We start from the raw sequence: 56,084 nt of genomic DNA, 5'->3' as shown, positions 1-56,084 counted from the left end.
CGCTGAAGAAGGAGGTAGAGGACCACGCGGCCCAGTGCGCAAGCATCGAAGGCCAACTGGCCAGCGAACGGCTGCAGGTTGAGGGCCAGGAGGTGGACCTGGAGGCCGCCCGGCGAGCCGATGCCGCCGCGCGGGAGGCGGTCTCCCAGGCCAACCGTGCCGAGGCGATCGCCTCACAGCGGATGACCGCCTCGAATGGGCACCTCGCTCGGCTACACGCCGCCCATCGGGACTGGAAGAGGATCAGCGATGCGGCCGGGCCGGCCGTCCGGCTGGCGGATCTGGCGAACGCCGGGTCGATGTCGCTCAGCCGCGTCAAGCTCACGGTGTGGGTGCTTCTGCGCCGCTTCGAGCAGATCGTCGAGCGAGCCAACGAGCACCTCGCCCGCTTCTCCTTCGGCCGCTACGAGCTACGCCGGGCCGACGAGGGGCGCGGGGAGCTTAAGTCGGGCCTCGGGCTCGAGGTGGTCCATCACGACTCCGGCCCTGGCGGCGACCACGTCCGCTCCCCCGGCACCCTCTCGGGCGGCGAGACCTTCTACACCTCGCTCGCCCTCGCGCTCGCCCTGTCCGAAGTGGTGCAGGCGGAGAACGGCGGGATCCGCATTGACACGCTCTTGATCGACGAGGGCTTCGGCAGCCTGTCGAGCGACTACCTGCAAACGGTCATGGACACACTCGGGCAGCTGCGAGCGGACGGGCGCACGGTGGGCGTGGTCTCCCACGTGGAGGAACTCAAGGCCATGATCCCCGATCGGGTCACGGTCAAGCCGCTCGACCGCGGGGGCTCCACGATGAGCGTCTCCGCGTAGGCCGGTCGCGGAGCATGAACCCTTCCCGGTTCTGACTCGCGGTCCCACCCGGCAGGCGCAAAACCCGGGCCCTAGGCGCCCGGCTCGACCAGTGCGCCTGCCTCAAGTTCGGCGGCCAGGTCGGCGCGCTCGATGACGTCGTACCAGAGCAGGTCGATGTCACCGGTTGCCGCGAAGGCCGCCTCCTCACCGGCGATGGCACGGGAGACGAGCTCCTCGTATCCCGGTTCATCCACGAGGATGGTCTCCACGTCCCCCCACTCCACGGAAGCGGTGAGCCGGCGGGCAGTGGGGAGCTCGGCCGCGTGCTCTAGCGCACGGCCGGGCACCTCGGCCACGCACACCATCCGGCGGCGCGCCTGACGGCCGGCAAGCAGGCGGAGCGAGTCGTCAGCGGCGGCAAGGGTGGCGATCATTTCCCACCCCTCGTCGTCCTCCCGTGGCACGGTCCGCTTGAGTTCGGGTGTGACGGCGTGAACCAGCCGGGGCTCGATGGCCGCGGCGAGGTCCTCGGGCGTGAGCGGAATGTAGATGCGCATAGACACATCCTAAACCGCCGCGCCCGCTGACGCGCTCGCCTGATGCCCCCGCCGCTATGCGCCCGCGGCGCCGATGACCTCCCACAGGGCCCGCACGTCCTTGGCATAGCCAGAACGCGGGTAGGTACCCACCATGTCGCGGGCCTGGAGCTCGCAGCGTTCGAGGCGCCGCCGATCAGCGCGCAGGAAGTGAATCGGCACGGGTGCGTCGGCGAGGAGCGAGAGGACCTTCGCCTTACCGTCCACGCCCAGTCCGTGCTCGGAGAGGAGGACCACCCCGTGGTGCTCGCCAAGCCTGTCACTGCCCAGGGCGTCGAGGTGTTCGAGGAAGCGCCGCAACCCCACGGGCGTGCCGGCGCCCACGTGCACCACCACGTCCGCCGCCTCCACGGCCGAGCGGGTGGCGGCGTGGCGGTCCTCGCGGGAGGGCCGCGCCTCCATCCCACCGGAAAGGTCCACGATCACCGCGTCCGCGGATGCGGCGAGCGGCTCCCACATGCGCTCGACCACCACCCGGGGCAACTCCCTCCAGCGCTCGCCAGTATTAAGGCCGGCAAGTAGGCGGCCAGGCTTATCAGCCCCGCGCCCGGGCAGCTCCACCAGCACCGCGTCGATGAGCTCGGCCGGGTCCTTGCCCCGCTCGATGTGCCGGGCGAGGGCCACGATGGCAGACGTCTCCTCCAGCCCGTAGAGCTGGGACAGGCTGGGGCGGTGGGTGTCGGCGTCGACCACCACGACGTTCGGGGCAACCGCCGCGAGGTCTCGCACGAGCGCCGATCGCCCCACGCTCCCGCCCGGCCCCCACACGGCGATGATCCGGCCCCGCCGCATCGGTGCCGCCACGGGTTCAACGGGCGTGGACCCGCGCACGAAGTCCACCATCTCCGACTCGGCCACGGGCACCGCGCCGAGCGCGTTGATGGCCGTGACCGGCCGGAAGGACGGCACCACACCCACGCGCGCGCCGGCGGCGGCGAGCCGGGTGACGGCCGAGAGGTCGAGCGCGGGATCGTCGCCCAGCAACACGATCTTGCCCAGGTTGGCCTCAACCCCGGCGATGACCTCGGCCAGGTCGGCACACCGGCGGGCGATGCGGACCTCCTCGCCGAACGCCGCCAGGCCGCGCACCACCTGCTCCTCAAGCTGGGCGGGCAAACATAGGAGGATCATTGGCCGGCCTTCCCCACGAGCACCAGCCCGTCCTGGGTGCCGAGCACCTCGAGGATCCCGGGCACGTCGGCTGGCGCCACCCGGATCTGGGCGGCGGTCTGCGAGCCCACGCCCCCGACCTCCACGGAAACGATCACCGCGCCCTGCGCGATGAGCCTCGCCCCCGAGGCCGTGTTGATGGTCGCGTTCTGCACGCGCCACACATCCACCTGCGACCCCACCCCCACGCTCGAGGCGGGCGCCACGAGCAGCGGGATGGTCACGTCGGCAAGCGCGCCTGGCTGGCCGAGGGCGGAGGTCGGGAGAAGATCGCCGGGCTGAAGAGCGTGAGTTGCCACGGCGCCGTCGGGAATCTGCCCGCTCCTCACGTACTCGGCCCCCACGCGCTCGGGCAGCTCCACCACTGTGAACTGGCTCTCACTTAGCACACTACCCTCCGCGACCGGGGCGCTCGCGCGCAGTAACGGGACAGAGGATTCCCCACCCAGCACGACCGAGCCCGCGAGCCCGCCACCCGCAATGAGAAGCACTCCAATGGCCAGCCGCGGATCCTTCCACGGTAGATATTTCGATATCGTCATGGCTCAACCGTTGCATATTTCGCGAAAATCGTTCACAGTTTTCCACAGGACTTAACACCCGTGTACAGTTCAAGCGTCGGTCGCTAGTAGATGGGACACTCTAGCTATGTCTAGGTTTCTAACAATCGCTGATGTCGCCGAGTACCTGAATGTCTCGGCCGGACAGGTACGCACGCTCATCAAGAATGGCGAACTTCCTGCCATTCAGGTAGGCGGACGCGGCCAGTGGCGCATTGAGGACGCCGTGCTCACCGAGTACGTCGAGCGCGCCTACGCGGCCACCCGAGAAAAAATCGCGTCGGGAGAGGATTTCTAAACCCCGCGGTTCACCCTCGCCTGGCTCATCACGGCTATCGCATCGATCGGAATGACGATCTGCGATAGCCGTTCCCTTTGCCCGAAATCGTAGCGGGCCTCCCACGGCTGGGCGTACGAACCGTACCGATCCCCGCCCTCCTCTTCAATCAGCAGGTGGTCGCGCCCAACGCCGACCACCCGGCCCGCCACGTTGACGTCCGGCCCGCGCAGCGCCACGTAGGTGTCCTGGAGCTGGCGCACGAACGACCCCACGCTGACCGGCAGGCCACTTCCCGGCGTCTGCGCCCAGGACACGCGGCTGAGGCTCACCACCGCCTCCGTGAGCACGATGTGCTCGTGGGTGGCGTCCGTGAGCAAGAACCAGCTCTCGCCCACCGCCTCGACGACGCCGTCGAGCACCAAGCCCCGCACGGCCACCTCGATGCTCGCTCCCACGGCACCCCGCAGGCGGTCCCCCACCGTGAGCGTGGCCCGTTCGGCGTCGGCGAGGTCGGCCACCTCTGCGTCGAGTTCGTCGCGCTCGCCTTGTTCCACTTCGGAGGCGATGGCCTCAGCAAGAATCGTCCAATCCATAGGCACAGGCTACGGCCGGTCGCCCGCGAGCGCTCCACTTTCCACACCGTCGCGCATCTCACCCTTCGACTTACCGGGTATACCCACTCGCGCACGCCATCAAACAGCACCAAACTCGATCACACAGCATCAAACAACACCAAACAGCATCATTGGAGTCGACATGAACCCGTCCCACACCGGCGCACCCCAGCAGGACCTGGAGGCCGTGCTCGTCGCCGCGTCCGCCGTGGCAATCGCGCTCGTGGTCCTGTGGTATCTCATCGCCGCGCTCGCACTCCTTCGCGCCTCCCGCTCCGGAAGCCGCACCCTGCGCGCACGGGTCGCCCGTTGGGGTCCGCCGATCCTCAAGGGCATCGCCGCCGCCGGGCTTGCCGGCAGCTTCATCGCTCCCGCCTCCGCCGACGTCGATCTCAGCTGGGGCGCTCCCCTGCCCTCCGCGAGCACGCTCTACGAGCCGGCCGGACCCATTCACGACGCCGACCCCGCCGTCGCGTCCGAAACCGCGGTCGCGCCCCTACCGGAGGCCGGACCAGTCGCCGCCGCCGAAGCACCTCGCATCGGCAAGCCGCTCCACGACGCCGCCCTCGCAGCCACGCGCGAGTCGGCGCCGATCGCCAGGGTCGATCATACAGCGGGAGCCACGCTCATCTCGGAACGCACCCACATCGTGGAAGCCGGGGATTGCCTGTGGTCGATCGCCAGGGACTACTACTCCCCCTCGAACGACTCCGAGTTGGCCGACATCGTGCTCGACCTCTACCTCGCTAACAAGGGCGTCATCGGCGACGACCCGAACCTCATCCGTCCCGGCCAAATCATCACACTTCCCTAAGGACACCCCATGAGCCAAGCACTACTCGATCACAAGGTCCACGTCGCCACTCCCCCGCCGCCACCGCGCCAGCTCCCGAAGAGCTACCCAGGCCGGTCCTCGCAGTCCCTGCCTGCGCCCTCCAACGGCGAGGGCTTCGACCGCGCAGCCTTCACCTCGCCACGCATCGACAGGCTCATGTACAACGGCGAATCGGGCAAGACCACCGAGAAGCTCACCCCGCCGGACCGCTTCGCCGCCCGCGTGGTCGGCCAGTCCATCGAGGTCCTCATGGGCCACCGGCCCGCCCGCCAGCTCCAGACTTGGATGCACCCCGACGTCTACGAGGCCCTCACCCGCCGCGCCGGCCTCGCCCAGCGCGTGCTCGGCCGGGCCGAGAAGTGCATGCCGCCGCGCATCAAGCGTGTGCGGGTGTGCGAGCCGCGCGACGGGGTCGCCGAGGTCTCGCTCGTCGTTTTCGACGGCAAACGCACCCGCGCGGCGGCCGCCCGGCTCGAGGTGCGCCGCGGCCGGTGGCACGTGACCGCCCTCGAGATCATCTAAGTGGGGCCCGGCCACCCCCGCGGGCCCCTGCCAACGAACTCGCGAGCAACGATTGAAATAAACTGGACGATTTCGGGCCGATCTTCTTATATGAGGAGATCACCCGGAAATCGTCCAGTTTCTTTTAACGCACCTATCCAACGTGGCCCGGTAGCGTCCGCCACCGGGCCGCGCCACCCGCGGGCTTCTACTTGCGCCGCTTGGCCGCACGCCGCTGGGCGCGATTCATCCCCGCGTACGGGTCCGCCTCGCCACCTTGCTGGCCCTGGCCCTGCGTCACAGCGTTGCCGAACGTGCCCACCGGAGGCTTGTTGCCCGCCGCCGGTCCACGCTGGGCCGCGGGCCCGCTCTGACCGGCTGACGAGGAATAGGACAGCTTCTGCGACTCGGGCCGCTTGATGCCCAGGATCTTCTCGGTCGACTGCTGCGGCTGCACGGGAGCCTTCTGGCCGATGAAACCGCCCTCACCGGCAGCGAGCGCCGCCTTCGCGGACTCCAACGCCTCGCGGGCCATCCGCTCGGAGGGCAGTTCGAAGTTCAGCAGGTGACGCACCGTCTCCTCGCGGATCGAGTCATTCATCTGCTGGAACATGTGGTAGCCCTCCTGCTTGTATTCGACAAGCGGGTCGCGCTGGGCCATCGCGCGCAGGCCGATGCCTTCCTTAAGGTAGTCCATCTCGTACAGGTGCTCGCGCCACTTGCGATCCAGCACGGTCAGCAGCACCTCGCGCTCCACGTTGCGCATCTGCTCAGAGCCCAGCTCCTCCTCGCGCTCGTGGTAGATCGTCTCCACGTCCTCCAGGATCTCGTCACGCACCGTGCTCCGGCTCAGCTCGCGCTGGTCGCCGCCGTGAGCCTCGATGAGCTCCTCGTCTGTGAACGACGGGCGGTAGATGCCCTTCACGTCCATCCACAGCGCGTGCATGTCCCACTCGTCGGCCGAACCGACCGTGTGGCTGCCCACGACGTCGTCAACCACGAAGGTGATGAACGAGCTGATCTGGTCCTCCACGTCCTCACCCTCGAGAATGCGCCGGCGCTCGGCGTAGACGGTGGAGCGCTGCTCGTTCATCACGTCGTCATACTTCAGCACATTCTTGCGCATCTCGGCGTTGCGCGCCTCGATCTGGGTCTGGGCGCGCTCGATCGCGGTGCTCAGGATCTTGAAGTCGAGCACCTCGTCCTCCGGGCCGTTCTTGAAGCGGTCCGTGGCGCGCGTGTTGCCGAACAGGCGCATGAGGTCGTCGTCGAGTGAGAGGTAGAACCGCGACTCGCCCGGGTCGCCCTGACGCCCTGATCGTCCGCGCAGCTGGTTGTCAATGCGGCGCGATTCGTGGCGCTCCGAGCCGAGCACGTACAGGCCGCCCAGCTCCACCACCTCGTCGTGCTCCTTGGCCACGGCCGCCTTGGCCTCGGCCAGCACCTCGGGCCACACCTTCTCGTACTCCTCGGCGTCCTCCTCCGGGTCCAGCCCACGCTTGGCCATGAGGTCCACCGCGATGTGCTCGGCGTTTCCGCCGAGCATGATGTCGGTGCCTCGACCAGCCATGTTGGTCGCCACCGTGACGGCGCCCTTGCGGCCCGCCATCGCCACCACCGCTGCCTCGCGCTCGTGCTGCTTAGCATTGAGCACCTCGTGCGGCACGTGCGCCTTCTTCAGCAGGGCCGACAGCTTCTCCGAGTTCTCCACCGACGCCGTACCCACCAGCACCGGCTGGCCCGTGGCAAACCGCTCCTTGATGTCCTCCACGATCGCCGCGAACTTGCCGCGCTCCGTGGGGTAGACCAGGTCCGTGTGGTCAACGCGCCGCATCGGACGGTTGGTCGGAATCGGCACCACGCCAATGTCGTAGGTGGAGGCGAACTCCTCCGCCTCGGTCTCTGCCGTGCCCGTCATGCCCGACAGCTTGTCGTACAGGCGGAAATAGTTCTGCAGCGTGATCGTGGCCAGCGTCTGGTTCTCGGCCTTGATCGCCACGCCCTCCTTCGCCTCGATCGCCTGGTGCATGCCCTCGTTGTAGCGGCGCCCGGGCAGCACGCGGCCCGTGTGCTCGTCCACAATCAGCACCTCGCCGTCGGCCACGATGTAATCCTGGTCGCGTGCGAACAGCTCCTTGGCCTTGATCGCGTTGTTGAGGTAGCCAATCAGCGGGGTGTTGACCGACTCGTACAGGTTGTCGATCCCCAGTATGTCCTCAATCTTGTCAATGCCCGGTTCGAGCACGCCCACGGTGCGCTTCTTCTCATCGACCTCGTAGTCAATATCGCGCTTGAGCGAGCCCACCGCCTGGGAGAACATCGTGTACCACTTGTTCGCATCCCCCTCGGCCGGGCCCGAAATAATAAGCGGGGTACGCGCCTCGTCAATGAGGATCGAGTCCACCTCGTCCACGATCGCGAAGTTGTGCTCACGCTGGACCAGGTTGTCCAGGCTCATCGCCATGTTATCGCGCAGGTAGTCAAAGCCGAACTCGTTGTTCGTGCCGTACGTGATGTCGCACGCGTACTGCTCGCGCCGCTGGGCCGGGCTGAGCCCCGTGGTGATGCACCCGGTGGTCATCCCGAGGTAGCGGAACACCCGGCCCATGAGCTCCGACTGGTAGGAGGCCAGGTAGTCGTTGACCGTCACCACGTGCACGCCGCGCCCCGGGATCGCGTTGAGATAGGCGGCGAGCGTGGCCACCAGAGTCTTGCCCTCACCGGTCTTCATCTCCGCGATGTTGCCCAGGTGCAAGGCGGCACCCCCCATGATCTGCACGTCGTAGTGCCGCTGGCCGAGCGTACGCACCGACGCCTCGCGCACCACCGCGAATGCCTCCGGCAGCAGGTCATCCAGGGACTCGCCCTCCTGGTAGCGCTCGCGGAATTCCGCCGTCTGAGCCTTGAGCTCCTCGTCGCTCATCTCCTTGAAGGCGTCTTCCAGCTCGTTGACTTGCCGCGTGATCCCCTCGAGCTTCTTCAGGGTTCTCCCCTCGCCTGCCCGGAGAATCTTATCGATCAGTTTGCGCACGTTTGCTCCTTTTAAGACTGCCGCCATTCTAGCCGTTCCCCGGCCCCCAGCCGCAATTGTCCGCCTCACCGTTCGCCTACGAAGAAGCGCAGGGCACGTACACCCTGCGCTTCCGTTCGCGGCCTTGACGCTTTCGCGTGTGAGCCCCCGTTACGACAACGCCGTCACGCCATACGTTCGACCATCCCGTGGGCGAACATGACCAGATAACTGTAGACTTCCCGGTCCTTGATTCCCTCCAAGTATCCCAGCGCGTCGTCCACCCATTGCCGGGCGAGCTGCCGCGTCTGGTCGACCACGTCGTGCGCCTTGAGCATGCCCACCACCGTGGCCAGCCGGTCCCCCGCCTCCAGGTTGCCTTCGGCGAGGAAGTCGAGGATCACGCGCCCGTCGTCGTCGATCGTGCCCTCCTGAGCCGCGCGCTCAAGCAGAAGCGTGGGCATGGTCGGCACGCCCTCGAGCAGGTCAGTGCCCGGAGTCTTGCCGGTGAGCTCGGGGTCGGAGACCAGATCGATGACGTCGTCGGCGATCTGGAAGGCCACGCCGATCCGTTCGCCGAACGCGGCCAGCGCCTCACTCTCCTCGTCCGGGCCGCCCGCGGCCATGACGCCGTGGTGGGCGGATGCCGCGATGAGCGAGCCCGTTTTGCCGGACAGGACCTTGAGGTGATGCTCGATCGGGTCCTCCCCCGCCTGCGGGCCCACCGTCTCGTGCAGCTGGCCCATGCACAGGCGCTCGAAAGACTCGGCGTGCATGTAGATCGCCTTCTGCCCCAGCCCGGCCACAATCTTAGACGCGCGCGAGAACAGTACGTCGCCAGCCATGATCGCCGAGGAGTTACCGAAAATGTACTGTGCTGTCGGAACGCCGCGCCGCTTGGGTGCCTCGTCCATGACGTCGTCGTGGTAGAGCGAGGCCAGGTGCGTCAGCTCCATGACCACGGCCGCGTCAATGACGTCCGGCGAATCGGGGTTCGGGCCCACCTCCGCCGCGAGCAACGTCAGCAGCGGCCGCAACCGCTTGCCGCCGGCGTCGGCGAGGTAGGAGGTGGCCGAATCGACGACGACGTCGTCCACCCGGCACGCCGATCGCAGGCGGTCTTCGACCACCTCCATGCGCGCGGCGAGCCGGCGGGCGAGCGGGTCGTCGCTGGCTAGGACATCCGTGACGCTCACGCAAACGATCCCATGATGAAGTCGAGCGCGAAGTAGGGCACCACGCCGAGCGCGATCGTGGTGATCGCGGCGATGACGATCGCGACGATCGACATGCCCTCTGACTCGACCACGGCCACCGACTCGCCCTCTGGCTCACGGAAGAACATGAGCTGGACCAAGCGGAAGTAGAACACCGCGGTCGCAGCCGAGGCCAGCACCGCCAGCACCACGAGCACGGCCAGGCCGCCCTCGATACCGGCGCGGAAGACCTCGAACTTTCCGATGAAGCCACCGGTCAGCGGGATGCCCGCGAACGACAGGAGGAAGATCGTCATCGACACGGCCAGCACCGGGTTGCGCTTGCCCAGGCCCGCCCAGCTAGAGAGCTTCGTGGCCTCGCCCAGGATGTTGCCCTGCGCGTCACGCTCGCGCACGAGCGTCACCACGCCGAACGCACCCACGGTGGCCACCGCGTAAGCCAGCAGGTAGAACAGCACCGCGGGGACCGCGATGAGCGTGACCTCGGCGTTAGAAATGATGTTGATCGCCGTGACAGCAATGAGGATGAAGCCGGCGTGCGCGATCGAGGAGTAGGCCAGCAGGCGCTTGATGTCGGTCTGCACCAGACCCATGACCGTGCCGATCACGATCGTAGCGATGATAACGATCCACATGAAAATGTTGATCGAATCCCACACAGGGGCCACCAGCAGGATGAACACACGCATGAGGGCCACGAACGCGGCGGTCTTCGTGCCAGCGGCCATGAAACCGGTGATCGGCGTGGGGGCGCCCTGGTAGACATCCGGGGTCCACGCGTGGAACGGCGCGGCGCCCACCTTGAACAGCAGGCCGATGACCACCATCACGACGCCGACCGTCAGCAGCACCGGTGTCGCCAGACCCTGGCCGCGCGAGATGAGCAGCACCGGGGCCTCGATCGACAGGGAGCCGGTGGCGCCGTAGATGAGCGCCGAACCCATGAGGAAGATCGCCGAAGAGAAAGCGCCGAGGATGAAGTACTTCAGCGCGGCCTCCTGCGACAGCAGGCGCTTGCGGCGCGCGGTTGCCGACAGGACGTAGAGCGGAAGAGAGAGCACTTCGAGCGCGATGAAGAAGGTCAGCAGATCGTAGGCCGAGGTGAAGGCCATCATGCCGCCCGTGGCGAAGAGTGCCAGCGGGTAGACCTCGGTCTGCTGGCGGCCAAGCCGGCTAAACTCTCGCTCCTCCGACGAACCCGGGCGGGTGGCGGCGGCCGCCGCGAACGCGCCCTCGCGGGTCTGCGTGCGGTCGGCGATCACCAGGAAGGACAGGAGCGCGCCGACCACGATGACCACCTGCGCGATGAGCGACATCGCGTCCTCCACGAGGCTGACCGCCACCGTGCCGTCGGCGTGGATTGCTAGGGCCAGCGGCTGCACCGTGGAGCCATCGGCCTGGGTCTCCGTCCAGCGCCACACGAGCACCACCAGGGCGGCGGCGAGCGCGGCGAGCGACAGGGTCACCTGCACGGCGCGGCGAGCGCGGCGGGGCACGAACGCCTCAAAGAGGGTGCCCAGCACGGCCGATCCGAGGACGATCAACAGTGGCAGGACTGCCATCCATTGAATTTCGAGATTCACTTGGTGCTCCCTTCAGCGGTGACCATCAGCGTGGATGCGTACTGCTCGGCCACGGGGTTGACGGCGTCGAGTGCGATGGACGGGAAGAAGCCGAGGACGAGCATGGCCGCGATCAGCAGGCCCATGACCGTCTTCTCGCGCCCGCCCAGGTCCGCCACCTGCTCCTCCGGCTTCGGGCCGGTAAAGACCCGCTGGTACGGCAGAAGGATGTAGAGCGCGGCGAGCACGACGCCGACGACGCCGATGAGCGCCGCCCACGGTAGCACGCCGTACGTGCCCATGAGGACCATGAACTCGGGGATGAAGCCCGACAGGCCCGGCAGGGCGATCGTGGCAAGGCCCGAGATCATGAACGTGCCGGCCAGGATCGGGGTGACGCGCTGCCAGCCGCCGTAGCGAGAAATGAGGTGGGAGCCCCCGCGTTCGCCGAGGAAGCCCACAATGAGGAACAGGCCCGCGGTACCAATACCGTGCGCCACCATGTACAGGATCGCGCCGGCCATCGCGATCGATGAGCCGGAGAAGATACCCATGACCATGAAACCGAAGTGGGACACCGAGGTGAACGCCACGAGGCGCATGAGGTTGTCCGAGGCGATCGCCATGAGCGCACCCCAGATGATCGACACGAGCGCGAAGCCGATGATCACCGGCGCGGCCGCGGCGGCGGCGTCGGGGAACAGCGGCAGGCAGATCACGATCATGCCGAACGTACCCATCTTGTCCAGGATGCCCACCAGCAAGGTGGAGGTGCCTGCGGGGGCCTCCTCCGTGGCGTCGGGCAGCCAGGTGTGGACCGGCCACATCGGGGCCTTGATCGCGAACGCGATGAAGAAGGCGAGGAAGATCCATATCTGCGCCGCAGCCGACATCTGCGAGCCCGCAGCAAGGTTATCGATCATGAAGCCGCCCGAGCCGCCCGGCCCGTAGGCGTAGACCGCGATGACGCCCACCAGCATGATGAGGCCGCCGGCGAGCGAGTAGATGAGGAACTTCATCGCGGCCTTGCCGCGCCTCTCCCCCTTGCCGTAGCGGCCGATCATGAAGAAGATCGGCAGGATCATGAGCTCGAACAGCACGTAGAACAGGAACAGGTCACGCGCGGCGAACAGGCCGATGATGATCGCCTCAAGGGCGAGGATCCAGGCGAGGTAGCCACCCTGCCGGTCGTCGTCGACCTCGGTCCACGACGCGAGGATGACCACCGGCACGAGGAACACGGACAGCGCGAGCATGACCGCGCCCATCCCGTTGATGCCCCACGCGAGCGACACGCCAATCTGCGGAATCCACGAGTAGGTCTCGGCTAGCTGGACGCGCGCCGAGCTCGCCACCTCGAACTCCGAGATCATCGCGCCGACGAAAACGCCGGCCACGAGGAGGGACACGCCCAGCGCCACCGGGCGGGCCGCCGAACGCAGCGGCTTGACCAGCCGCAGCGCGAGCGCGCCCAGCAGGGCGAGCCCGATCATCACTGTGATCCAGGGGAAGCCAGCTTCGGAAACAGTTTGCAATTGCATACCTCTTGTCCTCCTAGAGCGCGGCCGCGACGACGACGATGAGCGCCAGGACCAGGCCGATGGTGATGTAGCTGGCGTAGTTACGGGCGTAACCGGTCTGGAACTTGCCCACGACCGATCCGACGGACGGCAGCTTGGCAACCCCGCGGACCAGGCCGTCCACCACGCCGCGGTCGAGCGCGTCGGTGCCTGCCACGAGCGCGAGGCCGGGGTTCATGAACAGGCCCTCGTTGATCTGATCCTGGTAGAGATCCACGCGCGCGGCGCGGGTCAGGCCGTTGCCCACCGGTGCTGCCTTGGGCATCGGGGTGGCCACGTACATCTTCCAGGCGAGCCCGACGCCGATCGCCACGATGGCGAGCGTGACGCCCGTGATGACCGGGACCGGCAAGACCGGCTCCTCGTGGGCGACGTGGCCGATCGCCGGCTCAAGCCAGGTGAGGAAGCCCGTATAGTTGAGGACCGCGCCGAGGCCGAGGGAGCCGAGGGCGAGCAGCGCCATCGGGATCCACATGAGCGGCGACGGATCGTGCGGGTGCTTGGCGTCCGGGCCTTCCTTCGCCCAGCGCTCCTCCCCCAGGAAGATCCCGAAGAACAGCCGCGACATGTAGAAGGCGGTAAGCCCCGCCACGAGCACGGTAATCGTGCCGAAGATCCACGGAAGCGTGCCCTCGCCCGTGAACGCGATCTCGATGATCTTGTCCTTCGAGTAGAAACCGGACAGCAGCGGGAAGCCGATGATCGCCAGGTAGCCGGCGAAGAACGTGTAGAACGTGATTTTCATGTGCTTAGCCAGGCCACCGAAGCCGCGGATGTTGACCTCGTCGTTCATGCCGTGCATGACAGCGCCGGCACCAAGGAACATGTTGGCCTTGAAAAAGCCGTGAGTGACGAGGTGGAAGATCGCGAAGCCAGCACCTACCGGGCCGAGGCCCGCCGCCAGCATCATGTAGCCGATCTGCGACATGGTGGAGGCCGCGAGGACCTTCTTCATGTCGTCCTTCGCCGCACCGACGATCGCGCCGAAGACGAGCGTGATGAGGCCGATGAGGGCCACGAGCAGAGCGGCAGTGGGCGCGGCCTGGTAGACGGCGCCGGAGCGAACCATGAGGTAGACACCGGCGGTCACCATCGTGGCGGCGTGGATGAGGGCCGAGACCGGGGTCGGGCCCGCCATCGCGTCCCCCAGCCATGCCTGCAGCGGGAACTGCGCCGACTTACCGCAGGCGGCCAACAGGAGGAATACCCCGATGAACGCGGCCGTGCCCTCGGAAACGCCAGCCACACCGGCTGACACGTCGGTGAACTTCACCGAACCGAAGCTCGCCACCATCGCCATCATCGCGATCAGCATGCCCAGGTCGCCCACACGGTTCATGACGAACGCCTTCTTACCGGCGGTGGCGTACTCGGGCACGTGGTTCCAGAACGAGATGAGAAGGTAGGACGCCAGGCCCACGCCTTCCCAACCGAAGAACAGCACCACGTAGGAGTTGCCCAGGACGAGCAGTAGCATCGCTGCCACGAACAGGTTGAGGTAGGCGAAGAAACGACGCCGGGCCGGATCGTGCTCCATGTAGGACACGGAGTAGATGTGGATGAGGGTGCCCACGAAGGTCACGAGCAGGACGAACGTGATCGACAGCGGGTCGACCCGCGTGCCGAAGTCCACCGCGAAGTTACCCACCGCGGGGATCCACTCATACAGCGTGGTCTCGACCACGCGCGCGCTCGCGTCCATCCCCAGCAGTTGCAGGGCGGCGGCGGCGCCGATGACGAACGACGCCGTGGAGGCGAGGATCGCCAGCCAGTGGCCCCACGCGTCAGCAGCCTTGCCTGCCAGGAGGAGGATCGCGAAGCTGACAAGCGGGATGGCCACGGCCAGCCAGATGAGGCTCGCCGCGCCCGTCGCGCTTGCGACAGCCACGGTGCTTTCCGCAAAAATGCTAGTCAATGCTCGCACCTGCCTAGTTCTTCATGAGGTTGGCGCCGTCCAACGACGCCGTCCTGCGAGTACGGAATATGGACACGATGATCGCTAGGCCCACCACGACCTCGGCGGCAGCCACCACCATGACGAAGAAGGCGAAGACCTGCCCCTCAAGGTTGCCCCACATGCGGGAGAAGGTGATGAGCACCAGGTTGCACGAGTTGAGCATGATCTCAACGCCGAGCAGGGCGATGACGCCGTTGCGGCGGGTGAGGACGGTCGCGCCGCCCACCACGAAGAGGATGATCGCGAGGACCACGTAGTACATCAGATCCATGGCTTACTCCTCCGTCTTATCCGTCAGCTCGGCAGTGGTCTCTGCCGCGTCAGCGACCTCCCTGGCGCTCGGCACATCCGCTCCGCTCTCAAGCTGCTCGAGGCGGGCCAGGGCGGCGTCGTGATCGGGGGCGAGCTCGCCGGGCATGCCCGCGAGGGTCGCGCGGCCGGTGACGCCGTACGTTGACGGGCCGGAGACGCCGGTCCCAGTGGCGATGCGTTCCACGGTGGCCGGCGAGATCTGGCCGACCGTGCGCATCTGGCCACGCACCTGCAGCACGCGGTTGACCGACAGATCGAGCGGCTGGCCGTAGGCGGTCAGGCCCGGGTTGGCCGACGAGTTCGACTCGGCGTAGACGCCCGGGTTCGGCTTGTTGCCGATGTGGCGCCCGTCCGTGACGAAGTCGCGTACGCCCTGGTGGGCGCGGTCTTCCTGCGTGATCGGATCGTGGATGCGATCACGGTGCGTCAGCGTCATCGCGCCAAGCGCGGCCACGATGAGGAGCGTGCCGGTGAGCTCAAGGGTGAGGATGTGGTTGGTGAAGATCGACTGCGCGACTCCGACGGGGTTGCCGTTCGCGTTCGCGGCTGCAAGGCCAACCGCGGCCGGGTTCGCCGCGCCGAGCACGACGCCAATGAGGATCCCGGCCACGCCAATCCCGCCCACGATCGCCACCGGGCGCTGGGCCTTCAGTGTCTCGTGCGTAGAATCGGAGGAATCCACGCCGATGAGCATGAGCACGAACAGGAACATCATGAGGATGGCGCCCGTGTAGACCACCACCTGGGCCACGCCCATGAAGGGCGCCTCCAGCGCGGTGTAGAGCACGGCCAGGCCGACCATGATGAAGATGACGGAAACGACCGAGTAGACGGCCTTGCGCGCAATGAGCAGTCCGTAGACGGCGAGCGCGACCATCGCCACCGCCATGAGGGCGAAGATGATCGTCTCACCGAGCGAAATCTCAAGAGGCTGGGTGGGCATTATTGTGCGACCTCAGCTTTCTGGGTGGCCCGCGCCGTGGAGAGGGAGGGATCGTCGGGTCGGTTGTCCTTAACCCAGTCGATCTGCTCCTGCGTGGGCCCGGTAATAGTTCCCTGGTAGTAGTCGGCGTCCGTCGTGCCCTCCACCATCGGGTGCGGCGGGTTGAGCATGCCCTCGGCGAGCGGAACGAGGAGCTGGTGCTTCTCGTAAATCATGTCCTCGCGGGTGGGGCCTGCAATCTCGTAGTCGTTCGACATCGTCAGCGCACGCGTGGGGCACGCCTGGATGCAGTACGCGCAGAAAATGCAACGCAGGTAGTTGACCTGGTAGACGCGGCCGTAGCGCTCGCCCGGCGAGTACTGCGCCCCCGGGGTGTTCGCCGCGGCCTCGACGTAGATAGCGTCCGCCGGACAGGCCCAGGCGCACAGCTCACAGCCGATGCACTTTTCCAGCCCGTCCGCGTAGCGGTTGAGCTTGTGCAGGCCGTGGTAGCGCGGGCGGGTGGGGACCTTCTTGAAGGGGTACTCCTCCGTGACCGTGGGGCGGAAGATGGTCGAGAACGTCACGCCAAATCCGGCCACCGGCGCGAAGAAGTTGCCGATCGGGCCCTTCTTCGTGGGGCTGTAGAGCGCCGGATCCGGCTGCTCGAAGCGCGGAGCGTTGGTGTCTTCAGACATTTAGGCCTCCTCAATGGTCTGCGTGTCGATCGTCGCACGGCCACGCGCACGCGGCGACGGCGGAAGGTGCTGGCCGGGAAGCGGCGGAACGGGGTAGCCGTTCTCGAAGCCGTCGAACTCCTCCGACTCGCGCTCCGCGATGATCTCCTGTTGGGTCTTCTTCACCGTGTCATCACCGAAAGCCCAGATCAGCAGGATGAGCGAGTAGCCGACGGCGAGGATCGTGAGCACGGGGACCATGTTGATCCGCACCACCATGTTGATGCCGACCACGATCATGACGATCGCCAGCCAGCCGAGGGCTGCGGGGATGAGGCCCTTCCAGCCCAGGTGCATGAACTGGTCGTAGCGGAAGCGCAGCAGCGTGCCGCGCACCCAGACGAACAGGGCCATGAAGGTCCACATCTTCGCCACGAAGATGAGCACCGGGAACCAGCCCACGTTCGGGTCCCCGCCCCACAAGCCGAACAGCGAGGTGAGGATCGGGCCCGAGCGGTAGCCGCCGAAGAACAGGGTGGTGACCAGCATCGACATGTTGAGCATGTTGACGTACTCGGCCAGGTAGAACCAGCCGAATTTCATGGAGGAATACTCCAGGTGCGCGCCAGCCACGATCTCGCCCTCGGCCTCGGTGAGGTCAAAGGGGAGGCGGTTGGTGCCGCCGAACATCGTCACCAGGAAGATGAGGAAGGCCGGCATGAGCAAGATGACGTTCCACAGACTGGTCTGGGCCTCGACGATGCCCGAGGTGGACATCGTGGCGGCCGTGATGAAGATCGTCACGAGCGACAGGCCCTCGGCCAGCTCGTAGGAAATCATCTGGGTAGCCGCGCGGACCGAGCCGTACAGCGGCAGGGTGGACTTCGCGGACCAGCCGCCAAGCACCAGGCCATATTCGCCGAGCGCCGCGGCGGCCAGCACGAAGAGCATCGCCACCGGGGAGTCGGCCAACTGTAGCGGGGTGTGGATGCCGAACATCGACACGCCCGGGCCCACCGGGAGCACGGCCATAACCACGAACGCACACGTTGCCGAGATGGCCGGCGCGATCGCGTAAATGACCTTATCGGCGCCCGCCAGCCAGAAGTCTTCCTTCAGGATCAGCTTGATGGCGTCCGGGAAGGACTGGCCAAGGCCGAGCGGACCAACCGTGTTCGGGCCGAGGCGGTTTTGCATCTTGGCGATCAGCCGGCGCTCAAACCACAGCGCGAAGATCACGGAGAAAATGAGGAAGACGACGATCGCGACCGCCTTGATCACCCAGATCCACCACGTGTCTTGCGAGAAGTCTGCGGCGACTCCGCCAACGGTATAGAGATTCACTTCGTTACCTCCGATTGAATCGTGACGAGGTCGCCTGGCCGGCTTCCGAGCGTCGCGATGGCGCAACCGACAGCGTTTTGCGGGACCCACACCACGGCGTCGGGCATGTCGACCACCGCGACGTCGAGGCTCAGCGAGCCCGCCGGGCCGGTGATCTTCACCGCGCCGGTGACGCCGGCCTTCTTCGCGGTGGCGGGGCTCATGACCGCCACGGGCTTGCGGGCCGTCTTGGCCAGGTGGGGCTCGCCGCTTAGCAGCGCGCCCGCGTCAATCATCTGCTTCCAGGAGGCGAGCACGGCCTGACCCGCGCCCACGGTGGGGGCGGGAGCCGGGGCCTCGTTCGGCAGCTCGGCGCGCGTGCCGTCCCAGCGGCGCAGCTCGGCCATTTCCTCGACGACGGCCTTGAGGGTCTCCAGCCCGAGGTCGACACCCATCTCGGTGGCGAGCTCGGTCAGGACCTTGCGGTCGGCGAGGGCCTTGGACACGATGGTCTGCCCGAAGGGGCGCAGGCGGCCTTCCCAGTTGACGAACGTGCCGCCCTTTTCGGCCGTGGGGGCCACGGGCAGGACGACGTCGGCAAGCGCGGTGGTCTCGGTGTCGCGCACCTCAAGCTGGACCACGAACACGTTGCGCAGGGCATCGGCGGCGCCGGCCGGCAGGTCGGCCAGCTCCACGCCCGCGAGCACGATCGCGCCGAGCTCGCCCGCCGCGGCCGCGGCCAGGATTTGCTCGGTGTGGCGGCCCGGGGTGGCGGGGAGCGAGTCCACGCCCCACACGGCCGCCGTGTCGATGCGGGCGCCGGCGTCGGACACGAGGCGACCGCCCGGTAGCAGGTTCGGCATGGCGCCGGCGTCCACGGCACCGCGGTCGCCCGCTCGGCGCGGGATCCACGCGAGGCGCGCGCCCGTGCGCTCGGCCAGGCGGACGGCTGCGGACAGCGCGCCCGGGGTGTCGGCCGCGCGCTCACCCACGAGGATGATGGAGCCGGCGGCGGAAAGATCAGCGAACGCCTCGCCGAAGCCCTCAGCGCCGCCCGCGGCGATCGCGTCGAGCACCTCGGCCTCCGTACCCGGCACCGCCGGCAGGAAGCGAGCGTTCATCTTCGACGTGCCCAGCGTCTTGTAGGCGGAGACCACCGTGACCGCCGTGGTCTTCGCCAGAACGCCCTTGCGAAGGCGCAAGAAGACCGAGCCGATCTCGTCCTCGGCCTCCAGGCCCACCGTGAGAACGTGCCCGGCATGCTCGATGTCGGCGTAGGTGACGCCGAGCTCGGTGCCGGCCACGTGCGCCGCGAGGAACTGGTCCTCCTCGGCGCTGCCGCGGCGGGTGCGGAAGTCGATATCGTTCGTGCCGAGCGCCACGCGGGCGAACTTGGAATACGCGTAGGCATCCTCGAGGGCCAGGCGGCCGCCGGTGATGACGCCGACGCCCTTGGCCTTCGCCGCATTCAGCCCATCGGCGGCGGCCTCAAGGGCCTCGAACCACGAGATCGGGCCCTCCTCCCCCGCGATGCGCGGGTAGGTGAGGCGATCCGGGCCGGTCTGCCAGCGGAAGGCGAAGCGGTCCTTGTCCGTGATCCACGATTCGTTGACGTCCATGTCCTCCTGGGCCATGCGCCGCACCACGGTACCGCGGCGGTAGTCGACGCGAATGGCGGAGCCGGAGGCGTCGTGCTCTGTAACCGAGGGCACGGAGACCAGGTCGAACGGGCGGGCGCGGAAGCGGTAGGCCGCCGACGTCAGCGCGCCCACCGGGCAGATCTGGATGACGTTGCCGGAGAAGTAGGAGGAGAACGGCTTGCCCGTCACGTCCATCTCACCCACGGCCACCGGGCCGGCCGAGAAGCCGACCTCGCGGCCCGAATCGCCGTCCGGGCCCGAGTAATCGTTGAGCACGTCCGGGGCGTGGCCGCCCTCGACCGCGAAGTCGAGGACCGAGGCGTCGAAGTTACCGATCTGCGAGCCGTGCAGGCCGTGGACCTCGCGCCCGGCCGAACCGCCGCCGCGGCCCTGAAGCTGGATGAAGGCGTCGCCCGCAATCTGCGTGGAGAAACGCGTGCAACGTTGGCACAGGATGCAACGGTCGCGATCAAGCAGGATCTGGGAGGACACCGAGATCGGCTTGGGATAGGTGCGCTTGATGTCAATGAAGCGCGACTCCCCGCGGCCGTCCGTCATCGCCTGGTTCTGCAGGGGGCACTCGCCGCCCTTGTCACACACCGGGCAGTCCATCGGGTGGTTGATGAGCAGGAACTCCATGACACCGTGCTGGGCCTTCTCCGCCACCTGCGAGGACGCGGCCGTGAAGACCTCCATGTTCGGCGACACCGTCACCGCGCACGCCGGCTGCGGCTTAGGCATCTTCGCCACCACGCCCTCACGGTTCGGGGTAGCCACCTCCACGAGGCACTGACGGCAGGCCGCCGCGGGCGCCAATAGCGGGTGGTCACAGAAACGCGGGATGTGCACGCCGATCTTCTCGGCGGCGCGAATGATCAGCGTCCCCTTCGGAACGGAGACCTCCTTGCCGTCAACCTTGATCGTGACAAGATCGACGGGTGCGTGATCAGTGGTTGTCATTGAACACCTACTTCGCGGAACAGGACGGACTTCTCAGGCGGGAAGAGCTCGGCGGCCGGCGTCGTGTAGCCAGCCTCAAACTCGGACCGGAACAGGTCAATGGCAGAACGGATCGGGGTGGCCGCCGCGTCGCCAAGCGCGCAGAAGGAACGTCCGAAAATGTTGTCGGCAATCTCGTACAGCAACTCGATCTCGCCCTCGCGGGCCTTTCCAGCCTCGAAGCGGTGCATGAGCTGGCGCATCCAGTACGTGCCCTCACGGCACGGGGTGCACTTGCCGCACGATTCGTGCTGGTAAAAGTCGGTCCACCGCGACACGACGCGGACCACCGACACGGTCTCATCGAATACCTGGATGGCGCGCGTGGCGAGCATGGAACCGGAGGCCGCCACCTCGTCGTACCCGAGCGGGACGTCCAGGTGATCGGGCGTGCACAGCGGCGCCGAGGAACCGCCCACCGCGTAGAACTTCAGCTCGTGGCCGTCGCGGATGCCGCCGGCCATCTCCAGCAGCTCGCGCATCGTGATGCCGAACGGGGCCTCGTACTGACCCGGGTTCTTCACGTGGCCGGACAGAGAAAAGATGCCGTGACCTCGGGAGTTCTTCGTATCGGCGCCCATCGCCTGGAACCAGTCAGCACCGTGGTTGATGATGCCGGGAACCGAGGCGATCGATTCGACATTGTTGACTACCGTGGGGCGGGCATACAGGCCCTCAACCGCTGGGAACGGGGGCTTCAGGCGCGGCTGGCCGCGGAAGCCCTCGAGCGAATCGAGCAACGCGGTCTCCTCACCACAGATGTAGGCGCCGGCGCCGGCGTGGACCGTGATGTCCAGGTCGTAATCGCCGTTCGGGCCCAGGCCCTTGCCCAGCAGCCCGGCCTCGCGGGCCTCGCGCACGGCAGCGAGCAGGCGGCGATAGACGTGAACGACCTCGCCGCGTAGGTAGATAAAGCCGTGGTGGCCGCCGATGGCGAGCATGCAAATCATCATGCCCTCCACCAGCAGGTGCGGGTTCGCCATGAGGAACGGGATGTCCTTACACGTGCCCGGCTCCGACTCGTCAGCGTTGACCACGAGGTAGCGCGGGCCGCCGTCGGGAGCGGGAAGGAAGGACCACTTGAGGCCCGTGGGGAAGCCTGCACCGCCACGGCCGCGCAGGCCGGAGTCCTTGATCACGTTCGTGATCGCGCCGTCTTCCTTCGTCATCTCCCAGGCCTTCTTGATCGCCTGGTAGCCGCCGTTCGCCCGGTACGTCTCGAGCGTCCAGGAGCGCTCCTTGTCCCAAGTGTCAGACAGCACCGGGGAGAGGGTTCCTGCGGGTGAAAACTCAGTCATTTCGTCTCCTCCACTGCCTTCGGCGCGGACCAGCCGTGCTCGCGGGCGATCTTCAGGCCGCGCAGCGAGGCCTCACCGGCCGCCGGGCCCTCGTCGACATGGCCGTCCTCGAAGCCGGCCAGCACGCGGGAAATCTCCTTAAAGGTGTGCACCTTCTCCGGGCCGCGCGTGGGGTGGATGTCCCTGCCCGCACGGATGTCGTCCACGATCTGCTTCGCCGACGCCGGGGTCTGGTTGTCGAAGAACTCCCAGTTGACCATGACGACGGGCGCGTAGTCGCAGCCCGCGTTGCACTCGAGCTGCTCGAGCGTGATCTTGCCGTCCTCCGTGGTCTGGTCGTGGCCCACGCCGACGTAGTCGGTGAGCTCCTCCCAGATCTGGTCGCCGCCCATGACGGCGCACAGCGCGTTGGTACAAACGCCCACGTTGTATTCGCCGTTGGGGTGGCGCCGGTACTGCGAGTAGAAGGTGGCAACCGCGGACACCTGCGCGCGGGTCAGGCCCAGGATGTCGGCGACCAGCGTGATGCCACGCGGCGAGCAGAAACCATCCTCGGACTGCACGAGGTGCAGCAGCGGCATGATCGCCGAACGCAACTGCGGGTAGCGCGAGACGACCTCGGCGGCGTCGGCGCGAAGACGCGCCTCGACTTCTGGCGTGTAATTCGTAGCCATTAGCGGTCCACTCCTCCCATCACGGGATCGACGGCGGCCAGCGCGATGATGAGGTCAGCCAGCAGGCCGCCCTCCGCCATGAGCGCCAGCGACTGCAGGTTGTTGTAGCCCGGATCGCGGAAGTGCGCGCGGTAGGGACGCGTGCCGCCATCGGAGACCAGGTGCACGCCCAGCACGCCCTTGGCGTGCTCAATGATCGAGTAGGCCTGGCCGGCCGGTACCCGGAAGCCCTCCGTGACCAGCTTGAAGTGGTGGATGAGGGATTCCATCGACTCGGTCATGATGTGACGCACGTGCTCGGGGCTGGTGCCCTGGCCGTCGGAAGCGATCGAGAGCTGCGCGGGCCAGGCGATCTTCTTGTCGTCAATCATCACCGGATCGCCGGCGGTCCTCTCCAGCTCGTCCAGCACCTGGTAGATGATGCGGATCGACTGGTAGCACTCCTCGAACTTGACCTTGATGCGGTTGTACGCATCACACTTGTCGGCCACCGGCACGTCAAACTCGTACTTCTCGTAGCCGCAGTAGGGCTGGGTCTTGCGCAGGTCCCACGGCACGCCAGCGGCGCGCACCGACGGGCCCGTCATCGACAGGGCCATGAGGGCCGACAGCGGAGAGACCGCGACGTCGACGTGGCGCTTCAAGAAGATCGGGTTCGCCATCGTCAGGTCCTGCATCTCCGAGATCGTGTTACGGATGCCGGGGAGCAGTTCACGGATGTAGTCGATGCCGCCTTCGGGCAGGTCCTCCATCACGCCGCCGGGGCGGATGAACTCGTTGTTCATGCGCAGGCCGGTGATGTCCTCCATGATGCGCAGGATGTCCTCGCGCAGGCGGAAGGTTAGCGTCAGCATCGTGGTGGCGCCGAGCTCGTTACCGCCCGAGCCGATGCCCACGATGTGGGAGCTGATGCGGGTGAGTTCCATGAGTAGCACGCGGATCGCCTGGGCGCGCTCGGGGATCTGATCCTCGATGCCGAGCAGCTTCTCCACCGCCATGCAATAGCCGACCTCCTGGAAGATCGGCGCCACGTAGTCCATGCGCGTGCAGAACGCCACGCCCTGGGTCCACGTGCGGTACTCCATGTTCTTCTCGATACCGGTGTGGAGGAAGCCGGTGGCGGCGCGAACTTCGTTCACGCGCTCCCCGTCAAGCTCAACCTGGACGCGCAAAACGCCGTGCGTGGAGGGGTGGACCGGGCCGAGATTGACGACGATGTGCTCTTCGCCCAGCTCCTCAGCGTCCTTGGCGATATCGCCCCAATCCCCGCCCACGGCCTCGTAAATCTTGGCGTTCTCCATCGACTCTTCGGTCGCTGCGCGGGTCGCGTATGTGGAATTCATTAGTTGTACTCCCTCCGTGTATCCGGCGGCGGAATAACTGCGCCCTTGTACTCAACCGGGATGCCGCCAAGCGGGTAGTCCTTGCGCTGCGGGTGGCCGACCCAGTCGTCGGGCATCGCCGAGCGTGTCAGACCCGGGTGCCCGTCAAAGATGATGCCCATGAGGTCGAACGCCTCGCGCTCGGACCAGTCATCGCCCGGGTAGACGGAGCAGATGGAGGGCATGTGCGGGTCGTCGTCGGGGCACGTGACCTCGAGGGCGATCATGCGATTGTGGGTGATGGAGAAGAAGGGGAAGTACGCGTGTAGCTCGCGGCCCTTGTCCATCGGGTAGTGCACGGCCGAGACACCGAGGCACATTTCGAAGCGCAGGTCCTGGTCGTCGCGCAAGTAGCGCGCCACGAGCGGCAGGCGCTCACGCTTGATGAAGATGACCAGCTGGCCGCGGTCCACCGAAATCTTCTCGATGACGTCACGCTCGGTCAGGCCGTCAGCCTGGGCGAGCTCGATGATGATGTCCACCACCTCGTCGAACCAGCCGCCGTACGGGCGCGACGACGGCGGGGCGATGACGGCGACCTCTTCGTTCCCGGTAAAGCCGGTGGTGTCGCCCGTATCCTTCACGCCCCACATACCCTTGCGGGTAGCGATGACCGAACCGGCCCCAGCGTTTGGCACCATAGCGCCTTCGTGTTCACTCACGCCAGCAGTCCCTTCTTCTCTTCGACGGGGATCGCAGCAAGTGCGGCCTGCTCGGCCTTGCGCGCGATCTCCTTACGGTGTTCGCCGATCGGGCGGCCCTCAACGTGGTGCTTGCGCAGCTCGAAGATGGCGTTGATCAGCATCTCCGGGCGCGGCGGGCAGCCTGGCAGGTACACGTCCACCGGCACGAGGTGGTCGATGCCCTGCAAGATGGCGTAGTTGTTGAACATGCCGCCCGAGGAGGCGCACACGCCCATCGAGATGACCCACTTGGGCTCGGCGAGCTCGTCATAAATGTTGCGCACAACCGGGGCCATCTTGTGACTCACACGGCCGGAGACCAGCATGAGGTCTGCGTGACGCGGCGAGGCGCGGAAGACCTCCATGCCGATTCGCGAGGCGTCGTAGCGCACGGCACCGAACGACATCATCTCAATAGCGCAGCAGGCAAGGCCCATGGTGACGGGCCAAAGCGAACGGGCCTGCGCCCAGCCGCCGACGGCCTCGATACCCGTGAGGAGCTTGCCGGATGCCTTTTCTTCAATTCCCATTTATTTCACTCCCACTCCAGGCCGCCACGACGCCATTCGTAAATGAACGGGACGGTGATGAGGAAAACAAAGACGCCAATCGAGATGACACCCGCCAGCCCGAGGTAGCCGGCCGAGACCGCCCACGGGTAGAGGAAGACCACCTCGATGTCGAAAATAATGAAGGTCATGGCCGTCAAGAAGTACTTGATCGGGAAGCGGCCCTCGTGCCCCGCGTTCGGGGTGGCTTCAAGGCCGCACTCGTAGTTCGCGACCTTGACGCGGTTGTAGCGCTTGGGGCCAATGATTGCCGACACCAAAAGGCCGGCAACCGCGACCACGCCACCGGCAATGATCATCACGAGAAGCGGAACATACGAATACATCAGTCCTCCACATGTTCTTTCATCTTCGAAAAGTGGGCGCTCATGTGTGCACCACTTCTCACTTTACAGTTTTGCCCACGAAAAAATGTGCTCATGCGCGCGGCACCGCCTTCGACAGCGCCGTGATGAGACGATCCATCCAATCCCCGTCGTGGCGATCATATGAATCGGACAGGAGCTTCATCACCAGGGTCATGAGCGTGGAGCGCGGCAGGCCGTACTTGACGCACAGGTGCATGATCTCAGGGCGCTCGATGAGCGCGGCGAAGACCCGTCCCAACGTGTAGTAGCCGCCGAGCTCGGCGCCCAGCTGGCGCGGGTATTCGGCCATCACCCGGTCTTGGGCACCGAGAGGGCCGTGGGTCAGGGCCTGGGCGATCGAGTCGGCGGCCAGGCGGCCCGCCAGTAGCGCGGGCCCGATGCCCTCTCCATTGAAGGGCGAGACCATGCCGCCCGCGTCGCCCACCAGCACCAGCCCGCTCGCGTAGTGCGGCTTGCGGTTGAACGCCATGGGCAGCGCGGCGCCGCGGATCGGGCCGCGCTGGGTGTCGGCGTTCATCTGCCACTCCTCGGGGGTGTTGGCCAGCCACTGCTGGAAGACCTTGCGGTGATCGACGCCAGTGGCCTTCGCGGTGGACGACAGGGAGCCGAGCCCCACGTTGATGAGCCCGTCCCCCACGGCGAACGCCCACGCGTAGCCGGGCAGTTGCTCGGATTCACCGGGCTTGCCCGCCCACAGCTCCAGCCAGGACTCCATCATGTCGGTGCTGGCCAGCGGGGATTCGAAGTAGGTGCGGTAGGCCACGCCCATCGGGCGCATCATGTCCTTCTCCCGCCCCACCGCGATTGACAGCCGCGCGGCCACTCCCCCGGCGTCGACCACGAAGCGGGCGGAGAAGGTCATCTCCTTCTTGCGGTCGGCACTCGAGCGGGCGGTGACGCCCACGACGCGGCCGGAGGGCTCGTGGATGAGCGGGCCGGTGACCGTGACGCCCTCGCGCAGGCGGGCCCCGGAGGCCACGGCGTGGCGGATGAGCATGTGGTCGAAGTCCACGCGCCGGTTGGCGCTCCCCCACGAAGGCATGGAGGCCAGCTCGGGCCAGGGTACCTCGATCATGTGGCCGGCGCCATACGCGCGCACGCCGTAGTTGCGCACCCAGCCCTCCTCCTCGGGCAGGGAGATGCCCATGCGGATGAGTTCTGACACCGCGCGCGGGGTCAGCCCGTCGCCACAGATCTTGTCACGCGGGAAGGTTGCCTTTTCCAGCACGAGCACGTCGATACCGTTTTGTGCGAGGTAGTGTGCGGTGGCTGCTCCGGCAGGACCACCGCCGACGACGATCACGTCAGCATGCTCCCTCATAGCCACCACCTTTCGCCGGCGAGCACGAAATCTCGCCATAACGGCCCAAGTCTACGCAACTGTTAGGGGCTTGAAAAATTATGGTGCGGGTATTAACAGCACAGTTGACTTGCGCAAATAGGTGGCCCATCAACGCTCGATCGGCTTGGTCGCACGATGCAAGGCCACGACCCCGTTCGACAGGTTGCGATACTCCACTTCGCTCCACCCGGCCTCTTGGATCCGCTTCGCAAAAACCTCCTGGCGCGGCCAGGACAGGATCGACTCCACGAGGTAGTCGTAGGCCTCGGCGTCGGACGAAACCGCGAAGGCGATGGTGGGCAGCACGTCGGCCAGGAAGAAGCGGTAGGCGCGGCGGAAGGGCGCGAAGGTGGGCCGTGAAAATTCGGTCACCACGAGCTTGCCGCCCGGCTTCGTCACGCGCAACATCTCGCGCAGAGCCTTATCCGGATCGTTGACGTTGCGAAGTCCGTAAGAAATGGTGGTGACGTCGAAGGAATCGTCCTCGAACGGCAGGTTCGTGGCGTCGGCCTGGACGAACTTCAGTTCGGGGTGACGCAGGCGCCCCTTCTCCATCATTCCCTCGGAGATGTCGGAGGCGACGACGTCGGCCCCCGCGGTTGCATACGTGACCGACGAGGAGCCCGTGCCTGCGGCGATGTCGAGGATAGACATGCCGGGGCCGGGCGCGATCGCCTCACGGGTGGCGACTCTCCACACGTCGATGAGGCCGAAGGTGAGGATGAAGTTGGTGCGGTCGTATTTGGAGGACACCTGGTCAAACATCGCTGCGACGTCCGCCGGGACCTTCTCCAGAGTGGCTCGTTTCATGAATGCATTTAACCATCTTGGCACGTAAGATCGTTATTCGTGTTTACCATTCCACACCTGCGAGCCCAGACAACCGCCCTGCCTACGCCCCCGGTTTTGACCGAGCTCATGCCCGCGTCGGCTGGCGCGCTCGCGTGGCTGAAGGACGGGCGCGGCTTCATTGCCGCAGGCGAGGCCGCCCGTTACGACCACGGGCGCGACGGGGCGGGCACCCGCTTCGCGCTCGCCTCGCAGTGGTGGATCGAGGTGGTGCAGGCCGCAGAGATTCGTGACACGCTTCTCCGCCCCGGCACCGGGCTTGTGAGCATGGGCTCGTTCGCCTTCGCCGCCGATTCGCCCGTCGGTTCTGCGCTCATCGTGCCCCAAGTGGTGGTGGGATTCGACGGAGAGGTCGGTTGGCTAACCTTCATCGGCCCCGCCGACCTTGACGTCTTCGACACCCTCACCCCGGATGCCCTGGCGCTGGTGGACGCCGCGCTTCGGCCGTCGTCGGGAAGCTACGCCAGCCACGGGAAGGTGCGCGCCGACGACGTCGATGTGGCGGTTTACCGCGACAAGGTGACGCGGATCCAGGAGCGGATCGCGGCGGGGAGCGTGCGCAAGGTGGTGCTGGCGCGCGAGCTGCAGGTGGAGGCCGAACGCGAGATCGACGAACGCTACGTGGTGGCACGGCTGGCGGCGGCCTACCCGCAGTGCTGGACGTTCGCGGTGGACGGACTGGTGGGGGCCACCCCGGAGCTGCTGGCCGCGGGCACGGGGCGCGAGGTGGAGGTCAAGGTGCTGGCCGGCACGCTCCCCCGCGGCGAGGCGGACGTGCAGGCGCTGCTGGATTCGGCGAAGGACGCCTGCGAGCACCGGCTGGCCGTGGAGTCCGTGGTGGAGAAGCTGGAAAAGCTCGGCCGGGTGGAGGTGGCGCCCACCGAGGTGCTCACCCTGCCCAACGTGTTGCACCTGGCCACACAGGTGCGGGCGGAGTTGGAGATTGAGGCGACGTCGTTGCAGGTGGCGGGCGCGCTTCACCCGACGGCGGCGCTCGGCGGCACGCCCACGTTGCGCGCGCTCGACACGATCGCAGAAATAGAAGGTATCGACCGCGACCGCTATGGCGCGCCCGTGGGGTGGATGGACACCCGCGGGGGCGAATGGTGCATCGCGCTGCGCTGCGCCCGGATCGAGGGGCGGCAGGCAATCGCGTGGGCCGGCGGCGGCATCATGGCCGACTCCGACCCGGACGCCGAATACGCCGAGACGGAAGCGAAGCTTGCTCCCGTGCTCGGCGCACTCGGAGGGTAAGGCCCTGTGGGCGGTAGCCGCGGCTGCCGCAGGGCGGGACGTTAGTTCTGGTCGGCGCGGGTGGCGAGCGTGACGTCCACGTTCACCAACTCCCCGTTGCGGGCCACGAGCAGGGTGACGACGTCGCCGGAACTGAACTGACGCACGTAACCCGTGAGCGCGAGCGCCGAGGCGACATCGCGGTCGCCGATCTTGAGGATCACGTCGCCCTCCTGCAGGTTCGCCTCCGCGGCCGGCGTGCCGGGCTCCACCCGGCCGATCTTTGCACCCTTCCAGTTCGTGCCGTCAGCCTGGCCGACGCCGTCGACAATGCTCACGCCCAGGAATGCGTGCTCGGCCACGCCGTTGTTGATCAGCTGATTGGCGATGGTCTTGGCGAGATTGATCGGGATCGCGAAGCCCAGGCCGATCGAGCCGGACTGGCTGGACTCGCTCCCGGACAGGGTGGCGATCGAGGAGGCGACGCCGATCACCGCGCCGCTCGAATCGAAGACCGGGCCGCCCGAGTTGCCGGGGTTGACCGCCGCGTCGATCTGGACAGCGTTCGTCACCACGCGCGTAGCCGACGCCGGGCTGGACTCGCTGACGGTCTGGACCGGGCGGTCGAGGGCGGAGATGATGCCGGTGGTCATGGTCGAAGACAGGCCGAGCGGGTTGCCGATCGCGGCCACGGGCTGGCCAACCTTGAGGGCCGAGGAGTCACCGAAGCGGGCCACGGTGAGGTCCTTCGGCGGGTTGACCAGTTTGATGACCGCGAGGTCGGTCGCCGCGTCAGTGCCGACGATCTCCGCCTGGTAGACCCGGGAATCGGAGAGCGTGACGTAGACCTGGTCCGCGCCCGAGACCACGTGGTCGTTCGTAATGATGTGGCCGTCTTCGTCAATAATGAAGCCCGATCCGGCAGTGTCACCCTTCGCGCCACTCACGTTAATCGAGACCACCGCGTTGCTAACCGCTGCAGCCACCGCCTGCCAGTCCGTGCCATCCACGTTCGAGACCGTCTCGGTTACTCCCGACGTTGTCGACGTCGGCATCGCCGCCGGGCGGGCCGTACCCCACCGTGCCGACACCACACCCACTCCGATTGATCCACCCAGCAGTGAGGCGATGAGGCCTACCGCGATGAGGGCCATCCAACCCGGGCCGCGGCGGCGCTTCTTCGCCGGCTGAGGTGTGGCCCACGCAGGGGCCTGGCCGGAGCCGGGTTGGCCGGGGTGGCCCGGCTGGTTCGGGTTGCCGGGCTGGCCTGGCTGCGGGCCGTAGCCCGACGGGCCGTTCGGGCTGGCGAAACCGCCGGCCACAGGCAACGGCTGGGTGGGCCGGGTCGGCTGCAACGGCTGCGTCGGATGGCTCGAGCCGGCGGGCTGGCTGAGCTGCGCCTGCGGAGCCGGTTGTCCCGACTGTGTAGGCCGCGCCGCCTGGCCGGCCTGCCCCTGAGAAACCGTCTGCGCCGGCTGTTCTGCCGGGCGGGGCACTCCTGCCTCCGAGCTGCGATACACCTTGGGGTGCTCGGGAGCTCCCGGGACGACGCCGGCACCGGCACCCGGCACGCGCTCCGGGTTATTCGGCACCTGGTCAGATACCGGAGCTGGCATGGGCGAGGGACGCTGGTCTGCCGCCGGCGTCGGGCGGAAAGTCGGGGCGGCGTCATGCGTCTGCTCGGCGGACGCCGGGCCCTCCTCTGCCCGTGCCGGGCGCTCCTCCTGCGCCGGCATCGTGGGCGCCGGGCCCTCCTCGTGCGACGATGCCGCGGGCGCCGACTCCGTGCGCGCTCCGCTCTCATCCTCGACCGGGGTCTCAGCCAGGGTCTGCGCCGGCGATATTTCAGGTTTACCTGCTACCGGGTTCGCGCCCTGGGGGGCCGATGTTTCGTCGGCGGGGCCGCGTTCCTCATGCTCGTTCATTCGTTCTCCTTTCCAACGCCGGGATGCCGGCTATAGGAACAGATTCCATCTTTAATCTTTTCAAAGAGTGAAGAATTCCTGAAACTTGGCTGGGAGTTCCGGCCCGGGCGCGCCTCCGCGCCGGCTCGTCCGTAGACAACAGGTAAACCTGAGAAGTCTCGTCAGTAAAACGCCCCTTCCGGCCCCAGACTCACCAGTTACCCACACCGGCCGCCGGCTGGACCCAGCCACTAAATCACAGAGCACCTTGCCACCAAAGCACATAGCATATTGCCACCAAACCACAGAGCACCTTGCCACCAATCAACAGAAATGCCTAGACGCCCAAGCGAATAGTACCTAGGATGACCTGCATGAGCGCTATTATCCCAAGGAATTCAGCACCCCTCCTCCGGCAGCTGACGGATCATTTCCCGGCTGTCGAGGTTCTGGGTGCACGGCAGGTGGGAAAGTCGACGCTCACCCAGCAGGTTTCCGAGGAGTTGGCGTCAGCCGGCACGTCAGTTGCGAGCTTCACGATGGACGACCCGGAAACTCGAAGCGTCGCTCTCGATGATCCCAGGGGTTTTCTTGCTCAGAACCCCGGCGGCATGCTGGTCATTGACGAGTTTCAACGGGTGCCCGAGCTCATTCTCTCGCTGAAGGCCGAGATCGATCGCTGCCGCAGACCCGGCCGCTTTCTGATTACTGGTAGCTCTCAGCTGACGACGGGTACTGCCGCCGCGGACAGCCTGGCCGGCCGAGTGGCCAGCTTGCAGATGCGCGGCTTTAGCCAGGGAGAGCTGAGCGGCATGCGGGATGACTTCGTTTCGCGCACGCTCGGCAGGCTCAACCCCGCAGGCGAGACCTCGCCGCTGACCCGTAGCGATTACGTCGACGCGATATCCCGCGGCTCCATGCCAGAAGCGCAACACCTTCCAGAGCGGATGAGACAAACGTGGATGAGGTCGTACACCACCCGCGTGACCTCACGGGATATCCAGGACCTATCGAAGATCCAGCGCCCAGAGCAGGTGATGGCGTTGCTTCGCACGCTTTCTGCTGTGCAAGGATCGGAGGTGGTTATCGGCCGTTTGGCCAATGAGCTCAGCATTCCGGCAAGCACTGCCGCGCAGTACCTGCGCCTGCTCGAAGGGCTGTTCCTCGTGGACCTCTTGCCGCCGTGGACACCCAATCTGCTCAAGCGTGAGGTGGGCCGCCACAAGGTCGTCATCAGCGACCCCGGCCTTGGCATGTGGCTCACCGGCGCAAAACCGGCCACGCTCAAGGACCTCGTTCGAGGCCAGGCGTTCGGCGGGATGCTGGAGGCATTCGTGGCAAGCGAGTTGCTTCGCCAGAAGACCTGGTCCTCGGAGGAATGGGAGCTCTTCCACTACCGCAGCCCGGACGGCCGCGAAATCGACCTGGTCATTGAACTCGACGACGGCCGCGTCATCGCCTTGGAAGTCAAGGCAGCGTCCTCTGTTGGGACTGTCGATTACAAGCACCTGACGTGGTTGCGTGATCAGCTGGGCGAGCGCTTCATCGCCGGATATGTCCTCACCACAGACAGCCGCGGGCGTCTCCTCGGCGATCGCCTCGCCGCACTCCCCGTCGCCTCCCTCTGGGGCTAGATTGCCCGGCGGATTACCGGCGCCCGGGCCGGCGCCGGGCACCCAGTTCCAGGGCCCCTCCGACAGAACTCGTGAAAATACCGGCTACCGATTCCCATAGGCACCAGGTCGATCTCAGATTCACGATTTACGCCGGGCACACCCGGAGCCAGGCGCGAACGAGACCCGCCGGGCCAGATTATCGGCGGCGTTTGCCGGCCAGACACCGCCTCCTCCTAGCCGGCCATCCGCCTAACTCCCCAGTGCGGCGAGCACTCGCTCGGCCAGGCCCTGGCGGGCGGCACGTTCGGCGGCCATGGGCACGCGCCCGGCGTCGATGTGCACGATCCGCACCCCGAACTGCCCTGCCAGCGCCTCCCGCAGCTCCGCCATCTCCCGCACGCGCACGTATTGCGCCCCCACGGCCCGCGCGAACGCCTCCACGTCCAGGCGCTTCTCGGTGCGGAACACTCGATCGTAGGCCTCTTCGGGCCCGGCCCCGTATTCGAGCGTGGAGAACAGCGAGCCGCCGTGATCGTCGATGACGACGACGTCGAGCCTCGGCCCGGCCTGCCTCGCGGTGGCCACGAGCGAGGTGGCGTCGTGGATGAAGGCGAGGTCGCCGACCACCACACGGGTGGGCTGACCCGTGGCGAGCGCGGTGCCGATGGCGGTGGACATCGTGCCGTCGATGCCGGCAAGCCCCCGGTTGGCGTACAGCGGCCCGGCCGGCGCACGCCCATAGAGGTTGACCTCGCGGATGATGGTGGACGCGGCCAGGTGGGTGGGCACCGGCGATTCGGTGAGGGACCGCGCGATCGCCGGCGTCGACATCCCGGCCTCCGCCAGCGCTTCCTCGATCGCCACCTCGGCGCAATGGGAGGCCTCCTGCCACTCGGCCAGCCACAAATCAGGCGAGCCCGCCACGAGCCCGGGCACGTCGGCAAGCTCCACGACCTCCGCGATCCCGGCCACGTCCGTGTAACCGACGGCCTCGTCCACAGCGTAGACCTCGCCGGCGGAAAGCAAGACTGACACGTCGCGCGTGAGGGTGGGATGCCCAAGCACCACCACTCGCTCGATCCGCTCCCCCAGCCCAGTGCGCAACAGGAGCGGGTGGGCGGCCACGGCGTTCGGGTGCCCACGCAGCTCGGAGGTCGGCTCGGCGAGGATCGGCACCCCGCCCAGGTCTGGCAGCTCCCGCGCGTACAGCGGGTTCGACCTACTCGACGGCCCGGCAACGACGACCGTCCGCCGACCAGCGCCCAGGCCCTCGCCCACACCGCCCTCGCCAAGGTCACCCGCGCCCGCGCGCCCGCAGTCCTCGGCAACGCTCTCCCACGGCCCGCCCGGCATGAGCGGTTCGCGGAAGGCCACGTTGATGAGCACAGGCCCGGCCTGGCGCGTCGCAGCCCGGGCTGCCCGCACCACCTGCCCGCGTAGGGCCGGCGCGTCGGCCGCGATCTCGGCCACGAAGCGCACGGAGCCCTCGAGCACGCCGCGGTGGTCGGCGGTCTGGGAGGCCCGCACGCCTCGCCGCTCGTGCGGCCGGTCCGCGGCGAGCACGATGAGCGGCACGCCCGCATACCGCGCCTCCTCCACCGCCGGGTGCAGGTTCGCAACGGCCGAGCCCGACGTCGTGACCACCGCCGCCACCTGCCCCGCGAGCCCCGAGCCCAGGGCCACGAAGCCTGCCACCCGCTCGTCGGTCTCCACGTGGAGCTCGACCACGCCGGCGGCCTCGGCGTCCGCGAGCGCGTACGCGAGCGGTGCCGACCGCGATCCGGGGCACAGCACGAAGCGCCGCACCCCCTGGCGTACCAGTTCGGCCACGATCTCGCGCGCCATCCGCGTTGACGCCTCTACCTGCTCGTTCACGCTAGCCCTCCCATGAATTCGTATTCGCCGCGCACATGCCCTGCCCCCTCGGCCACCTCCCACATCTGTGCTAGCCGCCGTTCCCAGGCGCAGGCCAACTCGGCCCCCACGGGTAGGCTGCGCGCCGGGTCGGGAACGACGTCGCGCACCGCGATCTGCCCGCCCTTGGGCGCGAGCGGCTCGGCCACGACGTCGTCCACGAAGAGCCGCGTGGTGGCAAGCCCGCAGGCGTGCGGCAGCTCGGGCAGGGCGGCGGCGAAGGCGAGTCCGGCGCGCAGGCCCACCGAGCTTTCGAGCGCAGAGGAGACAACCACCGGCATGGCGAGCGCCTCGGCGAGCGCAAGCGCGGCGCGCACGCCCCCAAGCGGCTGGTTCTTGAGGACGGCCACGTCGGCGGCCTCGCGGCGCACCACCTCGAGGGGGTCGGCGCCGCGGCGGATGGATTCGTCGGCGGCGATTGGCACGTCCACGCGCCGGCGCACCTTCGCCAAATCCTCCACGCCAGGGCAGGGCTGCTCGACGTATTCGAGTCTCCCGGCGGCACGGTCCATCTGCCGGATCTGGGCTACGGCCGTGTCAACGTCCCACGCAGCATTCGCGTCCACCCGGATCTTCGCCGCCGGTTGCGCGGCCCGCACGGCCTCCAACCGCGCCAGGTCCTCGGCAAGCGCGCCCGCGTGATCAGCGATCTTCACCTTGAACGTGGCGCAGCTCGACGCCGCGGCCAACGCGTAGGCTACCTCCGCATCCACTGCCGGGATGGTCTCGTTGACCGGCACGGCGCCGCGCAACGGGGCGGGCAGCCCGGCCGCGGCCTCGACACCGGCGGCCAGCCAGCGAGCCGACTCCACGGCGTCGTAATCCCAAAACGGGCTCACCTCGCCCCAGTGCTCGCCCTTGACGAGCAGCCCGTCGCGCTCAGTGAGGCGCCGGAAGCGGTTTTTGAGCGCAAGGCGGTAGACGTAGAACTTCACCGTTCCACCATAAGGCACAATGGTGGCATGACTATCACTGCCCTGCCCCACAAGGTTTCCGACATCTTCGACCCGCGTCGCTGGCGCGCCGTGCCCGGCTTCCCCGACGCCGACATCACCTACCACCGCGGCGTCGAGCGCGTGTACGACGACGACCGCCCCGTTGCCGAGCGCGACCTCCCGGTTGCCCGCATCGCTTTCAACCGGCCACAGGTGCGCAACGCGTTCCGGCCCGAGACGGTCGACCAGCTCTACCGCGCGATCGACCACGCGCGGCTGTCGGGAGAGGTGGGCACGGTGATCCTCACGGGCAACGGCCCGAGCCCGAAGGACGGCGGTTGGGCATTTTGCTCCGGTGGCGACCAGCGCATTCGCGGCCGGGACGGCTACAAGTATGGCGGGGAGGACGACGCCGCGGCCAACGCCGCCACCCGGGCCGAGACCTCACACGCCGGGCGCCTGCACATCCTCGAGGTCCAGCGCCTCATGCGCACTTCGGGCATGATCTTCATCGGCGCGATCAGCGGTTGGGCCACGGGCGGCGGGCACTCGCTCAACGTGCTGTGCGACCTCTCACTTGCCTCGATTGAGCACGCGCGTTTCATGCAGGTGGACGCCAACGTCGGCTCCTTCGACGGCGGTTACGGCGCCGCGCTCCTTGCCCGGCAGGTGGGTGACAAGCGCGCCCGCGAGATCTTCTTCCTCGCCCGCGAGTACTCGGCTCACGACGCCGAACGCTGGGGCGTGGTCAACGAGGCGGTCCCCCACGCCGAGCTGGAGGACAAGGCGCTCGAGTACGCCCGCATCATGTCCACGAAGTCCCCGCAGGCCCTGCGCATGCTGAAGTTCGCCTTCAACCTCGCCGACGACGGGCTGGCCGGCCAGCAGGTCTTCGCCGGGGAAGCCACCCGTCTGGCCTACATGACGGCAGAAGCGCAGGAGGGGCGTGATGCCTTCCTGGAGAAGCGGGCCCCGGACTGGTCGAGCTTCCCGTTTTATGCGTGAGCCGCTACGGTTCTCGCAGGCGCGACGTTTGCCAACCGCAGGAGCGTAGGATCGCCATCACGAGCAGGCCAACCGTTGCCAGCGGAAGCAGGTAGGTGACGAGGGGGTAAGAGATCTCTCTTGCGAGGGACTGGCCGATCGCCCCGTTCGCCTGCGCCACATAGTTCCACAGCATGTGCCCGACCACGAGAGGGCTCACCATCGCCGTCGTGCGGAAGAAGGCCACCGCGAAAACTGACAGTGGAAGGAAGCCGAGCAGGATGGCCAGCGACCCGTGGTGCAGGTGGATGACGCCGCGTACCAGTGCCGACACGGCAAGGATGAAACCCCAGCCGCGCCCGTAACGGCGCGAGAGCAGTGCAATGATGCCAACGTTCGCGAGCTCCTCCGCGCCGCCCACGATGATTGGGCTAAGGAAAGCGAGGGTGGGGCTAAAGCCTGCGTAGTTCCCTGCTCTCGAATCCCCAGCCCCCTCCCCGGCGCATCGCGAGGTAGACTGCCGCAGCACAGAGGAACCAGAGGACGTGAGCAACGATCGCGACCGGCGTGCCCGTCACCAGGGCGTTCGACACGAGCCACGGCGTCTCATCCCCGACCCGCGGCGAGACATAGTAGACGACGTTATCGACGACGAGCGCCGCCGTGGGCACGAGTGCGACCACCGCGGCAGCCAGTACGCTCCAAGATCGGTTCGTCATGTCGCACACACTACCGCCCGCGCCCGCGCGTCGCCCCTGCTCGTGGGGTTGCGTCCCGCATTGTGAGCGACGCGGCCAACCAACCACTTCTCAGACAACCTGTTGGAGGAGCACCCTGGAAGGGTGAACGCGAAACAGTCTTCCACGCACGCCCCCACGCACACCCCTGTGCCCGCGCCGTCTACGACGCCGGCCCCCAAGCTCCCTCCCATCGGCCCGGCCTGGTTCCCGGCCGCCATGGGCACGGGCATCCTAGCCAACCTGCTCCAGACCCACTCGGACCATTTGCCGGGTGCGGGCGCGGCCGCCGTCGTCGTTCTCGCGATCGCCTGGGCGGTGCTCGTCACGCTGATCGTGGGCTACATCGTGCGGATCTCGCTTTCGCGCGACGCGTTCTCGATCACGTTGCGCGACTCCACGCAGACCCCGATGTGGGGCACCGTGTCGATGGGCATCCTCTCGGTCGGCTCGGCCACCGCCACGATCGTGCCCGCGCACTGGCCGCACCTGACCGACGCCGCCTGGCACATCGACACCGTCACCTGGATCGTCGGCGCTACAATCGGCATCATCACGGCGCTCGGCTTCGCGACGCGACTGGTGGGCAAGGACCTTGGCGCGCCGACTACGGTGTGGGGCCTGGCCGTGGTCGGGCCGATGGTCGCCTCGACCACGGGCGCCGGACTCGTGCCGCACGTGTCAGAGACGTTCCAGTTCTGGCTGCTAACGACCTCCGCGGCCGCCTTCTTCCTCTCCCTCTTCCTGGGCGTGGCCGTGTTCGCCACCGCCTACCGCCACCATTGGCGGGTGGAGCCGTTGCCGTTGGCCGCGAGCGCGAGCGCCTGGATTCCGCTCGGCATGGTAGGGCAGTCGACGGCGGCCGCCCAGTCGGTGGCCCTGCAGTCCACCTACATGCTGCTCCCCGACTACGCGGGCAGCGCACAGGACGTGGCCAACGCCTATGGGTACTTCATGCTGGTGATCGGCGTACCGCTGGTGGCGTGGGCCACGGTGATGACCGTCCGCGGGTTTATCGGCCGCATGCCGTTCGCGCCGGGATGGTGGGCGCTGACCTTCCCCATCGGCACCCTCGCCCTCGGCGCCACCCTGCTCTCGCGTGGCACCGGGATCGGCGCGCTCATGTGGCTGGGCACGTTCGGCACGCTGGTGCTGGTCGGCACCGTGACGCTGTGCCTGTTCGCCTCCAGCTTCTCGATCGCCCGCCGCGGCATGGCCTGGTGAGCGCCGCGATTTGAAGTGCGCCGCCCGCGCGGCAACGATAGAGGGATGAAGATCATCGACGGCGGTCGCGGCGCCTCCGCCCTTGCCCGCGTTCACGACGCCGTCCTGCCCGCCTTGCGCACGTGGCTCGCCGGTGGCGTCCCCGAGCCGCTGTTCGTGGTCGCGCCCGGGACGGATCGGGACGCGGTGGTCGCCGAGGTGGGGGGCTTCGAGGCGGCGGGATTTCCTATCCCCGACGGCACGGGCCTGCTCATGCGCACGTCCGGCTCCACCACCGGGCAGGGCAAAATCGTGGCCATCTCCTGGGACTCCCTCACCGCGTCCGCGCGCGCCACGCACGCCGCTTTCGGCGGGCCCGGCCGCTGGGCCTGCCAGCTTCCCCTCGACCACATCGCCGGCTTCCAGACCGTGGCCCGCAGCGCGCTCGCCGAGCTCGAGGCGCTCGCCGCCGGGGCCACCCCGGAGCGCGCGGCAGCCTTCCGCCCGGCCTACGTGGGCCTCACCGACCCGGCCGCCACCCGCGCCGCCCTCCACCCCGACACCGCACCCGGCGTGCCCACCTACCTCTCCGTGGTCCCCACCCAGCTGCGCCGCATCCTCGCCAACCCCGAGCTGACGGGGGCCGTGCGCGGCGCGATCGTGCTGGTGGGAGGTGCGGCCACCGACACCGCCCTGCTCGGCGCCGCCCGCTCCACCGGCCTGGAAGTCCACACTTCTTATGGCATGACCGAGACCTGCGGCGGCTGCGTCTACGACGGGCGCCCCATCGGCGACACCGAAATCTTGATCACCGACGGTCGCATCTCCCTGCGCGGTAGCGCGGTCGCCACCTGTTATCTGGGCACCGACGCCGCGTTCGACCCGCCCGGCCGCCTCCGCGCGCCCGGCTCCCCCGCCACCCACCTCACCCGCGACGCCGGGAGGCTAGGCGCCGGCGTGCTCGAGGTCCTCGGCCGGATCGACGACGCCATCACCACCGGCGGGCTCACCGTCATGCCCCAGCTCATCGAGGAGTCCCTAGCGAAGACGGGCCGGCGGGCCGTCGTCGTCGGGGTGCCTCACCTGGAGTGGGGCGAAGCGGTAGTCGCCGTCGTCGACGACACGGACAACGCCGCGCAAAGCTGCGATATTACGGTGATGCGCAGCTGGGTCAAGCTCGAGCTTGGCGAGGGCTGGGCGCCCACGTACGTCGTGGGCGTTTCCGACATCGGGGGCCTGCCGATGACAGATTCGGGCAAGGTCAACCGGCGCAAGCTAGCCGATATCGTCGAGGACTACCTCGGGCTGTAGAATGACCAGATCTGAAAGGCAGGTACATGGCAACCCTCAATGATTGGCTCGAAGGTGCGCGCATCCGCACGCTCCCCGCGGCGGTGGCGCCCGTGCTGGCGGGCACCGGAGTCGCCATCCACGAGGGCGGCTTTTCCCTGCCCCGCGCGTTGCTCGCCGCCGGGATCGCACTTTTCTTCCAGATCGGGGTGAATTTCGCCAACGACTACTCGGACGGGGTGCGTGGCACCGACGACGTCCGCAGTGGCCCGCCCCGTCTCACCGGCGGCGGCAAGACCTCGCCCACGGTGGTCAAGGCCGCGGCGTTTACCTGCTTCGCGCTCGGCGCGGCCGCCGGACTCGCGCTCGTAGCACTGAGCGGCCAGTGGTGGCTCATTGGCGCCGGCGCCGCGGCGATCCTGGCCGCCTGGTACTACACCGGAGGCGAGCACCCGTATGGCTACATGGGCCTGGGCGAAGTGTTCGTCATGATCTTCTTCGGCTACATGGCCACGGTCGGCACCACCTACACCCAAACCGGCACGGCGCCCTGGATGGCGTGGGTGGCCGGCACCGGTGTGGGGCTCATCGCCTGCGCGCTACTCATGATCAACAACATCCGCGACATCCCCACCGACTCCGTAACCGGCAAGCGCACCCTCGCCGTCCGCCTCGGCGATAACCGGGCTCGCTGGGCCTACGTGGCCATGCTTGTGGGGGCGCTGGCCTGCGCCGTCATGATCGGGGTTGGAAGTTGGCCGGTGCTCATGGGCGCGATCGCCATCGCGCTCGGCCCGATCCTCCTCACCCCGCCAGTGTTGAAGGGCGCGGCCGGCCGCGATCTCATCCCTGTCCTTCGCGACACCGGCCTGTTCGAGCTGTGCTACGCCATCGTCCTCATCATCTCGCTCACGGCGTGAGCGCTACAGTTCCACATCAAAGTGAACTAGGGTGAAGGTGTGCTGAGAGTATTGCCTATTATCTTCGGGCTCGCGCTGATCATCTACACGTTCATCGACTGCGCGCGCACCGATTCTTCCTCCATGCCCGCCAAGATCTCCAAGCCGCTGTGGCTGGTTCTCATCGCGCTCGTGCCCGTGCTCGGTGCACTGATCTGGCTGTACTTCAAGTACCAGCACATCTTCACCTCCGGCTACTCCTCGCCGTCGTTCGGCGGGCAGAGCCCGTTCGCGCGCCCGCAAAAGCCGCGCGGCCCCGTCGCTCCCGACGACGACCCGGAGTTCCTCGCCCGCCTCGAAGCCCGCAACCGGCGCCGCGCCTACGAAGAGCGCATGCGCGAAGAGGGCCGCCTGCCCGAGGAGGACGACAAGCGCCCGGACGAGGACCACGAGGAGGGCGGCCTGTACGGCAACCGTTAGACGCGGGCCGCTCGGACGGCGTCGTGAGCCTAGGAAAGCTCGGCGGCCTCGGACGTGCCCGGCACCATGTCGGCGGCCCGGTGGAGCAGATGGCCCACCGGCTCCCAGTAATCGAGGGAGAGTAGCTGCTTGCCGGCGAACGTGAGCGACGTGACCGAGCACAGCGAACACTCGCGCTTGCGCGGGTCGGAGGCGATGGTCTTGCCCTCGATGAAGCGGCGCATCGTCCAAATCGGCAGCTGATGGGACACGAGCACGGCCTCACCACCGCGCGCTTGGTCAATCCCGCGGGCGATCGCCTGCGACATCCGCTCGATGACCTCAAGGTAGGGCTCGCCCCAGGAGGGTTCAAAAGGATTGATGTACCACGACCAGTAGCGTGGGTGGGCCAAAATCCACCTGTTCTTGTTCACCGGCACGCCCTCAAACATGTTGTCCGCCTCGATCAGGCGCGCGTCCGTGGCAATCTCAAGGCCGAATAGCTCCGCGGTAGGGGTGGCCGTCTCCACCGCACGCTCGAGCGGGGAGGCGATGACGCAACGGACGTCGTGGTCCTCGAAGGCGAGGGCGAGTTCGTCGGCCATCTCCCGGCCCAGATCGGACAGGTGGTAGCCAGGGCGGCGGCCGTACAGCACGGCCTCGGGGTTGTGAACTTCGCCGTGGCGAACCAGGTGAACGGTCGTAATATCCATGGGCACTATTGTGCCACGGGCTCCTCACAGGAGCCGATCTTGGCAAACAGCTCGCCGAGCTGGAGGAACTCTTCGGTGCTGAGGCAATCCACCAGGTTCTTGCGCACCGAATCCACATGCCTGGGGGCGGCCTGCTCCAGCTTGGCAAAGCCCGACTCCGTCAGATGACACACGATGCCGCGCCGGTCCTCCGGACATCGGGTGCGTTCAACGTAGCCCGCCCCCTCGAGGCGCTTGACCGTGTGTGTCAAGCGGGAGCGGGAGTGGACCAGGTGCTCGGCCAGATTCGACATGCGCAGCCTGCGCTCCGGGGACTCCGACAGGCGCACCAGCACCTCGTATTCGTTGAGGGTGAGGCCGGAATCGGTGACCATGTCCTGATTAATGGCCTCCAACACGCGGGCCTGCCCCGTGAGGAAGGACCTCCACGCTCTCTGCTCCGGCTCGGTCAACCAGTTCGCCATCACCCTCCACCTTTCGTTAAATCTTAAACGATTCTATCTAGGTGGGCGGTTCCCCACCACACATGGCCTACGACCGTGGTCGTAGAGACAAGAGAACCGGCCCTCAGGCCGGCTCGAATCGGGAAACCCGACTTACTTCTTGTTACGACGCTGGTGGCGCGTCTTACGAAGCAGCTTGCGGTGCTTCTTCTTCGACATACGCTTGCGACGCTTCTTAATAACGGAACCCATAGGTTACCTCCGATCGTTGGCCCGCCAGATAGAACTTAGAAAGTCTACAGCAGACAGCCAAAACACAAAAATGGCTTATGCGCCCAGGGTCTCAGCCTGGTCCATGCCACCGGACAGAAGCTGCTCAACCGCAGACACCGGAACCCGGTACGAGCCCCCAACCCGGACAGCCGGAAGCTCGCCAGAATGAACCATCCGGTATACCGTCATGCGCGAAACACGCGCCAGTTCGGCAACTTCTGCCACAGTCACAAACTGCGGCGCCGAGGCTGGAAACTGCGCCATCCTTGACCGTCCTTGTATCGCCCAAAGGCTCAAATAGTGCGTGTGGGCAAATGCCCGTGAGAACTTCGCTTCACACCATACCGGATTTTCTCCCGCCAAACACCTCAAATCCGCATCTTCACAGCTCTAACCCGATCTCCGGCCCTGCAACTTGATTACGGGCCGGCCTCGTGTGGCACGATTGACGCAGGGAGAAGAGGAGGTGACATGGCCGAAGTTCACACCGCGAAGCGGCGGCACCTTGCCTCACGCCTCCGCGAACACATCGATCACCTCGCCCGGCACTCGCCCGCGCGGTTGGTCATGCTCGTCTTCGCTTTCATCATCCTCATCATCACCTCCCTCCTCCTCATGCCGTTTGCCACGGTCGAACCCGGCACGGCCACGTTCATTGAGGCGCTTTTCACAGCGACGTCCGCGGTGTGCGTGACAGGCCTGACCGTGGTCGACACGGCCTCGCACTGGACGGGATTCGGGCAGGTCGTCGTCGTCATCGGAGTGCAGATCGGCGGGTGGGGCGTCATGACGCTCGCCTCCATCCTCGCCCGCGCCGTCTCCCGCCACATCGGCCTCACCCAACGCATCCTCGCGGCCTCCGAACGCAAGTCGCGCTTGGGCGACGTCGGCGCGCTCCTGCAGTCCGTGGTCATCACCTCCCTCACGGTCGAGGGCCTGCTCGTGGCCGTCATGTTCCCCTCGATCATGGAAGAGCGCGGCACATTCCTGGGTGCGCTCGGGCACTCGATCTTCATGGCGGTCTCCACGTTCAACAACGCCGGCTTCGTCATCATCGGCCCGGACCTGACACCGTTCGTGGGCAACTGGGCCATCAGCCTGCCCATTATCCTCGGCACGGTGGCCGGCGCGATCGGCTTCCCGGTCATCCACAACATCGCACACAACCTGCGCTCTCCCAAGCGCTGGTCGCTCCACACGAAGATCACCGTGGTCACCTACGTAGCGCTATGGGTGGCGGGCATCGTCATGGTGGCGGCCTTCGAGTGGAACGGTGCGTTTTCCGATTTGACGACGAACGAGAAGGTGCTTGCGTCCTTCTTCCAGGGCACGACGCCGCGCTCGTCGGGCATGTCCACCGTGGATATCGGCTCCCTGTCGGAGGCCACGTGGTTCGTCATGGACGCGCTCATGTTTATCGGCGCCGGCTCAGCCTCCACGGGCGGTGGCATCAAGGTCACCACGTTCGCCGTGCTGCTGCTTGCCATTGTTGCCGAGGCCCGCGGTGACCGCGACACGGAGGCCTTCGGCAAGCGCATCCCGCCGGACGTCATCCGCCTGTCCATTTCCGCAGCCTTCCTCGGCGCCTTCCTGGTTGGCACGTCCACGCTCATCATCTTGCAGCAGTCCGATTTCCCGCTCTCGCGCGTGCTGTTCGACGTCATCTCGGCGTTCGCCACCTGCGGCCTGTCCACCGGCATCACCGCCGACCTGCCCGATTCGGCCAAGCTCATCCTCGTCCTCCTCATGTACCTCGGCCGGCTCGGAACCATGACGTTCGCGGCGGCACTCGCCCTCCGCACGCGCCGCCGCGTCATCCGACTCCCCGAAGACCGCCCCATCATCGGCTAAGCGAAAGAGAACCCCATGCCCAACACGTACGCGGACAACGCCACCCTGGTCATCGGCCTGGGCCGCTTCGGCTCGGCCATCGCCGTCACGCTCGACAAGCTCGACAAGGAGATCCTCGCCGTCGAAACAAACTCCGACCTCGCCCAGCAGTGGAGCCATCGCTTCAACGTGGTGGAGGCCGACGCGCGCTCAGCCGAGGCGCTTCATCAGCTCGGGGCGGAGGACTTCGGCGTCGCCGTCGTGGGTGTTGGCGCGCTCGAGGCGTCGGTGCTCATCACCGCCAACCTGGTCGACATCGGCGTCCCCGACATCTGGGCCAAGGCCACCTCGCGCGAGCACGGCACGATCCTCAAGCGCATCGGTGCCCACCACGTGGTCTACCCCGAGTACGACGCCGGCCAGCGCGTTGCACACATGCTCTCGGGCCGCATGCTCGACTACATCGAGATGGAGGACCAGTTCACGATCGTGAAGATGGTCCCGCCGCGGGATCTGGTGGGTTTTTCGCTGGCAGAATCGAACGTGCGCGAGCGCTTCGGGGTGACCGTAATTGGCGTCAAATCCCCAGGTCAACCGTTCGAGTATGCCTCGCCGGAGACGACGATTGGCAACGGGGACGTCCTCATCGTCTCGGGCGAACCGTCCCTGCTCGAGGCATTCGCGAACAGATTTGTCGGACGCCCTCGATAGCCTTGGGGTATGGCAAAGAATCAGACGTTTAGATGCAGCGAGTGCGGTTGGACCACGGTCAAGTGGGTCGGCCGCTGCGGGCAGTGCCAAGCGTGGGGCACGATCGAAGAGGCCACCGAACAGGTGGGCACGAAGATCGCGGCGCTCACGCCGCGCTCACCCGCTCAGCCGATCACGGAGGTTTCCCAGCAGGCCTCGGTGAAGGAACCCACCGGCGTGCCGGAATTGGACCGGGTGCTCGGAGGCGGGATCGTGCCCGGCGTCGTTATCCTGCTGGCTGGCGAACCGGGGGTTGGCAAGTCCACACTGCTGTTAGACGTGGCGGCGAAGGCGGCCGAGCAGGCGGCGCAGGCCGGGCGCAACCCGGTGCTGTACGTAACGGGCGAGGAGTCGGCATCGCAGGTGCGCTCGCGCGCCGAACGTATCGGCGCCCTGCACCCGTACCTGTTGCTCACGGCGGAGGCGGACCTGGCGAAGGTCCTGGGGCACGTTGCCGATTCGCGCCCGTCGCTTCTGATTGTCGACTCGGTGCAGACGATCATGGACCCGCACGTGGAGGGATCGGCGGGCGGCGTGGCGCAGGTCCGCTCCGTGACGTCCACGCTGGTCAACACGGCCAAGTCCTCCGACCTGCCGGTGTTGCTGGTCGGGCACGTGACCAAGGACGGCTCGATCGCCGGCCCGCGCGTGCTGGAGCACCTGGTGGACGTGGTGTGCCAGTTCGAAGGCGATCGGCACTCGCGGCTGCGGCTCGTGCGGGCGGTGAAGAACCGCTACGGGGCCACCGACGAAGTGGGTTGCTTCGAACTTGTGGACTCGGGGATCGTGGGGCTTGCAGACCCGTCGGGCCTGTTCCTCTCCGCTCGCAACCTCACCGTGCCGGGCACGTGCGTGACGGTCACACTCGAGGGGCGGCGGCCCATGCCGGTGGAAGTGCAGGCGCTGTCGGTGCCGGCGGCCGGCCCGCCGCGGCGCACCACCTCGGGGGTGGACAGCTCGCGGGTGGCCATGATGCTGGCCGTGCTCCAGTCCCGGCTCGGCGTGCAGTTCGAGCGTAACGACGTGTTCGTGTCCACCGTGGGCGGGGCCAAGGCGCTCGAGCCGAGCGTGGACGTGGCGATCGCGCTGGCGCTGGCCTCGGCCGCCGCGGATCTACCGCTTGCGCCGGGCGTGATCGCGGTGGGCGAGGTGTCGCTGACCGGCGAGCTGCGCCCGGTGGTCGGGCTCCAGCGGCGGCTGAACGAGGCCGCCCGGCTCGGCTTCCACACGGCGATCCTGCCCCGGACCTCGGAAAAGCTCAGCCCACCCGCCGGCATGCGGCTGCGCCCAGTGGACGACGTGGCAGCGGCGGCGCGGGCGGTGCTGCCGCTGGACGCGTAGCGCAGGGCGGTGTAGGCGCGTGGCGCGGGCGGCCTACCCCTCGGAATTCTCGGCCGTAGCGCCCTCAGAATCGCTGGATTGGCCGGAATCACCTGTGCCGGCGTCGTCCGCACCGTCGGTGGCCGTCTCCCCGTCATCCGACCCTCCCGAGCCGCCCTCACCGGAGCCCGCGCCGTCCGCGCCGTCCGCGCCGTCCGCGCCGTCACCCCCTGCGACCGCGGAGCCATCATCCGTGACGCTATGCCCGCCAGAGGCGGCACCCGAGCCGGTCAGTTCGAAGATGTAGCCAGACTCGAGGAGCGGGTCGGTGCCCAGGAAGACCCTCGCCACGTAGGTGCCCGCACCCGCGAGCGATTGCCCCTGGCAGTTGGCGCCGGCGTTGATGCCGTTCCAGGTGAGGGTCTGGGTGGTGGTCAGACCGGTGTCGAGAAGCAAGATCTTGGCTGCAGGGCCGGATTCGCACACTTGGCTGTCGTAGGCGGTCTGGTCGCCTGAGGCGAGTTGGAGGCGAAGGTCGGCGGCGTCGAAGCTGCAGGGGGTGTCTCCCTTGTTGGTGATCGAGACACTGACCGCGACCTGCGATTTTCCCGTGCTGGCAACTTGGACGGTGGTGCTGAGCATCGACGAGCTGCACGCCACGGGATCGAACTGCTCCATCGGGTTGATCGGCACGGTGTGCTTTTCTATCTTCGACAGCGCGTACTTGACCGCCACGAACGTGGCGACGATCGCGAGCACCACGATGAGCAAAATGGTCAGCAACCGGCGCTGGAAGGACGAACGGGCCGGGTTTGTCCGCTTGCGAGGTGCGGGTCGCGCCGACACGGGCCTCTTCGTGGCCTGCCGCCCCTGATTTTGCCGCACCTGTGTTTGCCGGGCCTGAGATTGCCGGCCCTGGGTCCGGCGCTCCGAGGTGGGCCGCTGGCGTGCGGAGTTACCGGCGCGCTCGGCGCGGGAGGTACGCTCCCCGGCCGACCGTTGCGCTTTCCCGCGCATTTGACGCTTGCCGCCACTCCGAACCTGGCGGTCAGAGCCTCGCGAGGGGTGCTCCCCGGCGCGCGCCTGCCGCTCGGCAGCTCCCTGAGTCGGCCGCTTCCCTTCGCGCGCCGAACGCTCAGCGCTCCCGCGCCCCGCGCCTTCACCGCCACGGCCTGCGCGCTCGCCTCCGCGTCCCCGGCCAGGCTGGGCGCGCTCGCTCGTCGGGCGCGGCGCCCCGCGCCCCGCCTGCTTCCCGCGCTTCGGAGTTTCGTTCACGCCCCTACCGTAGCGGCAATCCCTTGCCGCGGGAGCGATGCGCGCCGGGCGGCGCTATAGTGAGGCGGGTGGCACCCGAACCCGAAACCGCTTACGCGGCCCTCACCCACTGGTACGCCCAGCATGCCCGGCCGTTGCCGTGGCGTGAGACCACGGACCCGTGGTCGATCCTCGTGTGTGAGGTGATGAGCCAACAGACCCCGGTTGCCCGCGTGGAACCGGTGTGGCGGACGTGGATGGAGCGCTGGCCCTCCCCCGCCCACCTTGCCTCGGCCTCTCCCGCCGAGGTCCTTATCGCCTGGGACCGCATGGGCTACCCGCGCCGCGCACTGCGTCTGCAGGAGGCAGCGATCGCGATCACTGAGCGCGGCTCCTTCCCCTCCACCTACACCGATCTGCTCACCCTGCCTGGCGTCGGCCCGTACACGGCGGCCGCCGTCGTTGCCTTTGCCTTCCGCGGCCGCAGCGTGGTGCTTGACACGAACATCCGCCGCGTGCTCGCCCGCTGGCACGGCGAGGCCCTGCCCGCGCCCACGCAGACCAAGGCCGAACTCGCTCGCGCCGAGGCTTTCGTTCCCGACGACGACCAGGCCTGGCTCTGGAACGCCGCCATCATGGAGTTTGGGGCGCTCGTCTGCACGGCCCGAACGCCCGCCTGCGATGCCTGCCCGCTCGCCACCCACTGCGAGTGGAATCTGGCCGGCAGCCCGGCCGACGCCCACGCCCACCGCCGCCGCCCGCAGGCCTGGGAGGGCACGAACCGGCAGGCGCGCGGGAAGATCATGGCAGCCCTGCGCCGCGGCCCCCACGACTACGACTCACTCCTCGCCGCCACCACCCTCCCCGCGGAGCGCTTCGGCCCGGCGCTCGACGGCGTTCTCACCGACGGCCTAGCCGAGCTAGTTTCGGGCCAATTCCGCCTTCCGCTAGCATCAAAGCCATGAACGAACTCAAGCTCGCCCGCGCCGGAGGCGTGCTCGGCGTCCTCGCGCTGACCATCCTCGCCCTCGGCCTGCTCATCCAGATCGCCGGCAAGCACGGCGCGCTCGTCGCGCTCATCCCGGGCGGGGCGGGCGCGGTGCTCGTGGCAGTGGGCGCCTACCTCATCGCTCTTTCACGACGCCCGAACCCCGACCTCGCGTCCGCCGCTCGCCTGACGCGCGGGGCGGCCCTCGTCGCGACAGCGGTGGTGGTCGTGGGCGTGGCGGCAACTGCGATCGCCGGGATCGGCGTCATGACCACGATCATCCTCGCCCTGGTCGGCCTCCAGGCCCCGATCGGGCTGCGGATGGCGGCGAACTTCCTGGCCGAGGGCGGCCGGGACCGCTAGAGCTGCTTGAACATGCGCGAATTGCCCAGGGTGTTGGGTTTGACCCGGGCGAGGGCTGCGGCGTCGTCATTGATGCGGACGTAGCCGAGCTCGGAGAAGAACTCGACTTCGAAGGTGAGGCAGAACAGGCGGCGGATGGCGAGACTGCGGGCGCGCGCCTCGAGCTCGTCTACGATCGTCTTGCCGATGCCGCGCCCACGGAACTCGTCGCGGACGGCGAGGGTGCGGATTTCGGCGATGGCCTCGCTAAAGACGTGCAGGGCGCCGCAGCCGACCACTTCGCCCTCCACCTCCGCCACCACGAATTCTTCGAGGCTTTCGAAGTATTCCACCAGGTCCTTGGCCACGAGCACGCGCTGGTGGGCGTAGGGGCGGACGACGTCGTAGATGGCGTGCACGTCCCGCGCACTCGCCGGGCGGATCATCGCAATGTCCCGGGCCCGGAGCGCATCGAGTACTCGTAGATGAGGTCGGCGGTGTCCTCGTCTACCACGAGGTCCGTGATGAGGCCGGCGCGCAGGGCCGCGACCGTGGCGACCACCTTGTCCGAGCCGGAGACGACGCCGATGCGCCGCGGGATCTTGCGCAGGTCGGTGGGCGTGGGGCCGGAGGCACGCGAGTTAATCTCCAGGTCCTTCCACGAGCCGTCGGCGCGAAGCAACACCGTGCAGATGTCACCCACCACGCCCTCGCGGCGCAGCGAGTCGAGCTCCTCGGCGCTGAGGTAGCCGCCCGAGTAGACCATGGAGGGGTTCTTCGCGGTGAGAGAGCCGATGCCGAACAGAGCGATGTCGGCCCGCTGTTGGATCTCGCGCACGGCCGCAATGGAGCGCTCCTGCCACAGGGCTTCGCGTGTGGCGGCGTAGTCGAAGAACGCGGGGACGGCGAAGTAGTGGACGGAGGCACCGAAGGCCCGGCCGAAGGCTTCCATGAGCGAGCCGGCATACGGCACGCCGCTGGTGGAGGCGTTGGCGGCGCCGTTGAGCTGGACCGCGATCGAGCCGCGTGCGGGCCGCGGGACGAGGTGGTCGACGACGGCGGCCACTGTGTTGCCCCAGGCCACGCCGATGACCGACTCGGGCTTCATGAGGTCGGAGACCATGATGCCCGCCACCTGGGTTACGGCGTTGAGCCGGCGCGTCTCATTGACCCCAAACGGGACGGGCACCACCTTCACATGCACATCGAACATCTGCGACAGGCGCACCTGCATCTCGCTGGCCGCCTCCTCGGGCGGGTGAATGGTGATCTGGATAAGACCTTCGTCCTTCGCCTCGGCGATGAGGCGGGAGACGGTGGAGCGCGAAACGGACAGTCGGCGCGCGATCGACTCCATCGTCTCCCCCTGGATGAAGTGCATGACGGCTGCTTCATAGGCCGCAAGGGAGCGGTCTTCTCGGTTCATCTCAGGCCTTTCCTCAACGTACGACAGACATATTCTACACGGCGGGTGCAAGTCATTTCAGTTCGTCTGCACGGCCGTGCACACTTGGCCAAAATACTTTAAACCCCCCGTTTTCACACCACGCCTCGTGGAAAACACCGTAAATTGGTGATTAAGTCTCCGCGTAGAAATCGGAAGAACCATGAAAACTATAAACACCGATGTTGTTGTTATAGGCGGTGGAGCAACCGGGGCTGGCGCATTACGCGATCTGGCCATGCGTGGCTTCTCTGCTGTCCTTGTCGAGCGTGCCGATCTGGCACAGGGAACCTCCGGGCGGTTCCACGGCCTGCTCCATTCGGGTGGCCGTTACGTCATTTCGGACCCCCACTCGGCCACTGAGTGCGCCGAGGAAAATGAGATCCTGCGCCGAATTCACCCCGAATCGGTGGAGGAGACCGGCGGCCTGTTCGTCGTCGGCCCGAATGACGATCCGGAATTCTCCACCCGCTTCCTGCCCGCGGCCCGCGAAACGCAGGTGCCGGCCGAGGAGCTCGACGTCGCTGAGGCGTTGCGCATCGAGCCGCGCCTCAACCCGGGCATCCAGCGCGCGTTCCGCGTGCGTGACGGCTCAATTGACGGCTGGGGCATGGTCTGGGGCGCGGTCGAGTCCGCCAAGGCCTACGGCGCCCAGTGCCTGACCTACCACCGGGTCACCAAGATTGAAAACCAGGACGGCCAGGTCTCCCAGGTGGTCTGCACGGATGAGAAGACGGGCGAAGAGGTCCGCATCAACTGCCGTGCGGCCATCAACTGCGGCGGCCCCTGGGCGGGCCAGATCGCGAAGATGGCGGGCTGCCACGGGGTCGACGTCGTGCCCGGGCGCGGCATCATGATCGCGATGAACCACCGCCTCGTCAACCACGTGGTCAACCGCTGTATCCACCCCGCCGACGGCGACATCATCGTCCCGGCCCACACCGTCTCAATCATTGGCACCACGGATCAGAAGGAAGACGATCCGGACTTCCTCGTCATCCGCAACTCCGAGGTCCAGCAGATGCTCGACTCGGGCGAAGACCTGGTGCCGGGCTTCCGCAAGGCGCGCGCGGTTCACGCGTGGGCCGGCGCCCGCCCGCTGGTCAAGGACTCGCGCGTGGATGCCTCTGATACGCGCCACATGTCGCGCGGCATGTCGATCATCGACCACTCCACGCGCGACGGTGTGAAGGGCTTCTTCACCATCGCCGGCGGCAAGCTCACCACCTACCGCCTCATGGCGAAGAACATCGTGGACGCGCTGCTTGAGCAGATGGACGAGTTCGTCGAGTGCACCACCGAAACCGAGGCCGTGCCCTCGAACGCCACCCGTACCCACCGGGTCACGGACAGGCTGGAGGAAGCCGAAGCCGACCGCTTCGAAGACCCGATCATCTGTGAGTGCGAGCTCCTGCCCCGCTCCACGATTGAGAAGGAACTGGCCAAGCAGCCGGAGGCCAACCTTGACGACATCCGCCGCCGCACCCGCCTCGGGATGGGCCCCTGCCAGGGCACGTTCTGTGGCATGCGCGCCGCGGGCATCATGCACGAGGCCCTGGCGGGTCGCCTGGAGCGCGAAGAGAACGCGGACCGGACGTCGTCGATGCTGCGCCTGTTCGTCAAGAACCGCTACTCGGGCCTCGAATCCCTCATGTACGGCGAGCAGCTGCGCGAGGCCACGCTGAACAAGTGGATCCTCGCCGGCAACCTCGACATCGACCATCTGCCGGCCCCGACCGAGAAGGCCGTGCGTGCCACGGGCGACCTCGAGCTCATCCACGGCCGCCCCTCGGTGGCATAAAGGAGAAGAATCATGCGCATCATTGTTATTGGTTCAGGCCTTGCGGGCCTCACGGCAGCGCTCAAGTTGCGCGAGGCCGGCCACCACGTCGACATCGTGACCAAGGGCTGGGGCGGCCTGCTCCTGTCCTCGGGCACGCTCGATGTTTACGGCTGGGACAAGGACGGCCACCCCATCTCCGACCCGTACGCCGAGATCGAAAAGCTCGTGGCCAAGGAGCCCGGCCACCCGTACGCCTCCATTGGGGCGGACGCGGTGCGTGAGGGCGTGGACTGGCTGTGTGCCACCACCGGCCTGTTCGCCAAGCCGGGCAAGAACGTCCTCATCCCCACCGCGATCGGCGCGGTTCGCCCCACGATCGCGGTGCAGAACACGATGGTCCCCTCCCTCATGGAGGACGGGAAGAAGTTCCTGGTGGTCGGCATCCGCCAGTTCCGCGACTTCCCCGCGGCCTTCATCGCCGACAACCTCGCCCGTTCCCCGCTGGCCAAGGTTGAGACACGGGCCGTGACCATCTCGCTCGCGCCACGCAAGCCGGAGGCCGACTCCACGGGCACCACCTTCGCCCGCGCCTTCGACGGCACCGCCGGGCTGGACGGCCCGGCCACTCGCGATTCGCTCATCAACGAGCTGCGCGGCCACGTCCGCGCGGGCGAAACGATCCTCCTGCCCGCGATCCTCGGCTTTTCGCCCGACGCTTACCAGGAGATCGCCGCCGAGCTCGGCGTGCCCGTGGGCGAGGTCCCGGTCCCGCCGCCGTCGATCCCCGGCCGCCGCATCAACGACGTGCTCATCCAGCTCTGCCACGACAAGCGGGTCGACATCTCCCTCAACGCCGAAGTCATCGGCTTCGAGGCAGACGGCGGCCACGTGACCGCGCTCAAGGTCCAGCGCGCCGGCCGCGTCACCACCAACAAGGTCGACGCCGTGGTCTACGCCGGCGGCGGTCTCGAGTCCGGCACCATCCAGCGCGACTCCTACGGAGACATCCGCGAGCGCGTCTTCGACCTGCCGCTGACGTTCCTCGACGCCGAGGACGCCGAAACGACGGGCGTGACCGGCTCGGTCATCGTCGACGGCAAGGACCTCTTCGGAACCGGGGTGAGCGTCAACGAAGACATGTTGCCGCTCGACGGCGACCGCCCGGTCTACGACAACCTCTACTTGGCAGGCTCCATCATCGGTGGCGCCCGCCCGTGGAGCGAGAAGTCCGGTGAAGGCATCGCGCTCGGCAGCGCTGTTGCCGCCACCCGTGCAATCCTCAGGAGGGATTAATCATGACCACCGTTGTTAACCCACTCGAGCACGCCAAGGCCTCCCTGGCCCGCGCGTCCCTCGACGCGTGCGTCAAGTGTACGATCTGCGAGTCGCAGTGCCCGGTTGTGCGCGCCACCCCGCTCTTCTCCGGCCCGAAGTTCGTGGGGCCGCAGGCTGAGCGCTTCCGCAACGGCGCCAGCGTGGACAAGTCCCTCGACTACTGCTCCGGGTGCTCGATCTGCACCACCACGTGCCCGCAGGGCGTGAAGATCGCCGAGATCAACGCCCAGGCGCGTGCCGTGATGAAGGCAGACCACATGCCGCTGCGCGACCGGATCATCCCCGAAACCGAACTTGAAGGCAAGCTCATGACCCCGTTCGCCCCGATCGCGAACGTGGCACTGGCCAACAAGCCGGTGCGCACGATCGTGGAGAAGGTCATCGGCATTCACCGTGACGCGCCCGTGCCCAAGGCCCAGACCTCCACGTTCATGAGCTGGTTCAAGAAGCACGAAAAGGAGCGCACCGGCCCCTTCTCCAAGGGACCGATCGTGTTCTTCCACGGCTGCGCGGGCGGCTACTTCGAGGTCGCCACGTCGAAGGCCGCGGTGGAAGTGCTGGAGAAGCTCGGGTATGAGGTGCTCGTGCCGAAGCAGGGCTGCTGCGGCCTGGCACACCAGTCCAACGGCCTGTTCGGGCGTGCGTCGAAGAAGGTTCGCCAACTGTGCGACCAGCTCAACGCCGCGGGCAAGGACCTGACCATCGTGTCGGCGTCGGGATCGTGCGCGGGCATGCTGCGCCACGAGGCCCACGAGATCATGGGCCTGGACGATCCCACGCTGCTCGACGTCGGATCGCGCACCGTGGAGATCTCCGAGTTCATTCTTGAGCTCATCGACGCCGGTGAGTTCCCGGTCGAGGAGCTCAAGCGCTGGGACATCACGATCCCCTACCACCAGCCGTGCCAGGTCAAGAGCCAGGGCATCGGCAAGCCCGCGATCCGGATGATGGAGACCGTCCCCGGCGTCACGGTGATCGAGTCCGGCGAGGCCTGCTGTGGCATCGCGGGCACGTACGGCCTGAAGAAGGAAAAGTACGAGATCGCGCAGGCCGTGGGCAAGCCGCTGTTCGACATGATCAAGCGCACCAACCCCAAGCTCGCCGCGTGCGAGACCGAGACCTGCCGCTGGCAGATCCGCAAAGGCTCCGGCGCCACGGTCATCCACCCGATCGAGGTGATCCACCGGGCGCTCGGGCTGGCGTAACTGGCTCGGTGGCGGCTACCGCCGGCGATTAAAATAACCTGGACGATTCTGGGGCTATCTTCGTATATGAGGAGAACGCCCGGAAATCGTCCAGGTTATTTTCATGCTCGCCTCCTGACCGGGTTGCAACTCGTTGCCGGCGGCAGTCGTGCCGGCGGGGAGGGATGAAGCCTCACCGCTCAAGGTGATGGGGCGACTGCCGAAGGCGCAGGTCCCCGCTGCTGACCCGACCTGAATGGTTGATGCGCAGGCAGCGACTGGTTGCTGCGCGGGCGGGATCTGCGATACTTGAGCCATGTTTGAACAGATCACCGATCCCGTCGCCTACCACGGCGAGGGGCCCTGCTGGTCCGAGGAGTGGGGCGGCCTGCGCTTCGTGGACATGCTCGCCGGAGACCTCCTGACCCTCCTGCCCGACGGATCCATTCACCGCCTCCACACCGGCTCGCCGGTGGCCGCCTTCGTACGGCCGCGGGCGAGTGGCGGATTCGTGGTAGGGCTCGAGCGCGGGCTCGGACTGGCCGATGAGCCCTTCGGCGACGTCCGCGCACTGTCAGAGCTCTGGTCCGATACCGACGTGCGCATGAACGAGGGCGGCACCGACCCGTGGGGCAACCTGTACGCCGGCTCGATGTCCTACACGCGGGTGCCGGGCGCCGGCAAGCTGTACAAGATCTCCCCCGACCTGACCTCGCGCGTGGTGCTGCCCAGCGTCACCACCTCCAACGGCATTGCCTTCTCCCCCGCCGGCGAGCGGGCCTACTACCATGACACGGCCACCCGGCGCACTGACGTGTTCAACGTGGTGGACCGAGAGCTGGTGGGCCGCCGCGAGTTCCACGAGGCCACGGGCACGAGCCCGGACGGGCTGGCAGTCGATAGAGCGGGGAACGTGTGGGTGGCACTCAACCGCGTGGGCAAGATCAGGCTCTACTCCCCCGACGCCGAGGTGTTGGGCGAATGGGACCTCCCGGTACGGCTGGTTACGGCTGTCACGCTCGGCGGGGAGGACGGCCGCGACGTCTTCGTCACCACATCGAGGGAGAATTTGGACGACCCGGAGCCGGGCGCGGGCGCGATTTTCCGCGCCCGCGCCGAGGTCCCCGGCGTGCCGGTCACTCCCTTCGCGGGCTGAGCCCGGCCTGAGCCCACGTCGAATATCAGGACCCTGGAAGTTTTCGTCGCCAAAACCGGGCTTTTCGCACTCAAAGTCCTGATCTTTGACGGGCAGCGCGACTTCCCACCCCCGCCTCACCCGCCCGGCCCGGCGGGTGAGGCGGGCAACGCCCCTCCCTGGCGGGGCGGCGGCGCCGAGCGCGTTAGACTGGGCCCATGTCCACTCCCCTGTCGAATGATGGCCTGTTTGACCTGCCCGAATCCGCGCGCCAGCCGAATGCGCGCGTCATCTTGGTGATGGGCGCATCGGGCAGCGGCAAGACGCGTTTCACCACACGCACGGGCCTGCCGGTGGTCTCACTCGACGACTTTTACTATGACGGGGACCGGCCGGGGATGC

55 protein-coding genes (2 of these 55 cut by a window edge) are annotated in these 56,084 nt (G+C 67.3%); 21 read left to right on the top strand and 34 right to left on the bottom strand.

The features are described 5' to 3' along the window. A protein-coding gene (locus AQZ59_RS04150; protein WP_062613408.1) for an AAA family ATPase crosses the window boundary here: on the top strand, positions 1-812 show its end. Its footprint begins 2,317 nt before the window's first position; the window shows 812 of its 3,129 coding nt (coding positions 2,318-3,129); the start codon falls outside the window, past its left edge; its stop codon occupies positions 810-812. Positions 813-883: 71 nt separating this feature from the next. Here AQZ59_RS04150 and AQZ59_RS04145 read toward each other — a convergent pair whose 3' ends face one another. The 3 genes from AQZ59_RS04145 to AQZ59_RS04135 are packed head-to-tail and all read right to left on the bottom strand — an operon-like array spanning position 884 to position 3,102. Further along, on the bottom strand, positions 884-1,351 hold the full coding sequence (locus AQZ59_RS04145; RefSeq protein WP_062613407.1) for a DUF6912 family protein: 468 nt from the start codon (positions 1,349-1,351) through the stop codon (positions 884-886). A 54-nt stretch (positions 1,352-1,405) separates the two neighbouring features. After that, entirely contained in the window at positions 1,406-2,521 is a 1,116-nt protein-coding gene (locus AQZ59_RS04140) for a hypothetical protein (RefSeq protein ID WP_143601997.1), read from the bottom strand. Further along, positions 2,518-3,102: an SAF domain-containing protein gene (locus tag AQZ59_RS04135; protein ID WP_143601995.1), complete on the bottom strand. Its 585-nt coding sequence runs from the start codon at positions 3,100-3,102 to the stop codon at positions 2,518-2,520. Before AQZ59_RS04135 ends, AQZ59_RS04140 begins: the two co-directional genes overlap by 4 nt. A 106-nt stretch (positions 3,103-3,208) precedes the next feature. Between AQZ59_RS04135 and AQZ59_RS04130 the strand changes: the two genes are divergently transcribed. Continuing rightward, the gene (locus AQZ59_RS04130; protein WP_062613404.1) at positions 3,209-3,418 is read left to right on the top strand and encodes a helix-turn-helix domain-containing protein; all 210 of its coding nucleotides are present in this window, start codon (positions 3,209-3,211) and stop codon (positions 3,416-3,418) included. Here AQZ59_RS04130 and AQZ59_RS09565 read toward each other — a convergent pair. Next, a complete protein-coding gene (locus tag AQZ59_RS09565) occupies positions 3,415-3,993 on the bottom strand; it encodes a hypothetical protein (protein ID WP_062613403.1) in 579 nt (192 codons plus the stop codon). The two genes, AQZ59_RS04130 and AQZ59_RS09565, sit on opposite strands and share 4 nt — an antisense overlap. 163 nt (positions 3,994-4,156) lie before the next feature. Between AQZ59_RS09565 and AQZ59_RS09560 the strand changes: the two genes are divergently transcribed. Further along, positions 4,157-4,828: a LysM peptidoglycan-binding domain-containing protein gene (locus tag AQZ59_RS09560; RefSeq protein ID WP_062613402.1), complete on the top strand. Its 672-nt coding sequence runs from the start codon at positions 4,157-4,159 to the stop codon at positions 4,826-4,828. Between the two features lie 9 nt (positions 4,829-4,837). Next, positions 4,838-5,371 carry an Rv3235 family protein gene (locus AQZ59_RS09130; RefSeq protein ID WP_062613401.1) on the top strand — a complete coding sequence of 178 codons (534 nt, stop codon included), beginning with the start codon at positions 4,838-4,840 and terminating at the stop codon, positions 5,369-5,371. Positions 5,372-5,558: 187 nt separating this feature from the next. Here the strand turns inward: AQZ59_RS09130 and secA are convergent, their stop codons facing one another. From secA to AQZ59_RS04025, 18 genes are all read right to left on the bottom strand, one after another. Continuing rightward, complete coding sequence (secA, locus tag AQZ59_RS04110; protein ID WP_068538660.1) at positions 5,559-8,408, bottom strand: preprotein translocase subunit SecA; 2,850 nt, start codon at positions 8,406-8,408, stop codon at positions 5,559-5,561. Positions 8,409-8,545: 137 nt separating this feature from the next. Further along, entirely contained in the window at positions 8,546-9,556 is a 1,011-nt protein-coding gene (locus AQZ59_RS04105) for a polyprenyl synthetase family protein (protein ID WP_062613399.1), read from the bottom strand. Then, positions 9,553-11,139 carry an NADH-quinone oxidoreductase subunit NuoN gene (gene nuoN, locus AQZ59_RS04100; protein ID WP_062613398.1) on the bottom strand — a complete coding sequence of 529 codons (1,587 nt, stop codon included), beginning with the start codon at positions 11,137-11,139 and terminating at the stop codon, positions 9,553-9,555. The genes AQZ59_RS04105 and nuoN overlap by 4 nt, the downstream gene beginning before the upstream one ends. Positions 11,140-11,156: 17 nt before the next feature. Then, on the bottom strand, positions 11,157-12,680 hold the full coding sequence (locus tag AQZ59_RS04095) for an NADH-quinone oxidoreductase subunit M (RefSeq protein WP_062613397.1): 1,524 nt from the start codon (positions 12,678-12,680) through the stop codon (positions 11,157-11,159). 13 nt (positions 12,681-12,693) lie between these two features. Then, a complete protein-coding gene (gene nuoL / locus AQZ59_RS04090; protein ID WP_413788360.1) occupies positions 12,694-14,634 on the bottom strand; it encodes an NADH-quinone oxidoreductase subunit L in 1,941 nt (646 codons plus the stop codon). Between the two features lie 13 nt (positions 14,635-14,647). Next, positions 14,648-14,947 carry an NADH-quinone oxidoreductase subunit NuoK gene (nuoK, locus tag AQZ59_RS04085; RefSeq protein ID WP_062613396.1) on the bottom strand — a complete coding sequence of 100 codons (300 nt, stop codon included), beginning with the start codon at positions 14,945-14,947 and terminating at the stop codon, positions 14,648-14,650. 3 nt (positions 14,948-14,950) lie between these two features. After that, the gene (locus AQZ59_RS04080) at positions 14,951-15,931 is read right to left on the bottom strand and encodes an NADH-quinone oxidoreductase subunit J (protein WP_062613395.1); all 981 of its coding nucleotides are present in this window, start codon (positions 15,929-15,931) and stop codon (positions 14,951-14,953) included. Continuing rightward, complete coding sequence (gene nuoI, locus AQZ59_RS04075; RefSeq protein ID WP_062613394.1) at positions 15,931-16,608, bottom strand: NADH-quinone oxidoreductase subunit NuoI; 678 nt, start codon at positions 16,606-16,608, stop codon at positions 15,931-15,933. The genes AQZ59_RS04080 and nuoI overlap by 1 nt, the downstream gene beginning before the upstream one ends. Continuing rightward, the gene (nuoH, locus tag AQZ59_RS04070; protein WP_062613393.1) at positions 16,609-17,931 is read right to left on the bottom strand and encodes an NADH-quinone oxidoreductase subunit NuoH; all 1,323 of its coding nucleotides are present in this window, start codon (positions 17,929-17,931) and stop codon (positions 16,609-16,611) included. After that, on the bottom strand, positions 17,928-20,510 hold the full coding sequence (locus tag AQZ59_RS04065; protein ID WP_062613390.1) for an NADH-quinone oxidoreductase subunit G: 2,583 nt from the start codon (positions 20,508-20,510) through the stop codon (positions 17,928-17,930). Before AQZ59_RS04065 ends, nuoH begins: the two co-directional genes overlap by 4 nt. Then, positions 20,507-21,847: an NADH-quinone oxidoreductase subunit NuoF gene (gene nuoF / locus AQZ59_RS04060; RefSeq protein ID WP_062613389.1), complete on the bottom strand. Its 1,341-nt coding sequence runs from the start codon at positions 21,845-21,847 to the stop codon at positions 20,507-20,509. The genes AQZ59_RS04065 and nuoF overlap by 4 nt, the downstream gene beginning before the upstream one ends. Then, positions 21,844-22,521, bottom strand: a complete 678-nt coding sequence (nuoE, locus tag AQZ59_RS04055) for an NADH-quinone oxidoreductase subunit NuoE (RefSeq protein ID WP_062613387.1) — start codon at positions 22,519-22,521, stop codon at positions 21,844-21,846. The genes nuoF and nuoE overlap by 4 nt, the downstream gene beginning before the upstream one ends. Continuing rightward, entirely contained in the window at positions 22,521-23,864 is a 1,344-nt protein-coding gene (locus AQZ59_RS04050) for an NADH-quinone oxidoreductase subunit D (RefSeq protein WP_062613385.1), read from the bottom strand. Before AQZ59_RS04050 ends, nuoE begins: the two co-directional genes overlap by 1 nt. Continuing rightward, a complete protein-coding gene (locus AQZ59_RS04045) occupies positions 23,864-24,544 on the bottom strand; it encodes an NADH-quinone oxidoreductase subunit C (RefSeq protein WP_062613383.1) in 681 nt (226 codons plus the stop codon). The genes AQZ59_RS04050 and AQZ59_RS04045 overlap by 1 nt, the downstream gene beginning before the upstream one ends. A 17-nt stretch (positions 24,545-24,561) precedes the next feature. Beyond that, positions 24,562-25,116 carry an NADH-quinone oxidoreductase subunit B gene (locus tag AQZ59_RS04040; protein WP_062613381.1) on the bottom strand — a complete coding sequence of 185 codons (555 nt, stop codon included), beginning with the start codon at positions 25,114-25,116 and terminating at the stop codon, positions 24,562-24,564. A 5-nt stretch (positions 25,117-25,121) separates the two neighbouring features. Beyond that, positions 25,122-25,481, bottom strand: coding sequence for an NADH-quinone oxidoreductase subunit A (gene ndhC, locus AQZ59_RS04035; RefSeq protein ID WP_062613379.1), 360 nt, complete (start codon positions 25,479-25,481; stop codon positions 25,122-25,124). Positions 25,482-25,572: 91 nt separating this feature from the next. Then, on the bottom strand, positions 25,573-26,844 hold the full coding sequence (locus AQZ59_RS04030) for a geranylgeranyl reductase family protein (protein ID WP_062613377.1): 1,272 nt from the start codon (positions 26,842-26,844) through the stop codon (positions 25,573-25,575). Between the two features lie 129 nt (positions 26,845-26,973). Then, positions 26,974-27,675 carry a class I SAM-dependent methyltransferase gene (locus AQZ59_RS04025; protein WP_062613375.1) on the bottom strand — a complete coding sequence of 234 codons (702 nt, stop codon included), beginning with the start codon at positions 27,673-27,675 and terminating at the stop codon, positions 26,974-26,976. A gap of 39 nt (positions 27,676-27,714) precedes the next feature. Here AQZ59_RS04025 and AQZ59_RS04020 point away from each other — a divergent pair, with 39 nt between their 5' ends. Further along, positions 27,715-28,968 carry an isochorismate synthase gene (locus AQZ59_RS04020; protein WP_068538653.1) on the top strand — a complete coding sequence of 418 codons (1,254 nt, stop codon included), beginning with the start codon at positions 27,715-27,717 and terminating at the stop codon, positions 28,966-28,968. 41 nt (positions 28,969-29,009) lie between these two features. Here the strand turns inward: AQZ59_RS04020 and AQZ59_RS04015 are convergent, their stop codons facing one another. Next, a complete protein-coding gene (locus AQZ59_RS04015) occupies positions 29,010-30,872 on the bottom strand; it encodes a S1C family serine protease (RefSeq protein ID WP_062613372.1) in 1,863 nt (620 codons plus the stop codon). A 353-nt stretch (positions 30,873-31,225) separates the two neighbouring features. Between AQZ59_RS04015 and AQZ59_RS04010 the strand changes: the two genes are divergently transcribed. After that, positions 31,226-32,485 carry an ATP-binding protein gene (locus AQZ59_RS04010; protein WP_062613370.1) on the top strand — a complete coding sequence of 420 codons (1,260 nt, stop codon included), beginning with the start codon at positions 31,226-31,228 and terminating at the stop codon, positions 32,483-32,485. Positions 32,486-32,716: 231 nt separating this feature from the next. On the opposite strand, the gene menD is transcribed toward AQZ59_RS04010, so the two are convergent. Beyond that, positions 32,717-34,342, bottom strand: coding sequence for a 2-succinyl-5-enolpyruvyl-6-hydroxy-3-cyclohexene-1-carboxylic-acid synthase (menD, locus tag AQZ59_RS04005; protein WP_070445912.1), 1,626 nt, complete (start codon positions 34,340-34,342; stop codon positions 32,717-32,719). Further along, positions 34,339-35,316: an o-succinylbenzoate synthase gene (locus AQZ59_RS04000; RefSeq protein ID WP_062613366.1), complete on the bottom strand. Its 978-nt coding sequence runs from the start codon at positions 35,314-35,316 to the stop codon at positions 34,339-34,341. Before AQZ59_RS04000 ends, menD begins: the two co-directional genes overlap by 4 nt. Positions 35,317-35,343: 27 nt before the next feature. Here AQZ59_RS04000 and AQZ59_RS03995 point away from each other — a divergent pair, with 27 nt between their 5' ends. Further along, the gene (locus AQZ59_RS03995; protein ID WP_082661138.1) at positions 35,344-36,321 is read left to right on the top strand and encodes a 1,4-dihydroxy-2-naphthoyl-CoA synthase; all 978 of its coding nucleotides are present in this window, start codon (positions 35,344-35,346) and stop codon (positions 36,319-36,321) included. A gap of 4 nt (positions 36,322-36,325) precedes the next feature. Here the strand turns inward: AQZ59_RS03995 and AQZ59_RS03990 are convergent, their stop codons facing one another. Further along, complete coding sequence (locus AQZ59_RS03990; protein WP_256359272.1) at positions 36,326-36,829, bottom strand: CPBP family intramembrane glutamic endopeptidase; 504 nt, start codon at positions 36,827-36,829, stop codon at positions 36,326-36,328. Beyond that, a complete protein-coding gene (locus AQZ59_RS03985) occupies positions 36,753-37,019 on the bottom strand; it encodes a hypothetical protein (RefSeq protein WP_143601983.1) in 267 nt (88 codons plus the stop codon). The genes AQZ59_RS03990 and AQZ59_RS03985 overlap by 77 nt, the downstream gene beginning before the upstream one ends. A 123-nt stretch (positions 37,020-37,142) precedes the next feature. On the opposite strand from AQZ59_RS03985, the gene AQZ59_RS03980 reads away from it, so the two are divergent. Genes AQZ59_RS03980 through AQZ59_RS03965 form a run of 4 tightly spaced genes read left to right on the top strand, consistent with a single transcriptional unit; the run spans position 37,143 to position 40,909 of the window. Then, a complete protein-coding gene (locus AQZ59_RS03980; protein WP_201783152.1) occupies positions 37,143-38,261 on the top strand; it encodes a TDT family transporter in 1,119 nt (372 codons plus the stop codon). Positions 38,262-38,306: 45 nt separating this feature from the next. Beyond that, positions 38,307-39,551 carry an AMP-binding protein gene (locus tag AQZ59_RS03975; protein WP_062613360.1) on the top strand — a complete coding sequence of 415 codons (1,245 nt, stop codon included), beginning with the start codon at positions 38,307-38,309 and terminating at the stop codon, positions 39,549-39,551. Between the two features lie 26 nt (positions 39,552-39,577). Beyond that, positions 39,578-40,450 carry a 1,4-dihydroxy-2-naphthoate polyprenyltransferase gene (locus AQZ59_RS03970; RefSeq protein WP_062613358.1) on the top strand — a complete coding sequence of 291 codons (873 nt, stop codon included), beginning with the start codon at positions 39,578-39,580 and terminating at the stop codon, positions 40,448-40,450. Between the two features lie 51 nt (positions 40,451-40,501). After that, positions 40,502-40,909, top strand: coding sequence for a PLD nuclease N-terminal domain-containing protein (locus AQZ59_RS03965; RefSeq protein WP_062613356.1), 408 nt, complete (start codon positions 40,502-40,504; stop codon positions 40,907-40,909). Between the two features lie 29 nt (positions 40,910-40,938). On the opposite strand, the gene AQZ59_RS03960 is transcribed toward AQZ59_RS03965, so the two are convergent. The 4 genes from AQZ59_RS03960 to AQZ59_RS03950 all read right to left on the bottom strand — a co-directional run bounded on the left by AQZ59_RS03960 (position 40,939) and on the right by AQZ59_RS03950 (position 42,581). Next, positions 40,939-41,601, bottom strand: a complete 663-nt coding sequence (locus tag AQZ59_RS03960; protein WP_062613355.1) for a histidine phosphatase family protein — start codon at positions 41,599-41,601, stop codon at positions 40,939-40,941. A 5-nt stretch (positions 41,602-41,606) separates the two neighbouring features. Next, positions 41,607-42,065 (bottom strand): MarR family winged helix-turn-helix transcriptional regulator, encoded by a 459-nt coding sequence (locus AQZ59_RS03955; RefSeq protein ID WP_062613353.1) that lies wholly within the window; start codon positions 42,063-42,065, stop codon positions 41,607-41,609. A 132-nt stretch (positions 42,066-42,197) separates the two neighbouring features. After that, positions 42,198-42,296, bottom strand: coding sequence for a 30S ribosomal protein bS22 (locus AQZ59_RS09125; protein ID WP_005504750.1), 99 nt, complete (start codon positions 42,294-42,296; stop codon positions 42,198-42,200). 75 nt (positions 42,297-42,371) lie between these two features. Continuing rightward, the gene (locus tag AQZ59_RS03950) at positions 42,372-42,581 is read right to left on the bottom strand and encodes a helix-turn-helix domain-containing protein (RefSeq protein WP_062613352.1); all 210 of its coding nucleotides are present in this window, start codon (positions 42,579-42,581) and stop codon (positions 42,372-42,374) included. 207 nt (positions 42,582-42,788) lie between these two features. Here AQZ59_RS03950 and AQZ59_RS03945 point away from each other — a divergent pair, with 207 nt between their 5' ends. The 3 genes from AQZ59_RS03945 to radA are packed head-to-tail and all read left to right on the top strand — an operon-like array spanning position 42,789 to position 46,238. Next, on the top strand, positions 42,789-44,168 hold the full coding sequence (locus AQZ59_RS03945) for a TrkH family potassium uptake protein (RefSeq protein ID WP_062613350.1): 1,380 nt from the start codon (positions 42,789-42,791) through the stop codon (positions 44,166-44,168). 15 nt (positions 44,169-44,183) lie between these two features. Continuing rightward, positions 44,184-44,858, top strand: a complete 675-nt coding sequence (locus tag AQZ59_RS03940; RefSeq protein ID WP_062613348.1) for a potassium channel family protein — start codon at positions 44,184-44,186, stop codon at positions 44,856-44,858. Between the two features lie 9 nt (positions 44,859-44,867). Then, positions 44,868-46,238, top strand: a complete 1,371-nt coding sequence (gene radA / locus AQZ59_RS03935) for a DNA repair protein RadA (RefSeq protein WP_062613347.1) — start codon at positions 44,868-44,870, stop codon at positions 46,236-46,238. A gap of 33 nt (positions 46,239-46,271) precedes the next feature. Here the strand turns inward: radA and AQZ59_RS09555 are convergent, their stop codons facing one another. Next, positions 46,272-47,063: a DUF4232 domain-containing protein gene (locus AQZ59_RS09555; protein ID WP_160326867.1), complete on the bottom strand. Its 792-nt coding sequence runs from the start codon at positions 47,061-47,063 to the stop codon at positions 46,272-46,274. A 497-nt stretch (positions 47,064-47,560) separates the two neighbouring features. Between AQZ59_RS09555 and AQZ59_RS03925 the strand changes: the two genes are divergently transcribed. Beyond that, positions 47,561-48,436 (top strand): HhH-GPD family protein, encoded by an 876-nt coding sequence (locus tag AQZ59_RS03925; protein ID WP_062613343.1) that lies wholly within the window; start codon positions 47,561-47,563, stop codon positions 48,434-48,436. Then, the gene (locus AQZ59_RS03920; RefSeq protein WP_062613341.1) at positions 48,433-48,822 is read left to right on the top strand and encodes a hypothetical protein; all 390 of its coding nucleotides are present in this window, start codon (positions 48,433-48,435) and stop codon (positions 48,820-48,822) included. The genes AQZ59_RS03925 and AQZ59_RS03920 overlap by 4 nt, the downstream gene beginning before the upstream one ends. Here the strand turns inward: AQZ59_RS03920 and AQZ59_RS03915 are convergent. Next, complete coding sequence (locus AQZ59_RS03915) at positions 48,819-49,247, bottom strand: GNAT family N-acetyltransferase (protein ID WP_062613340.1); 429 nt, start codon at positions 49,245-49,247, stop codon at positions 48,819-48,821. The two genes, AQZ59_RS03920 and AQZ59_RS03915, sit on opposite strands and share 4 nt — an antisense overlap. Further along, the gene (locus tag AQZ59_RS03910; RefSeq protein ID WP_062613338.1) at positions 49,244-50,227 is read right to left on the bottom strand and encodes a sugar-binding transcriptional regulator; all 984 of its coding nucleotides are present in this window, start codon (positions 50,225-50,227) and stop codon (positions 49,244-49,246) included. The genes AQZ59_RS03915 and AQZ59_RS03910 overlap by 4 nt, the downstream gene beginning before the upstream one ends. A gap of 181 nt (positions 50,228-50,408) precedes the next feature. Between AQZ59_RS03910 and glpA the strand changes: the two genes are divergently transcribed. The 5 genes from glpA to AQZ59_RS03885 form a co-directional block, all read left to right on the top strand. Beyond that, complete coding sequence (glpA, locus tag AQZ59_RS03905; RefSeq protein ID WP_062613336.1) at positions 50,409-52,046, top strand: anaerobic glycerol-3-phosphate dehydrogenase subunit GlpA; 1,638 nt, start codon at positions 50,409-50,411, stop codon at positions 52,044-52,046. Positions 52,047-52,058: 12 nt separating this feature from the next. Next, a complete protein-coding gene (gene glpB, locus AQZ59_RS03900) occupies positions 52,059-53,321 on the top strand; it encodes a glycerol-3-phosphate dehydrogenase subunit GlpB (RefSeq protein ID WP_062613334.1) in 1,263 nt (420 codons plus the stop codon). Positions 53,322-53,323: 2 nt separating this feature from the next. Then, entirely contained in the window at positions 53,324-54,568 is a 1,245-nt protein-coding gene (locus AQZ59_RS03895; RefSeq protein WP_062613332.1) for an anaerobic glycerol-3-phosphate dehydrogenase subunit C, read from the top strand. Between the two features lie 295 nt (positions 54,569-54,863). Continuing rightward, entirely contained in the window at positions 54,864-55,703 is an 840-nt protein-coding gene (locus AQZ59_RS03890; RefSeq protein WP_062613330.1) for an SMP-30/gluconolactonase/LRE family protein, read from the top strand. A gap of 197 nt (positions 55,704-55,900) precedes the next feature. Further along, a protein-coding gene (locus tag AQZ59_RS03885) for a uridine kinase family protein (protein ID WP_062613328.1) crosses the window boundary here: on the top strand, positions 55,901-56,084 show its 5' end (the start). 473 nt of this gene lie beyond the right edge of the window; the window shows 184 of its 657 coding nt (coding positions 1-184); its start codon is at positions 55,901-55,903; its stop codon lies beyond the right edge, outside the window.

This window comes from Trueperella bernardiae (assembly GCF_001469025.1).
Classification (GTDB): Bacteria; Actinomycetota; Actinomycetes; order Actinomycetales; family Actinomycetaceae; genus Trueperella; species Trueperella bernardiae.
Note: the sequence above shows the minus strand (reverse complement) of the source record. Positions and strands in the feature narration are given on the sequence as shown.

Excerpts from the sequence above, each read along its gene's own strand:
- AQZ59_RS04140 (WP_143601997.1), bottom strand. The coding sequence starts at position 2,521 with ATGATCCTCCTATGTTTGCCCGCCCAGCTTGAGGAGCAGGTGGTGCGC.
- AQZ59_RS04015 (WP_062613372.1), bottom strand. The coding sequence starts at position 30,872 with ATGAACGAGCATGAGGAACGCGGCCCCGCCGACGAAACATCGGCCCCC.
- AQZ59_RS03970 (WP_062613358.1), top strand. The coding sequence starts at position 39,578 with ATGGCAACCCTCAATGATTGGCTCGAAGGTGCGCGCATCCGCACGCTC.
- glpB (WP_062613334.1), top strand. The coding sequence starts at position 52,059 with ATGCGCATCATTGTTATTGGTTCAGGCCTTGCGGGCCTCACGGCAGCG.
- AQZ59_RS03890 (WP_062613330.1), top strand. The coding sequence starts at position 54,864 with ATGTTTGAACAGATCACCGATCCCGTCGCCTACCACGGCGAGGGGCCC.
- nuoK (WP_062613396.1), bottom strand. The coding sequence starts at position 14,947 with ATGGATCTGATGTACTACGTGGTCCTCGCGATCATCCTCTTCGTGGTG.
- AQZ59_RS04010 (WP_062613370.1), top strand. The coding sequence starts at position 31,226 with ATGAGCGCTATTATCCCAAGGAATTCAGCACCCCTCCTCCGGCAGCTG.
- AQZ59_RS03995 (WP_082661138.1), top strand. The coding sequence starts at position 35,344 with ATGACTATCACTGCCCTGCCCCACAAGGTTTCCGACATCTTCGACCCG.
- AQZ59_RS04030 (WP_062613377.1), bottom strand. The coding sequence starts at position 26,844 with ATGAGGGAGCATGCTGACGTGATCGTCGTCGGCGGTGGTCCTGCCGGA.
- AQZ59_RS09125 (WP_005504750.1), bottom strand. The coding sequence starts at position 42,296 with ATGGGTTCCGTTATTAAGAAGCGTCGCAAGCGTATGTCGAAGAAGAAG.
- radA (WP_062613347.1), top strand. The coding sequence starts at position 44,868 with ATGGCAAAGAATCAGACGTTTAGATGCAGCGAGTGCGGTTGGACCACG.
- AQZ59_RS03895 (WP_062613332.1), top strand. The coding sequence starts at position 53,324 with ATGACCACCGTTGTTAACCCACTCGAGCACGCCAAGGCCTCCCTGGCC.
- AQZ59_RS04050 (WP_062613385.1), bottom strand. The coding sequence starts at position 23,864 with ATGAATTCCACATACGCGACCCGCGCAGCGACCGAAGAGTCGATGGAG.
- AQZ59_RS09560 (WP_062613402.1), top strand. The coding sequence starts at position 4,157 with ATGAACCCGTCCCACACCGGCGCACCCCAGCAGGACCTGGAGGCCGTG.
- AQZ59_RS09565 (WP_062613403.1), bottom strand. The coding sequence starts at position 3,993 with ATGGATTGGACGATTCTTGCTGAGGCCATCGCCTCCGAAGTGGAACAA.
- AQZ59_RS03985 (WP_143601983.1), bottom strand. The coding sequence starts at position 37,019 with ATGACGAACCGATCTTGGAGCGTACTGGCTGCCGCGGTGGTCGCACTC.
- AQZ59_RS04145 (WP_062613407.1), bottom strand. The coding sequence starts at position 1,351 with ATGCGCATCTACATTCCGCTCACGCCCGAGGACCTCGCCGCGGCCATC.
- ndhC (WP_062613379.1), bottom strand. The coding sequence starts at position 25,481 with ATGTATTCGTATGTTCCGCTTCTCGTGATGATCATTGCCGGTGGCGTG.
- nuoF (WP_062613389.1), bottom strand. The coding sequence starts at position 21,847 with ATGACTGAGTTTTCACCCGCAGGAACCCTCTCCCCGGTGCTGTCTGAC.
- nuoN (WP_062613398.1), bottom strand. The coding sequence starts at position 11,139 with ATGGCAGTCCTGCCACTGTTGATCGTCCTCGGATCGGCCGTGCTGGGC.
- AQZ59_RS03910 (WP_062613338.1), bottom strand. The coding sequence starts at position 50,227 with ATGAACCGAGAAGACCGCTCCCTTGCGGCCTATGAAGCAGCCGTCATG.
- nuoE (WP_062613387.1), bottom strand. The coding sequence starts at position 22,521 with ATGGCTACGAATTACACGCCAGAAGTCGAGGCGCGTCTTCGCGCCGAC.
- AQZ59_RS04025 (WP_062613375.1), bottom strand. The coding sequence starts at position 27,675 with ATGAAACGAGCCACTCTGGAGAAGGTCCCGGCGGACGTCGCAGCGATG.
- AQZ59_RS09130 (WP_062613401.1), top strand. The coding sequence starts at position 4,838 with ATGAGCCAAGCACTACTCGATCACAAGGTCCACGTCGCCACTCCCCCG.
- AQZ59_RS03915 (WP_062613340.1), bottom strand. The coding sequence starts at position 49,247 with ATGATCCGCCCGGCGAGTGCGCGGGACGTGCACGCCATCTACGACGTC.
- AQZ59_RS04130 (WP_062613404.1), top strand. The coding sequence starts at position 3,209 with ATGTCTAGGTTTCTAACAATCGCTGATGTCGCCGAGTACCTGAATGTC.
- AQZ59_RS03920 (WP_062613341.1), top strand. The coding sequence starts at position 48,433 with ATGAACGAACTCAAGCTCGCCCGCGCCGGAGGCGTGCTCGGCGTCCTC.
- AQZ59_RS03955 (WP_062613353.1), bottom strand. The coding sequence starts at position 42,065 with ATGGCGAACTGGTTGACCGAGCCGGAGCAGAGAGCGTGGAGGTCCTTC.
- AQZ59_RS04040 (WP_062613381.1), bottom strand. The coding sequence starts at position 25,116 with ATGGGAATTGAAGAAAAGGCATCCGGCAAGCTCCTCACGGGTATCGAG.
- AQZ59_RS03940 (WP_062613348.1), top strand. The coding sequence starts at position 44,184 with ATGCCCAACACGTACGCGGACAACGCCACCCTGGTCATCGGCCTGGGC.
- glpA (WP_062613336.1), top strand. The coding sequence starts at position 50,409 with ATGAAAACTATAAACACCGATGTTGTTGTTATAGGCGGTGGAGCAACC.
- nuoI (WP_062613394.1), bottom strand. The coding sequence starts at position 16,608 with ATGTCTGAAGACACCAACGCTCCGCGCTTCGAGCAGCCGGATCCGGCG.
- AQZ59_RS04045 (WP_062613383.1), bottom strand. The coding sequence starts at position 24,544 with ATGGTGCCAAACGCTGGGGCCGGTTCGGTCATCGCTACCCGCAAGGGT.
- AQZ59_RS04095 (WP_062613397.1), bottom strand. The coding sequence starts at position 12,680 with ATGCAATTGCAAACTGTTTCCGAAGCTGGCTTCCCCTGGATCACAGTG.
- AQZ59_RS03975 (WP_062613360.1), top strand. The coding sequence starts at position 38,307 with ATGAAGATCATCGACGGCGGTCGCGGCGCCTCCGCCCTTGCCCGCGTT.
- AQZ59_RS03945 (WP_062613350.1), top strand. The coding sequence starts at position 42,789 with ATGGCCGAAGTTCACACCGCGAAGCGGCGGCACCTTGCCTCACGCCTC.
- AQZ59_RS04080 (WP_062613395.1), bottom strand. The coding sequence starts at position 15,931 with ATGCCCACCCAGCCTCTTGAGATTTCGCTCGGTGAGACGATCATCTTC.
- AQZ59_RS04135 (WP_143601995.1), bottom strand. The coding sequence starts at position 3,102 with ATGACGATATCGAAATATCTACCGTGGAAGGATCCGCGGCTGGCCATT.
- AQZ59_RS03950 (WP_062613352.1), bottom strand. The coding sequence starts at position 42,581 with ATGGCGCAGTTTCCAGCCTCGGCGCCGCAGTTTGTGACTGTGGCAGAA.
- secA (WP_068538660.1), bottom strand. The coding sequence starts at position 8,408 with ATGGCGGCAGTCTTAAAAGGAGCAAACGTGCGCAAACTGATCGATAAG.
- AQZ59_RS03960 (WP_062613355.1), bottom strand. The coding sequence starts at position 41,601 with ATGGATATTACGACCGTTCACCTGGTTCGCCACGGCGAAGTTCACAAC.
- AQZ59_RS04065 (WP_062613390.1), bottom strand. The coding sequence starts at position 20,510 with ATGACAACCACTGATCACGCACCCGTCGATCTTGTCACGATCAAGGTT.